General features: G+C 72.2%; 58 protein-coding genes and 4 pseudogenes (2 of these 62 cut by a window edge). 33 read left to right on the top strand and 29 right to left on the bottom strand.

Annotated features, from left to right (window positions below):
• Positions 1-74, top strand: the final stretch of a protein-coding gene (locus ACN9M0_RS01490; protein WP_426402957.1) for a class II fructose-bisphosphate aldolase. It extends 760 nt beyond the left edge of the window; only the last 74 of its 834 coding nucleotides appear in the window; its start codon lies beyond the left edge, outside the window; its stop codon occupies positions 72-74.
• 27 nt (positions 75-101) lie between these two features.
• On the opposite strand, the gene ACN9M0_RS01485 is transcribed toward ACN9M0_RS01490, so the two are convergent.
• Positions 102-980 (bottom strand): LysR family transcriptional regulator, encoded by an 879-nt coding sequence (locus tag ACN9M0_RS01485; protein ID WP_426402956.1) that lies wholly within the window; start codon positions 978-980, stop codon positions 102-104.
• Between the two features lie 72 nt (positions 981-1,052).
• On the opposite strand from ACN9M0_RS01485, the gene ACN9M0_RS01480 reads away from it, so the two are divergent.
• Complete coding sequence (locus ACN9M0_RS01480) at positions 1,053-2,000, top strand: DMT family transporter (RefSeq protein WP_426402955.1); 948 nt, start codon at positions 1,053-1,055, stop codon at positions 1,998-2,000.
• On the opposite strand, the gene ACN9M0_RS01475 is transcribed toward ACN9M0_RS01480, so the two are convergent.
• On the bottom strand, positions 1,997-2,434 hold the full coding sequence (locus ACN9M0_RS01475) for a nitroreductase family deazaflavin-dependent oxidoreductase (protein ID WP_366042031.1): 438 nt from the start codon (positions 2,432-2,434) through the stop codon (positions 1,997-1,999). The two genes, ACN9M0_RS01480 and ACN9M0_RS01475, sit on opposite strands and share 4 nt — an antisense overlap.
• 162 nt (positions 2,435-2,596) lie before the next feature.
• On the opposite strand from ACN9M0_RS01475, the gene ACN9M0_RS01470 reads away from it, so the two are divergent.
• From ACN9M0_RS01470 to ACN9M0_RS01460, 3 genes are all read left to right on the top strand, one after another.
• A complete protein-coding gene (locus ACN9M0_RS01470) occupies positions 2,597-3,391 on the top strand; it encodes an alpha/beta fold hydrolase (protein ID WP_366042030.1) in 795 nt (264 codons plus the stop codon).
• A gap of 227 nt (positions 3,392-3,618) precedes the next feature.
• Positions 3,619-4,833, top strand: coding sequence for a S8 family peptidase (locus tag ACN9M0_RS01465; RefSeq protein WP_366042029.1), 1,215 nt, complete (start codon positions 3,619-3,621; stop codon positions 4,831-4,833).
• Positions 4,834-5,288: 455 nt separating this feature from the next.
• Positions 5,289-6,281, top strand: coding sequence for a serine/threonine dehydratase (locus ACN9M0_RS01460; protein ID WP_426402954.1), 993 nt, complete (start codon positions 5,289-5,291; stop codon positions 6,279-6,281).
• On the opposite strand, the gene ACN9M0_RS01455 is transcribed toward ACN9M0_RS01460, so the two are convergent.
• Positions 6,278-6,745, bottom strand: coding sequence for an Lrp/AsnC family transcriptional regulator (locus tag ACN9M0_RS01455; protein ID WP_366042027.1), 468 nt, complete (start codon positions 6,743-6,745; stop codon positions 6,278-6,280). The genes ACN9M0_RS01460 and ACN9M0_RS01455 overlap by 4 nt on opposite strands.
• 94 nt (positions 6,746-6,839) lie before the next feature.
• Here ACN9M0_RS01455 and ACN9M0_RS01450 point away from each other — a divergent pair, with 94 nt between their 5' ends.
• From ACN9M0_RS01450 to ACN9M0_RS01440, 3 genes are all read left to right on the top strand, one after another.
• The gene (locus ACN9M0_RS01450; RefSeq protein ID WP_366042026.1) at positions 6,840-7,703 is read left to right on the top strand and encodes an LLM class flavin-dependent oxidoreductase; all 864 of its coding nucleotides are present in this window, start codon (positions 6,840-6,842) and stop codon (positions 7,701-7,703) included.
• Entirely contained in the window at positions 7,700-8,128 is a 429-nt protein-coding gene (locus tag ACN9M0_RS01445; protein WP_366042025.1) for a nucleoside deaminase, read from the top strand. The genes ACN9M0_RS01450 and ACN9M0_RS01445 overlap by 4 nt, the downstream gene beginning before the upstream one ends.
• A gap of 76 nt (positions 8,129-8,204) precedes the next feature.
• Complete coding sequence (locus ACN9M0_RS01440) at positions 8,205-8,738, top strand: GNAT family N-acetyltransferase (protein ID WP_366042024.1); 534 nt, start codon at positions 8,205-8,207, stop codon at positions 8,736-8,738.
• Between the two features lie 25 nt (positions 8,739-8,763).
• Here the strand turns inward: ACN9M0_RS01440 and ACN9M0_RS01435 are convergent, their stop codons facing one another.
• Positions 8,764-10,029 carry a serine hydrolase domain-containing protein gene (locus ACN9M0_RS01435; RefSeq protein WP_366042023.1) on the bottom strand — a complete coding sequence of 422 codons (1,266 nt, stop codon included), beginning with the start codon at positions 10,027-10,029 and terminating at the stop codon, positions 8,764-8,766.
• Between the two features lie 317 nt (positions 10,030-10,346).
• Here ACN9M0_RS01435 and ACN9M0_RS01430 point away from each other — a divergent pair, with 317 nt between their 5' ends.
• From ACN9M0_RS01430 to ligA, 7 genes are all read left to right on the top strand, one after another.
• Positions 10,347-11,228 carry an alpha/beta hydrolase family protein gene (locus tag ACN9M0_RS01430; protein ID WP_366042022.1) on the top strand — a complete coding sequence of 294 codons (882 nt, stop codon included), beginning with the start codon at positions 10,347-10,349 and terminating at the stop codon, positions 11,226-11,228.
• A 130-nt stretch (positions 11,229-11,358) separates the two neighbouring features.
• Positions 11,359-12,762 (top strand): hypothetical protein, encoded by a 1,404-nt coding sequence (locus ACN9M0_RS01425; RefSeq protein ID WP_426402953.1) that lies wholly within the window; start codon positions 11,359-11,361, stop codon positions 12,760-12,762.
• A gap of 175 nt (positions 12,763-12,937) precedes the next feature.
• Positions 12,938-13,894: a GlxA family transcriptional regulator gene (locus ACN9M0_RS01420; protein ID WP_366042019.1), complete on the top strand. Its 957-nt coding sequence runs from the start codon at positions 12,938-12,940 to the stop codon at positions 13,892-13,894.
• Between the two features lie 130 nt (positions 13,895-14,024).
• On the top strand, positions 14,025-15,023 hold the full coding sequence (gap, locus tag ACN9M0_RS01415) for a type I glyceraldehyde-3-phosphate dehydrogenase (RefSeq protein WP_366042017.1): 999 nt from the start codon (positions 14,025-14,027) through the stop codon (positions 15,021-15,023).
• A gap of 244 nt (positions 15,024-15,267) precedes the next feature.
• Positions 15,268-15,495 (top strand): hypothetical protein, encoded by a 228-nt coding sequence (locus ACN9M0_RS01410; RefSeq protein ID WP_426402952.1) that lies wholly within the window; start codon positions 15,268-15,270, stop codon positions 15,493-15,495.
• A gap of 16 nt (positions 15,496-15,511) precedes the next feature.
• Positions 15,512-15,883 (top strand): fic family toxin-antitoxin system, toxin component, encoded by a 372-nt coding sequence (locus ACN9M0_RS01405; protein ID WP_366042015.1) that lies wholly within the window; start codon positions 15,512-15,514, stop codon positions 15,881-15,883.
• A 37-nt stretch (positions 15,884-15,920) separates the two neighbouring features.
• Positions 15,921-17,987 carry an NAD-dependent DNA ligase LigA gene (ligA, locus tag ACN9M0_RS01400; RefSeq protein ID WP_426402951.1) on the top strand — a complete coding sequence of 689 codons (2,067 nt, stop codon included), beginning with the start codon at positions 15,921-15,923 and terminating at the stop codon, positions 17,985-17,987.
• Positions 17,988-18,053: 66 nt separating this feature from the next.
• On the opposite strand, the gene ACN9M0_RS01395 is transcribed toward ligA, so the two are convergent.
• From ACN9M0_RS01395 to ACN9M0_RS01365, 7 genes and pseudogenes are all read right to left on the bottom strand, one after another.
• A complete protein-coding gene (locus ACN9M0_RS01395) occupies positions 18,054-18,848 on the bottom strand; it encodes a YqjF family protein (protein ID WP_366042013.1) in 795 nt (264 codons plus the stop codon).
• A gap of 87 nt (positions 18,849-18,935) precedes the next feature.
• Positions 18,936-19,088, bottom strand: a pseudogene (locus ACN9M0_RS01390) (2Fe-2S iron-sulfur cluster-binding protein); the annotation flags it as partial.
• A gap of 31 nt (positions 19,089-19,119) precedes the next feature.
• A complete protein-coding gene (locus ACN9M0_RS01385) occupies positions 19,120-19,530 on the bottom strand; it encodes a nuclear transport factor 2 family protein (RefSeq protein WP_366042012.1) in 411 nt (136 codons plus the stop codon).
• Positions 19,531-19,674: 144 nt separating this feature from the next.
• Entirely contained in the window at positions 19,675-20,385 is a 711-nt protein-coding gene (locus ACN9M0_RS01380) for a type 1 glutamine amidotransferase domain-containing protein (RefSeq protein WP_366042011.1), read from the bottom strand.
• 248 nt (positions 20,386-20,633) lie between these two features.
• Positions 20,634-21,287 (bottom strand): hypothetical protein, encoded by a 654-nt coding sequence (locus tag ACN9M0_RS01375; protein ID WP_426402950.1) that lies wholly within the window; start codon positions 21,285-21,287, stop codon positions 20,634-20,636.
• 120 nt (positions 21,288-21,407) lie between these two features.
• A complete protein-coding gene (locus ACN9M0_RS01370; protein WP_366042040.1) occupies positions 21,408-21,611 on the bottom strand; it encodes a ferredoxin in 204 nt (67 codons plus the stop codon).
• 38 nt (positions 21,612-21,649) lie between these two features.
• Positions 21,650-22,840, bottom strand: coding sequence for a cytochrome P450 (locus tag ACN9M0_RS01365; protein WP_366042008.1), 1,191 nt, complete (start codon positions 22,838-22,840; stop codon positions 21,650-21,652).
• Between the two features lie 227 nt (positions 22,841-23,067).
• Between ACN9M0_RS01365 and ACN9M0_RS01360 the strand changes: the two genes are divergently transcribed.
• Entirely contained in the window at positions 23,068-24,108 is a 1,041-nt protein-coding gene (locus ACN9M0_RS01360; protein WP_426402949.1) for a hypothetical protein, read from the top strand.
• 67 nt (positions 24,109-24,175) lie between these two features.
• Here ACN9M0_RS01360 and ACN9M0_RS01355 read toward each other — a convergent pair whose 3' ends face one another.
• Positions 24,176-25,399: a sensor histidine kinase gene (locus ACN9M0_RS01355; RefSeq protein WP_426405266.1), complete on the bottom strand. Its 1,224-nt coding sequence runs from the start codon at positions 25,397-25,399 to the stop codon at positions 24,176-24,178.
• A gap of 233 nt (positions 25,400-25,632) precedes the next feature.
• On the opposite strand from ACN9M0_RS01355, the gene ACN9M0_RS01350 reads away from it, so the two are divergent.
• From ACN9M0_RS01350 to ACN9M0_RS01335, 4 genes are all read left to right on the top strand, one after another.
• Positions 25,633-26,187: a GlcG/HbpS family heme-binding protein gene (locus ACN9M0_RS01350; RefSeq protein ID WP_426405265.1), complete on the top strand. Its 555-nt coding sequence runs from the start codon at positions 25,633-25,635 to the stop codon at positions 26,185-26,187.
• Between the two features lie 103 nt (positions 26,188-26,290).
• Complete coding sequence (locus tag ACN9M0_RS01345; protein WP_426402948.1) at positions 26,291-26,569, top strand: ankyrin repeat domain-containing protein; 279 nt, start codon at positions 26,291-26,293, stop codon at positions 26,567-26,569.
• A gap of 146 nt (positions 26,570-26,715) precedes the next feature.
• Complete coding sequence (locus ACN9M0_RS01340; protein WP_366040423.1) at positions 26,716-27,576, top strand: maleylpyruvate isomerase N-terminal domain-containing protein; 861 nt, start codon at positions 26,716-26,718, stop codon at positions 27,574-27,576.
• 58 nt (positions 27,577-27,634) lie between these two features.
• Positions 27,635-28,072, top strand: a complete 438-nt coding sequence (locus tag ACN9M0_RS01335; RefSeq protein ID WP_426402947.1) for a glutaredoxin domain-containing protein — start codon at positions 27,635-27,637, stop codon at positions 28,070-28,072.
• A 51-nt stretch (positions 28,073-28,123) separates the two neighbouring features.
• Here ACN9M0_RS01335 and sigJ read toward each other — a convergent pair whose 3' ends face one another.
• On the bottom strand, positions 28,124-29,077 hold the full coding sequence (gene sigJ, locus ACN9M0_RS01330) for an RNA polymerase sigma factor SigJ (RefSeq protein WP_426402946.1): 954 nt from the start codon (positions 29,075-29,077) through the stop codon (positions 28,124-28,126).
• 147 nt (positions 29,078-29,224) lie between these two features.
• Between sigJ and ACN9M0_RS01325 the strand changes: the two genes are divergently transcribed.
• The 5 genes and pseudogenes from ACN9M0_RS01325 (at position 29,225) to ACN9M0_RS01305 (ending at position 32,662) form a co-directional block, all read left to right on the top strand.
• Positions 29,225-29,644, top strand: a complete 420-nt coding sequence (locus tag ACN9M0_RS01325) for a hypothetical protein (RefSeq protein WP_366040420.1) — start codon at positions 29,225-29,227, stop codon at positions 29,642-29,644.
• A 143-nt stretch (positions 29,645-29,787) separates the two neighbouring features.
• Positions 29,788-30,872 (top strand): annotated as a pseudogene (locus ACN9M0_RS01320) (NAD(P)/FAD-dependent oxidoreductase); the annotation flags it as partial.
• A gap of 24 nt (positions 30,873-30,896) precedes the next feature.
• Positions 30,897-31,478 (top strand): annotated as a pseudogene (locus ACN9M0_RS01315) (hypothetical protein); the annotation flags it as partial.
• 177 nt (positions 31,479-31,655) lie between these two features.
• Entirely contained in the window at positions 31,656-31,847 is a 192-nt protein-coding gene (locus tag ACN9M0_RS01310; RefSeq protein WP_366040419.1) for a CsbD family protein, read from the top strand.
• 77 nt (positions 31,848-31,924) lie between these two features.
• The gene (locus ACN9M0_RS01305; RefSeq protein WP_366040418.1) at positions 31,925-32,662 is read left to right on the top strand and encodes a CPBP family intramembrane glutamic endopeptidase; all 738 of its coding nucleotides are present in this window, start codon (positions 31,925-31,927) and stop codon (positions 32,660-32,662) included.
• A 27-nt stretch (positions 32,663-32,689) separates the two neighbouring features.
• Here ACN9M0_RS01305 and ACN9M0_RS01300 read toward each other — a convergent pair whose 3' ends face one another.
• Both ACN9M0_RS01300 and ACN9M0_RS01295 read right to left on the bottom strand, forming a co-directional pair.
• Complete coding sequence (locus ACN9M0_RS01300; RefSeq protein ID WP_426402945.1) at positions 32,690-34,423, bottom strand: alpha/beta hydrolase; 1,734 nt, start codon at positions 34,421-34,423, stop codon at positions 32,690-32,692.
• A gap of 54 nt (positions 34,424-34,477) precedes the next feature.
• Positions 34,478-34,799, bottom strand: a pseudogene (locus ACN9M0_RS01295) (glycerol-3-phosphate dehydrogenase C-terminal domain-containing protein); the annotation flags it as partial.
• A gap of 146 nt (positions 34,800-34,945) precedes the next feature.
• Here ACN9M0_RS01295 and ACN9M0_RS01290 point away from each other — a divergent pair.
• Positions 34,946-35,617, top strand: coding sequence for a hypothetical protein (locus ACN9M0_RS01290; protein ID WP_426402944.1), 672 nt, complete (start codon positions 34,946-34,948; stop codon positions 35,615-35,617).
• A gap of 18 nt (positions 35,618-35,635) precedes the next feature.
• Here ACN9M0_RS01290 and ACN9M0_RS01285 read toward each other — a convergent pair whose 3' ends face one another.
• Complete coding sequence (locus ACN9M0_RS01285) at positions 35,636-36,661, bottom strand: ArsR/SmtB family transcription factor (RefSeq protein WP_366040415.1); 1,026 nt, start codon at positions 36,659-36,661, stop codon at positions 35,636-35,638.
• 128 nt (positions 36,662-36,789) lie between these two features.
• On the opposite strand from ACN9M0_RS01285, the gene ACN9M0_RS01280 reads away from it, so the two are divergent.
• Entirely contained in the window at positions 36,790-37,752 is a 963-nt protein-coding gene (locus ACN9M0_RS01280; protein WP_426402943.1) for a hypothetical protein, read from the top strand.
• 210 nt (positions 37,753-37,962) lie between these two features.
• On the opposite strand, the gene ACN9M0_RS01275 is transcribed toward ACN9M0_RS01280, so the two are convergent.
• Positions 37,963-38,421 (bottom strand): PaaI family thioesterase, encoded by a 459-nt coding sequence (locus ACN9M0_RS01275; protein WP_426402942.1) that lies wholly within the window; start codon positions 38,419-38,421, stop codon positions 37,963-37,965.
• Positions 38,422-38,627: 206 nt separating this feature from the next.
• Here ACN9M0_RS01275 and ACN9M0_RS01270 point away from each other — a divergent pair, with 206 nt between their 5' ends.
• Complete coding sequence (locus ACN9M0_RS01270; RefSeq protein WP_426402941.1) at positions 38,628-39,182, top strand: GNAT family N-acetyltransferase; 555 nt, start codon at positions 38,628-38,630, stop codon at positions 39,180-39,182.
• Between the two features lie 13 nt (positions 39,183-39,195).
• Here the strand turns inward: ACN9M0_RS01270 and ACN9M0_RS01265 are convergent, their stop codons facing one another.
• From ACN9M0_RS01265 to ACN9M0_RS01255, 3 genes are all read right to left on the bottom strand, one after another.
• Positions 39,196-39,681 carry an SRPBCC family protein gene (locus ACN9M0_RS01265; RefSeq protein WP_366040411.1) on the bottom strand — a complete coding sequence of 162 codons (486 nt, stop codon included), beginning with the start codon at positions 39,679-39,681 and terminating at the stop codon, positions 39,196-39,198.
• Between the two features lie 178 nt (positions 39,682-39,859).
• The gene (locus ACN9M0_RS01260) at positions 39,860-40,246 is read right to left on the bottom strand and encodes a VOC family protein (protein ID WP_366040410.1); all 387 of its coding nucleotides are present in this window, start codon (positions 40,244-40,246) and stop codon (positions 39,860-39,862) included.
• A gap of 119 nt (positions 40,247-40,365) precedes the next feature.
• Complete coding sequence (locus ACN9M0_RS01255; RefSeq protein WP_366040409.1) at positions 40,366-40,989, bottom strand: histidine phosphatase family protein; 624 nt, start codon at positions 40,987-40,989, stop codon at positions 40,366-40,368.
• Positions 40,990-41,120: 131 nt separating this feature from the next.
• Between ACN9M0_RS01255 and ACN9M0_RS01250 the strand changes: the two genes are divergently transcribed.
• Positions 41,121-42,080 carry a restriction endonuclease gene (locus ACN9M0_RS01250; protein ID WP_426402940.1) on the top strand — a complete coding sequence of 320 codons (960 nt, stop codon included), beginning with the start codon at positions 41,121-41,123 and terminating at the stop codon, positions 42,078-42,080.
• Between the two features lie 5 nt (positions 42,081-42,085).
• Here the strand turns inward: ACN9M0_RS01250 and ACN9M0_RS01245 are convergent, their stop codons facing one another.
• Positions 42,086-43,312, bottom strand: a complete 1,227-nt coding sequence (locus ACN9M0_RS01245; RefSeq protein ID WP_426402939.1) for a PP2C family protein-serine/threonine phosphatase — start codon at positions 43,310-43,312, stop codon at positions 42,086-42,088.
• Positions 43,313-43,508: 196 nt separating this feature from the next.
• Here ACN9M0_RS01245 and ACN9M0_RS01240 point away from each other — a divergent pair, with 196 nt between their 5' ends.
• Positions 43,509-44,042: a GNAT family N-acetyltransferase gene (locus tag ACN9M0_RS01240; protein ID WP_366040406.1), complete on the top strand. Its 534-nt coding sequence runs from the start codon at positions 43,509-43,511 to the stop codon at positions 44,040-44,042.
• Positions 44,043-44,115: 73 nt separating this feature from the next.
• On the opposite strand, the gene ACN9M0_RS01235 is transcribed toward ACN9M0_RS01240, so the two are convergent.
• A complete protein-coding gene (locus ACN9M0_RS01235) occupies positions 44,116-45,309 on the bottom strand; it encodes an MFS transporter (RefSeq protein WP_426402938.1) in 1,194 nt (397 codons plus the stop codon).
• Between the two features lie 164 nt (positions 45,310-45,473).
• Between ACN9M0_RS01235 and ACN9M0_RS01230 the strand changes: the two genes are divergently transcribed.
• A complete protein-coding gene (locus tag ACN9M0_RS01230) occupies positions 45,474-46,202 on the top strand; it encodes a hypothetical protein (protein WP_366040404.1) in 729 nt (242 codons plus the stop codon).
• Positions 46,203-46,304: 102 nt separating this feature from the next.
• On the opposite strand, the gene ACN9M0_RS01225 is transcribed toward ACN9M0_RS01230, so the two are convergent.
• On the bottom strand, positions 46,305-46,649 hold the full coding sequence (locus ACN9M0_RS01225; RefSeq protein WP_426402937.1) for an ArsR/SmtB family transcription factor: 345 nt from the start codon (positions 46,647-46,649) through the stop codon (positions 46,305-46,307).
• A 137-nt stretch (positions 46,650-46,786) separates the two neighbouring features.
• Here ACN9M0_RS01225 and ACN9M0_RS01220 point away from each other — a divergent pair, with 137 nt between their 5' ends.
• Positions 46,787-47,764 carry a quinone oxidoreductase family protein gene (locus ACN9M0_RS01220; protein ID WP_426402936.1) on the top strand — a complete coding sequence of 326 codons (978 nt, stop codon included), beginning with the start codon at positions 46,787-46,789 and terminating at the stop codon, positions 47,762-47,764.
• Positions 47,765-47,815: 51 nt separating this feature from the next.
• On the opposite strand, the gene ACN9M0_RS01215 is transcribed toward ACN9M0_RS01220, so the two are convergent.
• From ACN9M0_RS01215 to ACN9M0_RS01190, 6 genes are all read right to left on the bottom strand, one after another.
• The gene (locus ACN9M0_RS01215) at positions 47,816-49,009 is read right to left on the bottom strand and encodes a macrolide family glycosyltransferase (protein WP_366040401.1); all 1,194 of its coding nucleotides are present in this window, start codon (positions 49,007-49,009) and stop codon (positions 47,816-47,818) included.
• A gap of 227 nt (positions 49,010-49,236) precedes the next feature.
• Entirely contained in the window at positions 49,237-49,827 is a 591-nt protein-coding gene (locus ACN9M0_RS01210; RefSeq protein ID WP_426402935.1) for a hypothetical protein, read from the bottom strand.
• A 165-nt stretch (positions 49,828-49,992) separates the two neighbouring features.
• On the bottom strand, positions 49,993-51,072 hold the full coding sequence (locus tag ACN9M0_RS01205) for a sensor histidine kinase (protein WP_426402934.1): 1,080 nt from the start codon (positions 51,070-51,072) through the stop codon (positions 49,993-49,995).
• Positions 51,065-51,811, bottom strand: a complete 747-nt coding sequence (locus tag ACN9M0_RS01200; RefSeq protein ID WP_366040398.1) for a response regulator transcription factor — start codon at positions 51,809-51,811, stop codon at positions 51,065-51,067. The genes ACN9M0_RS01205 and ACN9M0_RS01200 overlap by 8 nt, the downstream gene beginning before the upstream one ends.
• Positions 51,812-51,879: 68 nt before the next feature.
• On the bottom strand, positions 51,880-52,584 hold the full coding sequence (locus ACN9M0_RS01195; protein ID WP_426402933.1) for a VanZ family protein: 705 nt from the start codon (positions 52,582-52,584) through the stop codon (positions 51,880-51,882).
• Between the two features lie 84 nt (positions 52,585-52,668).
• Positions 52,669-53,181 carry an RrF2 family transcriptional regulator gene (locus ACN9M0_RS01190; protein WP_366040396.1) on the bottom strand — a complete coding sequence of 171 codons (513 nt, stop codon included), beginning with the start codon at positions 53,179-53,181 and terminating at the stop codon, positions 52,669-52,671.
• Positions 53,182-53,289: 108 nt separating this feature from the next.
• Between ACN9M0_RS01190 and ACN9M0_RS01185 the strand changes: the two genes are divergently transcribed.
• On the top strand, positions 53,290-53,946 hold the 5' portion of the coding sequence (locus ACN9M0_RS01185; RefSeq protein ID WP_426402932.1) for an SDR family oxidoreductase. It continues 96 nt past the right edge of the window; 657 of the gene's 753 nt are visible here — the first part of the coding sequence; the start codon lies at positions 53,290-53,292; its stop codon lies beyond the right edge, outside the window.

The raw sequence follows: 53,946 nt of genomic DNA, 5'->3' as shown, positions 1-53,946 counted from the left end.
GCCACTACCTGAACCCCGCCCGCGCGGCGGTGGCACGCGAGGTCGCCCACCTCCTCGCGGTCCTGTCACCGTGAGGGTCGTGACGCGCTGACCCCGCCCGCTCAGACCTCCTGAAGCGCCGTCAGGAGGTCCCGTACGGCGGGCAGGGCCAGGGAGGACTCCCGTACCGCCGCGTGGATCGAGCGCACCGGCTCAGGACCGCGGACCTTGCGGACCACCACGTTCGGGTGGCGACTGCCCAGGCCCATCAACGGGATCAGGCTGATCCCGAGACCGGCCGCGACGAAGCCCTGCGCGGTCGCGTACTCCTCGCACTCCACCGCGAGGTCCGGGGTGAACCCGGCCGCCGCGCACGCGTCGAGGACCGCGTCGAGACAGGGCCCAGGGCGTTCGCTGCCGACCCACGGTTCGCCGGCCAGGTCCACCAGGTCCACCGCGCCGCGGCGGCCGGCGAGTCGGTGGCCCCTGGGCAGGACCGCGCGGTACGGGTCGTCGACCAGATGAACGAGCCGGAGACCGTCGCCGGACGTCCCCGGGCCGCTGCCCCGGGGCCGTACGAGGAGGGTGAGGTCCGCCTCCTCGTCGGGCGCGCCGTCGGCGATCCTCAGATCGACCCGTACGCCCGGGTGTTCCGTACGGAAACGTGCCAGGGCGGGCGCGACCAGGTCGGCGCCCGCCGTCGCGAAATAGCGGACCACGATCTGCCCGGTGCGGCCCGCGCGGAGATCCGCGAGCGCCGTCTCGGCCTCGGCGACCTGACGGCCGATGACGGCGGCGTGCTCGGTGAGCAGCCTCCCCGCGGCGGTCGGCCGCACGCCCCGGCCGAAGCGTTCGAGCAGCGCGATGCCGGCCTCCTTCTCGAGGACGGCGATCTGCTGACTCACTGCGGAGGGGGTGTAACCGAGGTGCCCGGCGGCGGCGGTCACGGAGCCGCTGGTGACGACGGCCCGGAGCACCTGCATGCGTCTCACGTCCAGCATGTAGCAGAGCTTAACGCTGGATGCACGATCCTTCGCTTGTCCTGTCGGCCGATGCCCGGGACCGTGGACGGCATGACATCGGCGATACGCATGGGCGTGCTGGCCCTGCTCTGGGGCTCCGGCTTCCTCTGGATCAAGATCTCCCTCAACGAGGGCCTCACCCCGGGGTGGATCACCTTCGTACGGTGCCTCCTCGGCGCGGCGGTCCTCCTAGCCCTCGCGTACGGAGCCGGGCAGCGGCTGCCGAGGGACCGCGGCACCTGGGGCCGCCTCGTCGTAGCCGCCCTCCTCTGCAACGCCCTGCCCTTCCTGCTCTTCTCGGTCGGCGAACAGACCGTCGACAGCGGAGTGGCGGGCGTCCTCAACGCCACCACCCCGCTCTGGTCCCTCCTCATCGGCCTCGGCCTCGGTACGGAACGCCGGCCGCACGCCGCCCGGCTGGGCGGACTCGCCCTCGGCTTCACCGGCGTCCTGCTGATCTTCGCGCCCTGGAGCGCGGGCCCGGGCCTCATGACCTGGGGCGCGCTCGCCCTGCTCGGCGCCTCGGCGAGCTACGCGGCGGCCTTCGCGTACATGGCCCGCCGGCTCACCGACCGAGGCACCGCACCCCTGGCCCTCTCCGCCGCGCAGCTCATCGCAGCGACCGCCCTCAGCACACCCGCCCTGACGGCCGGCGGCCCGGCGACGGTGACCGCGACGGGACTGCTCGCGCTCCTCGTCCTCGGCGTCTTCGCGACCGGGCTCACCTTCCACCTCAACTACCGCATGATCGCCGAGGAAGGCCCCACCAGCGCCGCGACCGTCGGCTACCTGCTGCCGGTGGTCTCCGTGACCCTGGGCGCCCTGATCCTCCACGAGCCGCTCACCGCACGGGTGGTGACGGGCATGACGATCGTCCTCACCGGCGTGGCCCTGACCCGCCTGCGGCCGAGGGCCGGTGGCGGCGGCGAAGGCGTTCACACGAGGTCCGTGACCGTGTCCGACCCGTCTTCCCGCCTTCCGGAGCATTCCAGGAGCTAGTCGTTCCGCTCGGCGACGAAGAGGGGGATCTCCCGGTCGGTCTTGCGCTGGTAGGCGGCGTAGTCCGGGAACGCGGCGACGGCCCGTTCCCACCAGGCCTGGCGCTCCTCGCCCGTGACCAGGCGGGTCTTCATGTCCCACGCGCGCGTGCCGTCCCGCAGTTCGATCAGCGGGGCGGCGACCAGGTTGTGGTACCAGACCGGGTGCTTCACCGCGCCGCCGTTGGACGCGACCAGCGCGTACGCGCCCGCGTGCTCCACCCGCATGAGCGGGGTCTTGCGGAGCTTGCCGCTCCTGGCGCCGCGGTTCGTCACCAGGACGACGGGGAGGCCTCGCATCGTCGTGCCCTCGGTGCCGCCGGACGATTCGTACAGCTCGACCTGGTCGCGCACCCACGTCGACGTGCTGGGCTCGTACTCGCCTTCGAGGGGCATGGTGTGCGTCCTTTCGGATGGCGTCCGGCGTCACCGGCCTGCTCATGCCGACGCTATCCGACAGGCCCGGCGGTCGGCGGTCACGACCGGGGGAGTGTCAGTACCGGCTCGTAGGGTGGTTCCTGACGACAGGACAGCGGCGCGACACGGGGAGAGAGCGACATGCGGGAATTGTGGCTGGCGCAGGAGCGGGCGTACATCCGGTGGATCGACCTGCCGGGCGAAGGCCCCGTGCGGGTCTTCGTCCACGGGCTCGGGTGCACGGCGGCCTCCGACTTCGCCCACATCGCCTGTCGTCCCGCGCTCGGCGGCAACCGGGCGCTCCTGGTCGATCTGCTCGGCCACGGGCTGAGCGACCGGCCCGCGGACTTCGACTACCGCATGGAGTCCCAGGCGGCGGCGGTGGCCGCCGTCCTCGACCACGTCGGTGTCGCGGGGGTGGACCTCCTCGGGCACTCGATGGGCGGTGCCGTGGCGATCCATCTGGCGGCGGCCCGCCCGGACCTGGTCGCCCGGCTCGTGGTGGCGGAGCCGAACCTGTACGCGGGAGGAGGGGCGTTCAGCTCGCCGGTGGCCGCCCAGGAGGAGGACGTGTTCGTCGCGGTGGGGTTCGCCCGGATGCTCGCCGCCACCGACCGCCCCGACTACGCCGCCCGGCTGCGGCTCGCCGACCCGCGGGCCGTCCACCGCAGCGCGGTCGCCCTGGTGGAGGGCAGCGTGCCCGCGCCGGGTGACCTGCTGGCCGGGCTCGCGGTGCCCCGGACGTTCCTGGTCGGGGAGCTGAGCCTGCCGGACGCCGACGCGGAGAAGGCGGCCGCGTTCGGCATCCCGGTGATCGAGGTGCCAGGCGCCGGGCACAACCTGATGCTGGACAACCCCGACGGCTTCGCCACGGCCCTCGCCCGCGCGTTCGCGGACGACCCGTCTGCCCCGGTTCCCGGCCACGGTAGAGCCTGATCCGGCCACCTGTTCCGGCTTCGACGGGGGTTCGATTGCAGGCGTATGGCGGATGCATGACAAGGCCTCAACTTCCTTGAGCTACGCCGGTAGAGCGGCCAGGCTGCTGATCACGCCGGGACCGGACACATCGGTCCCGGCCGTGTACGTGGCCCCACGTGCACCCCCCCACAGTCGCGCCCGCCCCACCCTTCGGACGCGACGCCCATGAGGAGGACCCCCTCGTAATGGCACTCCCGAAGAGCAACAAGACCCGCCTCGCCGTGACGGCCTCCGCCGCGACCGCCGCCGCCGTGCTCGGCACCTTCGCTGCCGTCCCCGCCCACGCGGCCCCCGCCGAGGGCACCGTCCTCGCGTCGGACTCGGTCGACGCGGTCCCCGGCAGCTACATCGTCACCCTCAAGCAGGGCGCGGGCTTCAAAGCCGCCTCCGCCAAGGGGCGGAGCCTGATATCCGGCTACGGCGGCACGGTCCGCAAGACCTTCGGCTCCGCCGTCAACGGCTACACGGCCACCCTCGGTGCGACCGAGGCCCGCCGCCTCGCCGCCGACCCGGCCGTCGCGTCCGTCGAGCAGAACCAGATCGTCCGCGCCGACGCGACGCAGTCCAATGCGCCCTGGGGCCTGGACCGCATCGACCAGGCCGACCTGCCGCTGTCCGGCACGTACACGTACCCCGACAGCGCCGGCAGCGGCGTCACCGCCTACGTGATCGACACCGGCGTGCGCATCACCCACTCCGAGATCGCCGGGCGCGCCGTGAACGGGTACGACGCCGTCGACGGCGACACGGTCGCCCAGGACGGCAACGGGCACGGAACCCACGTCGCCACGACCATCGCCGGCTCCACCTACGGCGTGGCCAAGTCGGCGAAGATCGTGGCCGTCCGCGTCCTCGACGACAACGGCTCCGGCACCACCGCCGGTGTCATCGCGGGCATCGACTGGGTCACCGCGAACCACACCGCCGGCGCCCCCGCCGTGGCCAACCTCTCCCTCGGCGGCGGCGCCTCCACCGCCCTCGACAACGCGGTGAAGAACTCCATCGCCGACGGCGTCACCTACGCGGTCGCCGCCGGCAACTCCGGCGTCAACGCCTCGTCCTCGTCGCCCGCCCGGGTCGCCGCCGCCCTCACGGTCGGCGCCACGAGCAACACCGACGCCAAGGCCAGCTGGTCCAACTACGGTTCCGTGCTCGACCTCTTCGCCCCCGGCGTCTCCATCACCGCGGGCTGGAACACCAGCGACACCGCCACCAACACCATCTCGGGCACCTCGATGGCCACCCCGCACGTGGCCGGCGCCGCCGCGGTCTACCTTGCCGGCCACACCTCCGCCACCCCGGCCCAGGTCGCCACCGCCCTGGTCAACGGCGCCACGCCCAACAAGGTGACCAGCCCGGGCAGCGGCTCCCCGAACCGCCTCCTGAAGATCGTCCCGTAGGCACGGGTGACGAACCGCCCCCGAAGGCTTCGGCGCCTCGGGGGCGGTTCGTTCGTACGTGACGTCTGCGTCGCCCGTGAGTCAGGTTCCGGGCCTGGGCGTCCAGAGCCGCTTGCGTGACCTCCCGCGCCTCCGCGTGCCGGCCCGCGGCGATCAGCGCGGTCGCCTGAGCGCAGGCGGACGCGGTGGCTTCTTCGCTGTGCAAGCGTCCCCACCCCTGAGGTTTCGGCCGATCGTTCCCGGCCAAGAGGCGTCAGTGTCGCCTGCGACAGAATGCCTGGTCAACCCTGTTCCAGGGCGGCCCGGTGCAATCAAGCACGGAAGGGATTTCGGCCACGGGGACGGCTCCTGACAGGCCCCCGCGCCCTCCGGCCCGCCCGGGCTTTCCGCGCCCACCGGACCTTGAGAAGATCGTCGATACGACCACCCGGTCCCGGCCCCTTCAGGAGCAACTGGTGCCCACCCTCGCGTACGCCGACGTCAAGACCGCCACCGACAGGATCGGCGGTCACATCCGCCCCGTCACGGTCACCCCCGCCGACCCCGGAGGCGAGCCGTACGAGCTCCACCTCGCCCTCGAGCTCCTGCAGCACACCGGCTCCTTCAAGGCCCGCGGCGCGCAGAACTTCCTCCTCGCCCACCGCGAGGAAGGCACCCTCCCCGCCGCCGGAATCACCATCGCCTCCGGCGGCAACGCGGGCCTCGCCTGCGCCTGGTCGGCCCGCCGCCAGGGGGTCACGGCCACCGTCTTCCTCCCCGCCACGGCGCCCCAGGTGAAGGTCGACAGACTCCGCGGCTACGGCGCCGACGTACGGCTCGTCGGGACGGAGTACGCCGAGGCGCTCGCCGCCTGCGAGGCGTTCGCGGCCGACACCGGCGCCCTCGCCTCCCACGCCTACGACCACCCCCTGATCGCGGCCGGGGCCGGCACCCTCCTCGACGAGATCCACCAGCGGATCCCGGACCTGGACACCGTCGTCGTCGCGGTCGGCGGCGGTGGGCTGTTCACCGGCGTCGCCACCGCCGCCCGGCACCACGGCATCCGTACCGTCGCCGTCGAACCCGAGAACTGCCGCGCCCTCGACGCCGCCCTCCGGGCCGGACACCCCGTCGACGTGACGGTCGACTCCGTCGCCGCCGACTCCCTCGGAGCCCGGCGCGCCACCCCCCTCGCCGTGCGCGCCGCCCAGCAGGACGGCGTCCACACCGTCCTCGTGAAGGACGCCGACATCGTCCACGCCCGCCGGGCCCTCTGGGACGACCGCCGCCTGGCCGTCGAACACGCCGCCGCCACGGCCCTGGCCGCCCTGATCGCCCCGGACGAGGCCCGACCCGCCCGAGCCGGCTACCGACCGGCGCCGGGCGAGAAGATCTGCGTCGTCCTCTGCGGCGCGAACACCGACCCCACGGACCTCACGCAGCCGCCGACCGCCGATGCGCCCCGCTAGGGTCCGGGCCGGGGCGGCGGCGGTTCGCTCGGGCCGCGGAGGGGGAGCGGGCGGCTGAAGACGAGGTTCGTGGTCGTGCTGCCGAGTTCGGCCAGCGTGTCGACGATCTCCTCCAGATGGGCCATCGACGTGGCCGCCACCTTCAGGACGTAGCAGTCGTCCCCGGTCGTACGGAGACACTCCAGGATCTCCGGGCGCTCGCCGAGCAGCCGGCGCAGCGGCTCGTGCCGGGTTCCCGGGTACTTCAGCCGTACGACCGCGAGGACCGCGTACCCGATCCGTTCCAGGTCCACCTCCGCCCGGTATCCCGTGATCACCCCGGCCTCCTCCAGGCGCCGCACCCGCTCCTTCGTCGCCGAGGCGCTGAGGTTCACCCGCCGTGCCAACTCCGTGTACGCGATCCGGCCGTCCCGCTGAACCTCCGTCAGGATCGCCCAGTCCGTCGCATCAAGACTCTCGGTCATCCGATCAGATTACCGGCGGATCCACGGCCGAACGGCCCCTGAACAGGCGGGAATCACTTCTGGTCGCCCCTTCCGCGTGGCTAGCCTGTGCCGCGTGAAGATCGGAGTCAACATCCTCAACTTCGGCCCCGGAGCCGACCCCGGAGTCCTGCGCAGCTGGGCCCAGACCGTGGAGGGACTCGGCTACGACCTGCTGATGCTCTCGGACCACATCGCCGTCACGCCCGATGTCGCCGAGCGCTACCCGGCCCCCTTCTACGAACCGTTCACCACCCTGTCCTGGCTCGCCGGCGTCACCACCCGCGTCCGGCTCGGAACGACCGTCCTCATCGCCCCCTACCGGCACCCCCTGCTCACCGCCCGCATGGCGGCCAACCTCGACGCGCTCAGCGGCGGACGGTTCGTCCTCGGAGTGGGGGTGGGCTGGGCACGCCAGGAGTTCGCCGCCCTCGGGATCCCCTTCGAACGCCGGGGCCGGCTCACCGACGAGCACCTCCAGGCACTGCGCGAGGCCTGGGCGGACACCGCCGCCTACGGAGACCGCCGGATCCCGGTCTGGATCGGCGGCCACAGCGACGCCGGACTGCGCCGCGCCGTACGGTTCGGGGACGCCTGGCACCCCCTGCGCCGCACGCTGCCGCAGCTGCGCGAAGGCGCCGCGAGGCTGAAGGAGTACGCGGACGAGCAGCACCTTCCTGAACCGGCCCTGGCCCCGCGCATCGCCCTCAGGCTCACCGCCGCGCCGGTCGGCGGACCCGACCGTCTCGCGGGGGAGGGGACGATCGACCAGGTCATGGACGACCTCGACCAGCTGCGGCTGATGGGCGCCGAGGCCGTCGTCCTCGACCCGTACGGCGGCGACCCCCACGAGACCACCCGCCCGCAGGCCGCCTGGCAGGCACTCGCCACCGTGGCCGCGCATCTCTCCGCGCACCGCATCCGAACGGAGCCGTCATGACGACAGCCGACGACCACACCCTCCTCCGACGCGCCATCGCCCTCGCGGCCACGGCGCGGGAGGGCGGCGATCCGCCGTTCGGGTCGCTCCTCGCGGCACCGGACGGGACGGTCCTGGCGGAGGAGCACAACACCACCCTCACCGACAAGGACATCACCGCGCACCCCGAACTGAAGCTCGCGCGGTGGGCGGCCCGGGAACTCGACCCGGCCACAGCGGCCGAGACCACGATGTACACCAGCTGCCAGCCGTGCGGCATGTGCGCGGCGGCCATCCAGCAGGCGGGCCTCCGCCGCGTCGTGTACGCCCTCTCGAACGAACAGCTCCTCGACATCCGCCCGGGCAGCGGCCGCCCGCCGGTACCGCAGGACGGCCCCGCACTGCTCCACGAGGTACGGGCCGTGGTGGAGGGGTACTACCGCTGACCCGGCGCTCGCTCGCGGGCAGCACTCGCGCGCGGGCCGTCGTGAGACGGGACCCCGGATGAGTCAGGATGGGGTCATGACCGAGATCCGTACCCCCCGGCTCCTCCTCCGCCGCTGGAGCGACGACGACCTCGTCCCGATGGCCGAGATCAACGCCGACCCCGAGGTCATGCGGTGGATCGACGACGGCTCGGTCTGGGACCTGGAGCAGACCGCCGAGGCGATCGAGCGGTACGAGGAGGAGTGGGACGACGAGGGCTTCGGGATCTTCGCCGTCGAGCTCCTCGGCTCCGGCGAGCTCATCGGCTTCGCGGGTCTCTCCGTGCCCGAGTTCCTGCCGGAGGTGCTCCCCGACGTGGAGATCGGCTGGCGTCTGGGCCGTCAGTTCTGGGGCCACGGGTACGCCTCCGAGGCCGCCCACGCGGTCCTGGAGTTCGCCCTCCAGGACCGCGGGCTCGACCGGGTCGTCGCCATCACCCACATCAGCAACCAGGCATCCGAGAACGTCATCGGCAAGCTCGGCATGGTGGCGGAGCGGGAGACGAACCACCCGGTCTTCGACGTTCCCCTGCGCGTCTACGCCATCGACCTCACCGAGTACCAGGCGTGATCACCGGGACCTCGCCGGGGTGCCGTCAGTGGCGCTCGGGCAGGTCCCGCTCCGCCGGCAGCGACGAGAAGTCGCGCGTCGCGGGCGAGGAGGCGGCGCGCGAGGACGGAGCCACCGCCGGCTTCTTCCCGCAGAAGGCCGCCTCCAGGGTTCCGCCGAGCGCCGTGTTGGCGGCGCCGTGGTTCGACGTGTTCGCGACGGCCGACAGGCTGCGCCGGCCGTCGCGGGTCGAGAAGGCGTACGTGTAGAAGCCCTGCACGGTGCCGGTGTGCCCGTACACCCGCGTCCCGCAGGACAGGTCGTAACGACGCAGGCCAAGACCGTAGAACCGGCTGTTGGTCGTGTCCGTCGGCGTCACCGTCGTCATCGCCTCCAGCATCGCCGGGGACAGCAGCCGGCCGCGCATGAGCGCGCTCGTGAAGGTGTTCAGGTCGGCGGGGCTGGAGATGACCGCCCCGGCGGACTGCGCCCAGGACACCGTCTGCTCGGTCGAGTCCACGAGCGGGTCGCCGGCCGCGTCCGGGTGCAGATAGCCCCGCACGTGCAGACCCTTGATGCGCGTGTCGGGGTGCACGTACGAGGTCTTGCGCAGCTTCAGCGGCTTGAAGATGCGGCGCTCGTACGCGTCGGACACCGGCCGTCCCGTGAGCTTCTCGATGAGCATGCCGACGACCACGAAGTTCGCGTTGGAGTACTTGTACGCCACACCGGGCTCGGTGGTGCGGGGCTCGCGCAGGGAGAGGTCGACGAGCTCCTGGTAGGTGAACACCCGGTTCCGTACGGCCTCGAAGCCCGGCACGGTGTCGTTGAACATCGCGTCGGTGTAGTCGGCGAGCCCGCTGCGGTGGGTGAGGAGATGACGGACAGTGATGCGGTCGTCGGGGAGCAGCCCCGGCAGGTACCGGTTGACGGGCGCGTCGAGTTCGAGCCGGCCCTCCTCCACCAACTGCAGGAGCACGACGGTGGAGAACGTCTTGCTGACGCTGCCGATCCGGAAGCGCGCGTGCATGTCCATCGGCGCCCCCGACACGCGGTCCTGGACACCGACGGTCCGGCTCTCCACGCCCTCGGGTCCGGTGAACCGGGCCATCGCACCGGGAGCACCGTTGGCCACGGCCGAGTCGAGCGCGGCGACCACGCCCTCCATGTCCGGGGCGGGAACCGCGGGTGAGGCCGTCGCGGCGGGGGTGAGGGGAGCGGCGAACGCGCTGGTGGCGGGTGCGACACCCGCCGTGAGCGCGGCGATCATGGTGGCGCTCACGGCCAGGCGGCGGTGCGACGACAGGGACATGGTGATTCCTCGACTTTTCCGAATCGTTCGGCGCGGCACTCGGCGGGGGTGAGCCGCAGGGGTGGGGGACCGGGCCGCGGTCGCGCGCCACCCCCTGTGTGTTTCAACGATCATGAGTGCCGTTGTCCGCGAACGGTTCCTGACACGACGGACGAGTTCCGGACGGCGTAGTTCCTTCCCCGCCGTTGGGCGACTGCCCAGCCGGGCCCCGGCAGGACTGGGCTCCTGCCGACAGACAACCGCCCCGGGGAGCTCGATCATTGCGCTGGTCACGCTTGCGAGGACGCGCAACGGACCACAGTCGCAAAGGAGTTCCCATGTCACGTCCTGCTCCGAGGAGTTGGGGCCGCGCACTCGGCGCCCTGCTGCTCGCCTTCCTGATGGCCGCGTACGCCGGGCCGGGCACCGCCGGTGCGACGGAGACGGCGACCACCCCGATCCCGTCGGTCGGCACCGCCTGGGACCAGCCCGGCCCGTACGAGGTGAACGTCGACATCGAGGTGGTGCACACCTTCTACTACCCGAAGAACATGGGGCAGCGAGGAGAGCTCCACCCGGTCGTGATCTGGGGCAACGGCACCGGCGCCGTGCCCGGGATCTACAGCTCCCTGCTGCGTCACTGGGCGAGCCACGGCTTCATCGTCGCCGCCGCCAACACCCCCACCTCCAACTTCGCCCTCAGCATGCGCGCCGGTATCGACGTGCTGGAGCAGCGGAACGCGGACAGCTCCAGCCCCTTCTACCGGAAGGTGGACCTCGAACACATCGGCTCCGCCGGCCACTCGCAGGGCGGCGCGGCGGCGGTCAACGCGGCGCTCGACCCCCGGGTCGACACCGCCGTCCCCATCCAGCCGGGGCCGCTGACCGACCCCGACCTGATGGACGAGCCCGTCTTCTACCTGGCAGGAGAGCGCGACCTGACGGTGTGGCCGGCCCTCGTGAAGGCGCTGTACCGGGACTCTTCCCACGTCCCCGCCGTCTACGGCGAGGTCCGCGGCGCCGGACACCTCAGCTCCATCGGGGACGGCGGGGACTTCCGCGGCCCGACCACGGCCTGGCTGCGGTTCTGGCTGATGGACGACGAGAACGCCCGCGGGATGTTCTTCGGACCCGACTGCGCCTACTGCACGGACAGCGACCTGTGGTCCGGCTGGGAGCGCAACGCCAAGGCGCTCGAGATCCCGGGCCCGACGGTCTGACGGCCTGAGCGCCTGACGGTCGACAGTCCCGTACGCCCCCTTCCGGCACTGTAGTGTCCCGGCCGTCGCGACGATCTGCGCGACGGCCGAGGGACGGAGCCGGGGCGGACCCGGTACGGAGGGGGAGCACGTGAAGCGCGCCGTTGTGCTGGGAGGAAGCTTCGCCGGGCTGCTCGCCGCCCGGGTCCTGAGCGACTTCGCCGAGGAGGTCGTGGTCGTCGAACCCGACCTCCTCGAAGGCGAGGGGGACGGTACGGGACCCGGCGCGCCGCACCGAGCGCAGCTGCACGCCCTGCTCGGCATGGGACACACCCAGATCGAACGCTTCTTCCCGGGCATCACCCGGGAGATGGTGAGCGGCGGAGCCCACCTCGGCGAGGGCGACCAGGTCAGGTTCTACGTCGACGGGGCGCTCAAGGCACCGGTCGCCGACGCGCGGATGCTCGGCGCGAGCCGGCCGTTCATCGAGACCCATGTACGGCGCCGCGTGAGCGCCCTCGACAACGTCAGACTGGAGCGCGCCACCGGAAGGGGACTGCTGCTCCAAGGCGGACGGGTCGCCGGAGCGCGCCTTGCGACGGTGGGCACCTCGAAGGCCGGGGAGTCGGAGGAGGTCGAGGCGGGCGAGCGCGGCGGGTACGCCGAGGGCACCGAGCACACCCCGTACAGCGAGGGCGTCGAGTACGACGTACGGGCGGACCTCGTCGTCGATGCCATGGGACGCTCCAGCCGGCTCAGCACCTGGCTCGCGGCCGAGGGCTGGGGCCAGGCCCCGGTGGACCGCATGCGCGTCGACCTCGGCTACGCCACCGCCCGCTTCGCCCGCGGCAGCGAGCTCCCGGACACGGTGATCGCCCACTCCACCCCAGGCCCGGCCAGCGACTACCAGCCGACCGTCTGCGAACCCGGGGCCCTGGCCGCCGTCGAGGGCAACGCCTGGTCCGTCGTCCTCGCCGGATACGCCGACTACCGTCCGGGGCGCGACCCGGCGGAGTTCCTCGCCCGGATGAGGCGCTGCGTCGCTCCCCTCCGCGAGATAGCCGAGCGGTGCGAGATGACCGGCGCAGTGGAGCCCTTCCACTTCCGGGAGAGCCGCCGGCGCCGGTTCACCGACCTGACGAACTTCCCCGGCGGTCTCGTCGTCCTGGGAGACGCCATGGCGACCGTGAACCCGGTCTACGGGCAAGGGCTCACCCTCGCCACGCTCCAGGCCTCCTCGCTCCACGTCCACCTGAGGTCCGGCGCCTCGCCGCACGACCCGGCCTGGGGCTACTTCCGCCGGACCGGAGTGGTCGTCGACGCCGCGTGGCAGCTCTCGACGACCGCCGACCTGGCCCAGCCGCACGTCACCGGACCGTACCCCCGCGGCTACCGGTTCCTGCGCTGGGCGGGCGACCACATCACGACGGCGTCGGTCAGGGACGCGCGGGTGAACCAGATCTACATGGACGTCGTCCACATGCGGAAGCACCCGAAGGCGCTCACCGCCCCCGGCGTCCTCGCCCGCACGGCGCGCGTCCTCCGGCAGCGCTGAACGACCGGCCGGACGTCCGACTGCCCGACCGCCCGGCGAGCAGTCGCACCGCCCGACTGCCCGCCCGGCCGACGTCCCGACCGCCCGCCCCGACCGACGGTCCGACCGGCCGCGGCGGGCGGCTTCAGGACCGCCGCTGACCAGCGAGGACGCGCGCACGCGTACCCTCGTGGACGTGTCAGCCTCACGTCTCCACCGCGTCGCCGTCCTCGTGCTCGAAGGCGCGAAACCCCTCGACGTCGGAATCCCCGCGCAGGTGTTCACGACCCGGGCGAGCATGCCGTACGAGGTACGGGTCTGCGGCGCGGAACCCGGCGTCGTGGCCGGCGGCGACGGCCTGTCCTATCAGGTCGCCCACGGCCTCGACGCACTCGCGTGGGCCGACATCGTCTTCGTCCCCGGCTACCGCCATCCGGACCGCGAGGACCCGCCGCCGGCCGTCGTCGAGGCGCTGATCACCGCCCACGACCGGGGAGCCCGGCTCGCCGCCATCTCGACGGGGGCCTTCGCCCTCGCGGCCACGGGTCTCCTCGACGGCAAGCGCGCCACGACGCACTGGCACTACGCGCGGGCGCTCGCGGCCAAGCGCCCGCTGATCCGCGTCGACGAGAACGTCCTCTTCGTCGACGAGGGCAGCATGCTGACGTCCGCCGGTGCCGCCTCCGGCATCGACCTGTGCCTCCACATCCTGCGCGGGGACCTCGGCGTGGCCGCCTCGAACCACGCGGCCCGGCGCCTCGTCGCCGCGCCCTACCGCAGCGGCGGCCAGGCGCAGTACGTGCCGCGCAGCGTGCCGGAGCCGCTCGGCGAGCGGTTCGCCGCCACCCGTGAATGGGCACTGCACCGGCTCGGCGAGCCCCTCACCCTGGAGATCCTCGCCCGGAACGCGGCGGTGTCACCCCGCACCTTCTCGCGCCGGTTCGCCGAGGACACCGGATACACGCCCATGCAGTGGGTCATGCGGGCCCGCATCGACATGGCCCGTGAACTGCTCGAACGTTCCGAGCGGGGCGTCGAGCAGATCGCCGCCGACGTCGGCCTGGGCACCGGAGCGAACCTGCGCCTGCACTTCCAGCGCATCCTCGGCACCACACCGAGCGAGTACCGGCGCACCTTCGCACAGGGGGAATAGACCGCCTCGCCGGAACCTTCGCGTGACCTTGGCGCGATACTTGCGGACCGTGGCGATCACGCCGCTGGTCGGAGCGATCTTTCCGCGCGAACCTGGGTGGCGAAACAGAAGGTCGGAAGGGACACCGCTCATGACTCGCATCGCCATCAATGGTTTCGGCCGCATCGGACGCAACGTGCTGCGCGCGCTTCTCGAGCGCGACAGCGACCTCGAGGTCGTCGCCATCAACGACCTCACGGAGCCCACGGCCCTTGCCCGGCTCCTCGCCTTCGACTCGACCTCGGGCCGTCTGGGCCGCCCGGTCACCGTCGACGGGGACACCCTCGTCGTCGACGGCCGCCGCATCAAGGTGCTCGCCGAGCGTGAGCCTTCGCAGCTGCCGTGGGCCGAACTCGGCGTCGACATAGTCCTCGAGTCCACCGGCCGCTTCACCTCGGCCAAGGCCGCCCGCGCGCACATCGACGCCGGGGCCAAGAAGGTGCTCGTCAGCGCGCCCGCGGACGGCGCCGACGTCACCCTCGCGTACGGCGTGAACACCGACGCGTACGACGCCGATCTGCACACGATCGTCTCGAACGCCTCCTGCACCACCAACGCCCTCGCGCCGCTGGCCGCCGTCCTCGACGACCTCGCCGGCATCGAGCACGGCTTCATGACGACGGTTCACGCCTACACGCAGGAGCAGAACCTGCAGGACGGCCCGCACCGCGACCCGCGCCGCGCCCGCGCCGCCGGCGTCAACATCGTGCCGACCACGACCGGTGCCGCGAAGGCCATCGGCCTCGTGCTGCCGCAGCTTGACGGCAAGCTGTCCGGCGACTCGATCCGCGTGCCGGTCCCGGTGGGCTCGATCGTCGAGCTGAACACGACCGTCGCCCGTGACGTGACCCGCGAGGACGTCCTGGAGGCCTACCGCACCGCGGCCGAGGGCCCGCTGGCCGGTGTCCTCGAGTACTCGGACGACCCGCTGGTCTCCGCCGACATCGTGGGCAACCCGCACTCGTCGATCTTCGACTCGGCCCTGACCCGCGTCGAGGGACGCCACGTCAAGGTCGTCGCCTGGTACGACAACGAGTGGGGCTTCTCGAACCGCGTGATCGACACCCTCCAGCTCCTCGCCACGCGCTGACGACGAGACGAACGGCCCGACTCCACCCGCAGGGTGGGAGCAGGCGCTGTCGCACGCCGACGCCGGTCACACCGGGTCGGCGTGCGACGCGTTTTCGGCGCGCCGGCTCCAGTCGGATGACAGGCAGCGGCCGCAACGGGCGCGCCGTCACGAGGAGATCGCACCCCCATCCGATGAGCGCCCGGTAGGAGCGCCCTCGCCGCTTCCCCTCCCGGGCTCGGCGGCGGCCCGCTACCGTGGGCGTATGGCAAGGGAAATCCGGATCGAGATCAGCGACGAGGCGTACGAGGCGCTGGAGCGCGCCGCCGCCGAGAAGCGGGTGGACGCCGAGGCGTACGCGAGCAAGGTCCTCGACGCCGATCTGACGCGGACACGGTTCCTCGAAGGGGCCCGCCAGTTCGTCGCGGATCACGGCCAGGTCTTCGCCGACCGGTTCGGCGGCCCTTGCGGCCGCGGCGCCGACGCCGCCTGAACCGGGACGGCCGCGCGTGATCCTCCAGATCGACCTCTCCTTCCTGCTCGACATCGCCCAGCAGGAGATCCCCGGCGACCCGGAGATCTCCGACTGGGGATCGCTCGAAGCGGCCCGTGCCCGCCACGCCTTCCGCGTGATGGACACCCCGGTCTACGACCAGCCGCACCACCGTGCCGCCGCGCTCCTGGAGCAACTGGTCCGAGTCCCGGCCCTGGAGCACTCCAACGAGCTGTACGGCATGACCGTGGCCGCCGCCTACCTCCACGCCTCCGGGCACCCGATCCGGGTCACCACCAAGGAGGCCGTCGACCTCGTCGACGAGGTCGTCGCCGGCCGCGCCGACGTCCGGCGCATCGCGGACGTCCTCAAGGGCTGGACGCGCTGACCGGGCGTTGTCAGTGCCCTGCGACAGGATGGTGGGCATGACGACAACGCCCGCCGTTGAGGCGCACTTCAGCCTGTCCAGCCGTGCCGCGTACGAGGGCGCGATCGAGCGTCTGCGCGACGCGTCCCGCACGTACTTCGGCGCGGGCTACAGCGTCATGGACGACGCCACGTACGACCGGCTGCGCCTGGATGTGAAGGCCTGGGAGGCGGCGCATCCCGACGACGTGGCTCCGGACTCGCCCGCCGATCAGGTCGCCGACGGCGCCGCACCCGTCGGCGACGTCGTGCACACCACCCGCCTGCTCAGCCTCGACAACGTCTTCGCCCCCGAGGAGCTCGTCGGCTGGGGCGCGTCGCTCCAGCGGCGCCTGGGGCACGAGCCGGCCGGAGGGTTCACCGTCGAGCCGAAGATGGACGGTGCGGCCGTCGCCGCCCGGTATCGCGACGGACGCCTGGTGCAGATCATCACCCGCGGCGACGGCACGCAGGGCGAGGACGTCAGCCACGTCATCGGGACGATCGTGGGGCTGCCGGAGCGGCTGGCCGTCCCCGCCACCTTCGAGGCGCGTGGCGAGGTCCTGTTCACCCAGGAGCAGTTCGAGGCGGCGAACGAGATACGGATGGCGCACGGCGGAGACGTCTTCGCGAATCCGCGCAACGGCGCCGCCGGCACCCTGCGGGCGAAGGACCGGCCCTACCGCCTCGCCATGACCTTCTGGGCGTACGGCGCGGTCGACCTCGACGACGCGGCGTTCCTTCCTGCCGGGGCCGGTCACGCCGAGACGCTGGCCGCGGTGGCGGAGACGGGGGTGCGGACCACGGCGGCGACCCCGGCCGGGCTGCACGTGGTCGCCACCCTCGCCGAGGCCCAGGAGAGGGTCGACGCGATCGCCGCGATGCGCGCCACCCTGCCGTTCGGCATCGACGGCGTCGTCATCAAGGCCGACAGCGCCACCGAGCAGGCGACGGCCGGGTACGGCAGCCGCTTCCCGTACTGGGCGATCGCCTACAAGCTTCCGGCCGTCGAGCGCCAGACCGTGCTCGAGGACGTGCTCTGGGAAGTGGGCCGTACGGGTGTGCTCGCCCCCACGGCCGTGCTCACCGCCGTGGAGCTCGACGGATCGACCGTCACGCGCGCCACCCTGCACAATCCCGCCGACATCCTGCGGCGGGACCTCCACATCGGCGACACCGTGACCGTCTACAAGGCCGGCGACATCATCCCGCGCGTCCAGGCCGCCGTCGTCGAGCTCCGTCCGCCGGGTGCCCTGCCGGTTCCCGTCCCCGGGGAGTGCCCCCACTGCGGCGGGGAGATCGACAAGAGCCAGGAGCGGTGGCGCTGCGCGAAGGGCACCGCCTGCGCGCTCGCGCCACTGATCGAGTACGTCGCGGGGCGCGACATCCTCGACATCGACGGCCTCGGCCGGAAGTACGTCGACGCGCTGATCGACGCCGGGACGGTCCGCGACGTCGCCGACCTGTTCACCCTCACCGAGGAGCAGCTCACCGCCGCCTCCGGCAGCGCCAAGCGGGGCGCGAAGCTGGCCGAGCAGATCCAGCTCGCCAAGTCCCGTCCCCTCAGCCGGGTCTTCTGCGCGCTCGGCATACCGGGCACCGGCCGCCGGATGTCCCGGCGCATCGCCGCGCACTTCGGCACGATGGAGGCCATCCGGGCGGCCGACGCCGACGCCCTGCAGGAGGTCGAGGGCATAGGCCCGGAGAAGGCGCCGGTCATCGTCGAGCAGGTCTCCGCGCTCGCCCCCGTGATCGACAAGCTGATCGCGGCGGGCGTCGGCATGACCGAGCCGCGGCAGGAACAGGCCGAGGACGCCGTCGAGGGCCCTCTGAGCGGGAAGACCGTCGTCGTGACGGGGAAGATGGCCGGTCCGCTGGACGGCTGGGGGCGCTCCGAGATGGGCGCGCTGATCGAGAAGGCCGGCGGACGCGTGGGCAGCGGTGTCAATTCCAGGACCACCTATCTGGTCGCGGCGCCGTCCGCGAACGGCAAGCCGAGTTCGAAGGCCGTCAAGGCCCAGGAGCTCGGCGTCGAGGTCCTCACCCCGGAGGAGTTCGCGACGCTGGTGGCCGCGTACCTGGACTGAGCCGCATGCCGCCGGAGCCGATGTCGATGTGGCAGGGGTCGGCGGTACGGGCGGAGGGCGGCGACGTCAGTCGCCGCCGGTCCTCGGGCGCGGCACGGACACGGTGCGCGGGAGCCGGGGCGGGCCGCTGAAGCGGACGGGAACGCCCGGCGAGTACAGCACGCTCACCGGCTCCCCGAGCGGACGGCGAAGGCCGGCCGCGGTGAGGAGGGACTCGTCGCAGTCGAGGAGGCGGGCACGGTGGAGCGGCCAGCGGGGGTGGGTGTTCGGGAGGTAGAGGGGGCGCCCGCGGAAGGAGCTGTGCATGCCCCAGCGGGCGGTCAGGAAGTGTTCGAGCGCGGTGGGCTCGTCGACCCGCTCGCCGATGTCCACACTGATCGTGCTGTGCGCCCCGCGCGGCCCAGGCCACCGACGCCTGCTGGTGTACGTCACGGTGGTGCCGTCGGTCCGGACGGTCATCCTCGACCACACGTAGGGGATGCGGAACGCCCACCGTCCGACGGTCACGGGAAGGAGGCGGGACGCGTCGAGCGAGCGGAACACCACACCGCGCCGCCCCTGACCGTCCACGGAGTACAGACGCACGTTGGTCTCCGGGAAGCTCCCGAGGTAGGGGAGCCCGGGGAGGCGGAACCAGCCGACGCGGTGCATCCGGAAGGCGACGAGGCCGACATAGGTGACCCCGTCGAGGGTGTCGGGCACGGTCCCGGCCGGAAGCAGCGGGGCCACCTCGGCCGGATCCACGGGCCAGTGCAGAAAGGCCAGGTCGAGCCAGGACTGGGTCAGCAGGGTGCGGTCCGTGCGGTGGGGAGGGTCGGCCGATATGGGTTCGGGCTCCACGGCGGGCGGCGTCTGCTGCATCGGAGCAGTATCCAGGATCGGCGGGCGAGCCCCCTCTAGCCCATCAGGTCGGGTCCCGTCGGGTTCCGTCAGGTCCCGCCGGTGAGCTCAGACGTCGACTTCGACGTCCGTGAGCGGGTAGGCGACACAGGAGTGGGTGTGGCCGGCCGGCGGGTCCGAGAGCCGCAGACGGGCCTCCTCGGCGTTGTGGACGGTGCCCTTGACGACCCGGAGGCGGCAGAGGCCGCACTCGCCCGAGCGGCACGCGGCCTCGGGGCGTCGAAGTCGCGGCTCACGGCCGGTCGGCCCCCGCCGCGCCGGCGGCTTCGGCGGCGATGCGGTCGAACTGCGCCCCCATCGCCTCGGCCAGCGCCTGCGCGGCGGAGAGCGGCCGGACCATGACCATGAAGTCGTCGATGAGGCCCTGCTCGTTCAGGTGGAGGAAGTCGCAGCCGGTGATCGCGCGGTCGCCGACCCGCGCCTCGAAGACGAGGGCCTGGTCGCGGCCGTCCTCGCCGGCCATCTCGCGGACGTAGCGGAAGTCCGTGAAGACACGGGAGACCCCACGGATGATGGCTGCGGTGATCGCCCTGCCCGCGTACGGCTTGAAGGCCACGGGGCTGGTGAAGACGACGTCCTCGGCGAGCAGGGCCTCGATCGCCGCGTGGTCGTTCGCCTCGACGGCCTGACGGAAGGACTTCATGGACATCTCCGCAGCTAGTCAACTAATTGAATAGATGAGGAGGAGGCTAGTGGCGCGGTGCACCACTGTCCAGGCCTTTGTTACGCAACTATTTGCATAGTCGCGGATGCCGTACGCGTGGCGAGATGGCGCTGCGCGACGCCGTCAGCGGGCGTCGGCAACGGCCAGCTTCTTGAGCAGCTCCGCGGCGAGCGGGGCGGACGAGGAGGGGTTCTGGCCGGTGACCAGATTGCCGTCGACGACCACGTGCGGCGCCCACGGCTCGCCGACCTGGACGTCGACGCCGGCCTCGACGAGCCGGCTCTCCAGGAGCCACTTCGCCCGGCCGGCGAGACCGGCCTGGGTCTCCTCGGCGTTCGTGAAGGCGGCGATCTTGCGGCCGGCGAAGGCGTTCGAGCCGTCGGTGTCCGTGGCGGCCAGGAGCGCGGCCGGGCCGTGGCAGACGACGCCCAGCGGCTTGCCCGAGTTCAGGGTTTCGACCAGTAGCCTGCCGGAGGTCGCGTCGACGGCGAGGTCCTCCATGGGGCCGTGGCCGCCGGGGTAGAAGACGGCGTCGTATTCCGCCGGCCGGACATCCTCCAGCTTGATCGGGTGCTTGATCTCGTCGATGGCGGCGAGCGCGGCGGCGACCTTGTCCGCGCCTTCCTGGCCGCCGTTGAACTCGGGGGCGAGGCTGCCCGCGTCGACGGTCGGGACGACACCGCCGGGCGTGGCGACGACGACCTCGTGACCGGCGGCCGTGAACGCCTCGTACGGCGCGACGGCCTCCTCGGCCCAGAACCCGGTCGGGTGCTTGGTGCCGTCGGCCAGCGTCCAGTGGTCGACACCGGTCATCACGAAAAGGATCTTCGACATGAGGGAGCTCCAGGGCAGGGCGGGCCCGGTGGGCCCGGAGTCGGGGGTGCACACACTGACACTCTGGTCCGGATGACGCTCTGCGGCGAGATCGTCAGTGCGGCGATGTCCTCGACACTAGGGGGGTGACCCATTGGTTTCCAATGAAGAAACCAATGGGTCCCATAGGAAGGTCAATGGCTGAGCAGGGAATACGCGCTCGCCCGGGAAGCTCGGTGAGGACCGTGGTGCCCCGGTTGTTCGGCTGTTCATCGGCCGGGCCGGGAACGCGCCGGTGGCGCCGGTTCCGGCCCGGCCAAGGCCCGGGCGAGGGCGGCGGAGACGGCAACCGCGTGGTCGGGCAGGACCCGGACGGCCCATTCGGCGGCCACTCCGAGGAAGTCGACCAGGTCCTGCTCCGCCGCGTCGAGAAGGCGGCGCAGTCGGACGACGGGCAGTTCGATCACCGGACTGTCGTCCCGCTCCGCGTCGACGGTCAGCCGAACGTCGTCCCCATGGCGTTCGGCGAAGGGTGAGGGGTCGTGGCCGAAGGAGGCCCAACCGTCTCCGTCGAGGACCTCGGACCAGTCGCGCCGCTCGTCCAGGCCATTGCAGCAGCCGGGAAGCAGGGTGACGCCGGTACTGGTGTCGGTGATGCGCAGGCCGCCGGACGCGAAGAGGTCGTCCATCGTGAGCAGGCCGTGCAGAAAGCTCCCGAGGGGGTCCGGCGGCCGTGCCGCGCGGTCCTCGTCCTCGGGGTCGAGGTCGTTGCAGGCGGCGATGCGCATCACCGCCGTACCGACCTCGACGTCGTCGAGCGCGCCGCTGAGCGGCAGGAAGCCGTACGGCGCGGACGCGGAGATCGGCCAGAGGGTGAAGCCGTCATGGGCGCGGAGCTCCAGGACCGGCTGGACGAGGATCATCTGCGGAGTGTGCGGCATCGCCTGCCCGTGCCGCAGGCCGGTATTCACGGGCAGGGCGCGGCACCGCCGCTGTGGCGGTGCCGCCTCCTCATGCCCTTCGGGGGGCTCTCGTCGGCAGGCTCACGATCCGTCGGCGAGGTCGTGGAGGGTGATCGCCTGTACGGGGCAGGCGCGGGCCGCCTCGCGGACCAGCGTTCCGGTGCCGTCCTCCCGGCCCGGCACGACCGTTCCGAAACCGTCGTCGTCCTGGGTGAAGACGTCCGGGGAGGTCAGGGCGCACTGCCCCGCGCCGATACAGACGTCCGAATCGATCGAGACCCGCATGCGCACCGCTTCCTTCGCCATGGTCCGTGCCGCTCCTCTCACCATGTGACGGGGAGTTCGAGCATCCCCTGGATCGTGTCGCCCGGTTTGAACGGGATCTCCTCGGCGGGGACCGCCAGCCGAAGCCCCGGCAGCCGGCGCAGCAGTGTGCCGAGCGCGATCTCCAGCTCGGCGCGGGCGAGGTTCTGCCCGAGGCACTGGTGGATGCCGAACCCGAAGGCCACGTGGTGGCGGGCGGATCGCGCCCAGTCGAGGGTGTCCGGATCGCTGTACGCGGAGGCGTCCCTGTTGATGACCGAGGTCGAGAAGACCACGCCCTCGCCCGCACGGATCACCGTCCCGGCGACCTCGATGTCCTCGCGCGCGACCCGGAGCAGTCCGTCCGCGATCGACAGGAACCGCAGCAGCTCCTCCACAGCGGTGGGCACGAGGCCGGGATCCGCCCGCAGTTCGGCCAGCCGCTCGGGGTGTCGCAGCAGCGTGTACGTACCCAGCGAGATCATGTTCGCCGTGGTCTCGTGTCCCGCGACCAGCAGGATCGTGGCGAGCTGCACCAGCTCCTGGCGTTCCGGACCGCTGTCTCCGGACCCGCGCGCCACCAGGTCGTCGAGGACGCCCTCGCCGGGCTTCCGGCGCTTGCGGTCGATCAGGTCGCCGAGGTAGCCCTCCAGCTTGGCCAGAGCGTCCTCGGTGTCCGCGCCCGTCGGGCCGCGCAGCAGCCGCCGCGACTGCTCCTCGAAGAAGTCGTGGTCCGCGTACGGCACGCCGAGCAGGTCGCAGATGACGATCGAGGGCACCGGCAGCGCGAACGCGCTCACCAGCTCGGCCGGCGGTCCCTGCGCCTCCACCGCGTCGAGGAGCCGGTCCACGGTCTCCTGGATGCGGGGCCGCAGGCTCTCGGCGCGCTTGAGGGTGAAGCTCGGGATCAGCCGCCGCCGCTGGGCGTTGTGCTCGGGGTCGTCCCAGCCGAGCAGCGCGGCGCGCCGGCGCCTGCGCAGGGCCATGGCGCGTTTCGTCGGCAGGGGGAAGCCGTCACGGGTGGAGTCGGTGGACAGGCGCTGGTCCGCGAGGAGCGTGCGGGCGGCCGCGTGTCCGGTGACGAGCCACACCGGCCTTCCGTCCCACAGGGAGACCCGCGACAGTGGGCGCTCCTCCTCGGTCCGGGGATAGGCGGTGGGCGGGTGGTAGGGGCAGGTCCGGTCCTGGGGGAACGCCACGGCTTTCGTCATGGGGGCCTCGCTAGGGGCGAATCGGTGGCAGGGACTGTGGTGCCGTCTCCACTACATGCCTCAGGCACCTATCTGGTCTACGCACAGTTCGGCCATTCCACCGGAACGGGCGCGGCCATCCGGTGGGTGACCTCATGAGGGATTCCATCCGCTCCGGATAAGCGTCGACCGAGGTCGTCCCCCTGTGCCGGCCGGCCGACTGGCGGGTGTACTTAGACTCGCCCGTCGTGGAAGAGATCTTGAGACTTGGCGAGATCAGCTGCCCCTCGGGGGTCCTGGTCGTCATCGACGGCGGCCATCTGGGGCTGTGGAGTGGCGAGCGGTCGCCGGCGGAGACCGACCCCGCGGTGCTGGGGGTCGAGGATGCGGCGATGGCCGCCGACGTACGCGACTCGGTCGACTTCGCCGTGGTCGGGCCCGATGCCTCGGCAGCGGCCCGCGGCTTCGGCCGACAGCCGGGCGACATGCTGCACGACATCCCGGCCTCCCGGGTGGCGGAGCTGGAAGCCGTGTTCGCCGAGCACTGCCGGACCGCGGGGATCGATGCCCGCCTGGAGGCGATGCCCCGCCGTGAACCGCACGCCCAGCGGGCGCGGCGCACGGCCGCCGAAGGAGGCGGCGGCTTCCTGATGTTCGGGATTCCTGTCGTCGCGGTGGGAGGAGTGCCCCGCGATCGCCGTCTGCCGGTGCTGGCTTCACGCGTCGACTTCGGTGACGGCATCGGCCCTCGGTGGTCCGAGATGCACGTCCGGATGAGCGAGGCTCGAGCCGCGTCCACGGTGCGGCTGGGTGACATCGGCGTCGACTGGGCCCGCGTACTGTTCGGCGATGCCGACGCCCTGAACGACTGGCAGCACGACGAGCCCGTGGACGGCCTGGCCGATGTCGCCTTCTGGGGCGCGGCCGAGGAGGAAGCCGCCGCCGTGTTCGGAGCACCGCGACTGGGCGAGCCCGGCGAGGACGGTGTCCACGGATGGGTCGGGCTGACGCTCCCGGAGGCGATCGAGAAGGCTCGCGCCGTGCAGACCTGGAAGGAGGAGAACGGACTGCGCATGATGGTGGACTTCCGGCCCCACTCCCACCACTGGCATGTCATGCGACAGGTCCGCGCCTCCGAAGTGGGGTCCGGAACCGTGGACATCGGCGACGCCCGACTGCTGTGCGCGATGACGAGCTGGGGCGACGGCTACTTCCCTGTGTCGGCCGACCTGGATGCCACGGGCGCCTTGGTCGCGGTGCGGGTGAGCTTCTCCGGAGCGGGCGAGTAGCTGCTCCGCCCGGCCTGCGGCGTCAGAGGTGGCGGCGGTGAGGAGCGCGGCGACGACGGGGTGGCGGTCAGGAGCGCGGTGACAGCGGGATGACGGCGGTCAGGACCGTTCCCTCGCCGGGTGCCGATTCGACGGTGAGCGCACCGCCGAGCTGCTGGGCCCGGGCGCGCATGGCGGGCAGGCCGTGGCCCCGTACGCCTCCTGGCTTCTCGACCGGATCGAAGCCGCGGCCGTCGTCGGCGATGTCCAGGACGACCTGATCGTCCAGATGGCTGAGGGTGAGGGCCGCGGTGCCGGCGTCGGCGTGCTCCCGGATGTTGGCCAGCGCGCCCTGGGCGATCCGCAGCAGCGCCGCCTGTACGCGGTCGGGGAGGGCGGCGGCGGGTGTGCCGTCCTGGTGGAATCGAACCCGGAGGGTGTCGGAGGACTCGCGGTCGGCGAGGGTGCGCAGCGCCTCGTCGAGGCCGCCGCCCCCGGCGAGGTCGGCCGGCGCGAGGTCGTGGACGAAGCGGCGGGCCTCGGCGAGGTTGTGTTCGGCGATCGACTCGGCCGTACGGATGTGGCGGCGCGCGGCGACCGGGTCGGTGTCCCAGAGCCGGTCGGCGGCCTGAAGCAGCATCTGCTGGCTGGACAGACCCTGCGCGAGCGTGTCGTGGATCTCCATGGACAGCCGCTGGCGCTCCGCGAGGGTCCCCTCGCGGCGCTCGGTCGCGGCCAGTTCCCGCCGGGTGCGGACGAGGTCGGTGATGACCGTCCGCAGCCGGTCGGCCTGCCGCTGGGAGTAGAGGAAGACGGCGGTGGCGACGGCGGCGCCGGCGAACGGGGCGAACATCAGGTTCGGGTCGAAGCCGAAAGGCAGCCGCAGTTTCAGCTGCGCGGCCACCACGCACAAGGTGATCAGCCCGACCAGGATGATTGCGGACCGGGTACGCAGGGAACGCAGGCTGGTGTACAGGAGCGGCACGACGCACCAGCCGAAGCTCGGCGCGAGGACCACCAGGGCGAACCACACCCCGATGACGGCCGCGAGCCAGAGCCTGGAAGCCGTACTGGGAGGAGCGCCGCGTCCGTCGGCCTGCTGAGGGCCCAGCACCGGACCCAGGACGTACAGCAGGGCCAGTACGACGGCGAGGACGATCACCCAGGGGGTGCTGCGGGCCGCGGGGTGGACGATCAGATACCGGGTCAGCGACGAGCACAGCAGGACGAAGAACGCCACGTGCATCACGGTCGCGAGCCAGCCGGCGTCCGGGTCGGCCGCCTCCGTGTCGATCGGCGACCGCCTGTCCATCCGCACCGTCCACTCCTCGCCGCCGACCGTTCTCCCAGGGCCCAGGCTATCCGGACGTATTTGTTCCGCATCGACCGATCGGTTGACCCCCGTGTCGTCCGCAGGGCGCGCCGGCCGGAGCCTGTAGGCCGACCGGTGAGGGGCGTGAGCGCCACCAGGATGGATGTCAGAGCGGGAACGCAGAGCTTCCCGAAGCCCCCCTGAGGGGGTCGATGCCCAAGGAGCTGATGATCGTGAAGACGATGACCCTGCGCACCCGTGTCCTGACCGGTACCGTCGCCGCCGGCGCGCTCGCCGCGGGCCTGTTCGGCACTGTCTCCGCGAACGCCGCCGCCCCGGCCGCCGCTCCCGCCGCCGTCATGGCCGACGCGGTGGACAAGAACACGACGGAGTCCACGCACCTGACGATCGAGGCCGCCACGAAGGCCGCGCAGGCGACGCTGGACGCGGCCGAGAAGGAGAACCAGCGGGTCTCCGTCGCGGTGGTCGACCGCAACGGCAACACCCTCGTGACCCTGCGCGGCGACGGCGCCGGCCCGCAGTCCTACGAGTCGGCCGTGAAGAAGGCGTACACCGCGGTCTCCTGGAACGCCCCGACCTCCGAGCTGGCCAAGCGCCTCACCAACGCGCCGACCCTGAAGGACATCCCCGGCACCCTCTTCCTCGCCGGCGGCGCCCCGGTGACCGCCAAGGGCGCGCCGATCGCGGGCATCGGTGTCGCCGGTGCCCCGTCGGGCGACCTCGACGAGAAGTTCGCGCAGGCCGGCGTCGCCTCCCTCGCGAAGTAACACCCCCTCAGACCCCGGCGGTACCCGGCCCCCCGTCCGGGTACTGCCGGTCTTCTCGCCGCGGACCGCTGCGGACCGACCGTCACGGACATGGAGGAGCAGCATGGACGACCGCAACAGCCGACTGCTGACAGCCGCCCGCCGGGGCGACGCCGACGCGGTCCGGGCCGCCCTGGAGGCGGGCGCCGGGGTGGAGGCCCGTGACGAGGAGCTGCGTTCCCCGCTGCTACTCGCCTCGCTCGGCAACCACGTGGAAGCCGCGCGGGTCCTCGTGGAAGCCGGCGCCGACCCGAACCTCGCGGACGCGGACGGCGTCACCCCCCTGCGGCACGCGCGACGACGTGGCTTCGACGGGATCGCGGCCCTGCTCGCATCCCACTGAGAGCGCGCTGAGAGCGCACCGAGAGCCGCAGAGGGCCGCAGAGGGCCGGCCGAGGGTCCGCCGGGAACAGCCCCCGTGCGGAGACCTGTCGCGCCGGTGCTACCAGGCGGTAACCTGCGGGCCCGTCCGCAGCATGGGGGAGTGGTATGGGCACCGTCACGAGCTTCGATCCCGTCACCGAGCACACGAGGACACGCGCCGCCCTGGGCGCCGCGATCCCGCGCCTGGTCCGGCTCCTGCGCGGCGTACCCGACCTGGACGCGGCCTCCGGTGTGCCGGTGTGGACGGTCGGCGACGTCGGCGCGCACCTCGCGGCCGTGTACCTGGCGTACACCTCCCTCGCCTCCGCCGACGACTCCACGGACTGGGACGGCCTCCTCCCGCCGGGCGACCCGTCGTTCATCGAACGGATCACCGCCATGAACGCCACGTCCATCGGCCTCGTCACCGGCGGCGAGCGTGCCCACCTCGGCGACTTCCTCGCCGAGCGGGGCGAGACGTTCCTGCGGGTCACCGAAGGACTCGCTCCCGACACCCCGGTCGCCGCGCCCTGGTACGGGCAGGACGTTCCCCTCACGCTGGCGACGGTGACCGGCCTCATGCTGAGCGAGACCCTCGTCCACGGCCTGGACATCGCGCGCGGAGCCGGACTCCCGTGGCACATCGGCCCGGACGAGGCCCGCCTGGTGCTCGGTCAGTCGATGCCGACGATGATGGTGGCGGCCCTGGACACGGCGAAGGCGCGTGGTGTCGGCATCGCGTTCGACCTCGTGGTCAAGGGCGGACCGCGCCTGGCGGTCGTCGTCGACGACGGCACCATGACGGTCACCCGCGACGCCCCGCCGCGCGCCTACGACTGCAGGCTCACCGTGTCACCCACCGCGTTCCTCCTCGTCTCCTTCCGGCGCACGCCGATCTGGAAGGCGATCGCCCGCGGCCAGATGCGCGCCGGTGGCCGCAGGCCGTGGCTCGCCACCCGGCTCGGCCAACTCGTCGCCGCGCCCTGACCTTTCAAGGCGAGCCCGGCCCCCGCTCGGCCCTCTCTCGTCGGTAGCCTGCGTCATCATGATGCGTGCTTGGATGTTGCCGATACTTCTCGTGCTCAGCGGCTCACTCGTAGCGGCTGGGGTGTTCGCCAAGGGCGACCCCGGTGAAGCCGTGGTGCTTCTCCTGCTGTTCGTGCTGCTCGCGGGCGCGCACTCGCGGCTCGTCTTTCCGAGGCCGGTCAGCGCACCGGAGGCCCAGCGCCGCAGCGCGGTCGACGGCCGGCCGATCGTCTACTGGCGGCCGGGTTGCCAGTACTGTCTGCGGCTGCGCATCCGGCTGGGCCGCAACGCCCGCCAGGTGTACTGGGTGGACATCTGGCGCGACGCGGACGGAGCGGCGGTCGTGCGGGCGGCGAACGACGGCAACGAGACCGTGCCGACGGTCGTCGTGGCGGGCCGCCCGTTCGTGAACCCCGATCCCGCGTGGGTGCGCGAGAAGCTCTCCCCCTCCGAGTGACGGGCGGCGGCAGCCCGGCCGCCACGCCCGCCGTCCGTTCCAAGAGCCAGGTCAGATCTGCCCGTCCTCGGTCCACGGACGGAGTTTCTCGGGATTGCGGACCGCCCAGATGCGGGTGATCCGGCCGTCGGCCAGGTCGAACGCCGCCACCGTCACGGTGACGCCGGCGTTCTGGGCGACCAGACCGGGCAGGCCGTTGACCGTCCGCTCCAGGAGCGTGAGCCCGGGGGCCTTGTCGGCGATGTGGATGAGGTACTGGGCGATCAGCTTGCTGCCCTCGACCGGACGGAGCACGGTGCCGACCAGGCCGCCGCCGTCGGCCGTCATCGTGGCGTCGGGGTCGAGCAGGTCGACGAGGGCCTTGATGTTCTTGGCCTCCCACGCCTCCTTGAAGTCCCGTACCAGGGCGGCCTGTCCGGTCGCCGGTGCGGCCGGGCTCGTCTCGGCGCGGATCCGTCGGCGGGCCGAGGACGCCAGCTGCCGGCAGGCCGCCGGTGACCGTCCCACGATGTCGGCGACCTCGCCGAAGGGATACCGGAAGACGTCGTGCAGGATGAACGCCACGCGTTCGGCGGGCGTCATCGACTCCAGTACGACGAGGAACGCCATGTTCACCGATTCGTCCAGGGTGACCCGGTCGGCGGGGTCGGCCGGCTCGGACCGGTCGCCGTCCGCCCGCACGCTGGACCACTCCGCACGGTCGGGCAGCGGTTCGGGTATCCACGTCCCGACGTAGCGCTCGCGCCGGACCCGCGCCGAGCCGAGCATGTCCAGGCAGACGCGGCCGGCCACCGTCGTCAGCCAGGCCCCGGGCGAGTCGACGGCCTCCCGCTGCCGCGGCGACATCGCGTACCAGCGGGCGTACGTCTCCTGCACGGCGTCCTCGGCCTCGGCCAGTGAACCGAGCAGCCGGTAGCCGAGGTTGATGAGCCGGCGCCGCTCGCCGACGACCACGCTCAGATCCGGTTCGGACCGGTCGTGCCCGGGCTCGGTGGGGGTACTCATGTGCGCGAATGCTCCCTGTTTCTGCGGTTCTTCTCGGCCGAATCGGATCTTGGGCCGTCGACGCCTCACATTTCACGGGCCTGCGTCGTCGGAATGATCGAGACACTACCGAGTCACCGCCGCGAGGCAGAAGAAGAGGACCGAGTCATGGCCACCACCACCGCACAGACCACGGCAGTCCGGGGCAGCAGCCGCACGTTCCTGCAGGTCTCGATCGCCCTGCAGACCCTGACCCTCTTCTTCCAGGCGTCCACCGCCGGACTGCTGCTGTCCTCGTCCCACGGCGAGCTGCTGCACGGCATCGGTGCGCGCGTGATGTACGGGGCGACCATGCTGTACGTGCTGGCGGCGGTCCTGGCCTGGCGGCCGGGAGGCGGCTCGCCCCGCCCCATCCTGTACTCGACGGGCTTCCTGGTCCTCGCCTCGCTCCAGGTGGTGCTCGGCGTCGCCCACAAGCCGGCCCTGCATGTCCCCCTGGGTGTCCTGATGTTCGGCCTGAGCGTGCTGGCACTGGGGCAGATCCTCTCCACCCGGTGGCAGGGCCAGTCCGGCACGCGCCGACTGTAGTTCTACCTGGTGGCGTTGACCTGCATCGATGCGACTCCACCCGCGTCTGACCTGCGCGGATGAGTCTCTGTGCGCAGGTGGTCGCCTTCGGGGCGGGGCATGGCGGGTACGAGCTTCGCGATGCCGAGCAGGCCGCTCACGCCGAGCCCTGCGAACCGTACGACCGGCCCCGCTGTCCAAGGGGGTGCTGCTGGGCAGGGCGCGCGCCGACCGTACCGCGCTGCCCCGGCTCCGATCCGTCGACGCGACCTGGCGGCTGGGCGTTCCCGCCGCCGGCCTGGACATGGCCGCGAGGAGCGTGCGGCTGGCCGACGGCGACGAGGTGCCGTACGACGGCTGCTGATCGCCACCGGTGTCCGGGCGCGGCCGTGGCCGCGCGAGGAGGAGGCGGAACTCGACGGCGTCTTCGTGCTGCGGACCCGCGAGGAGGGCGCCGCGTTCGCCCGGCGGCTCGACGAGGGACCCGAACGCGTCCTCGTCATCGGGGGAGGGTTCGCCGGCTCGGAGGTCGCCTCCGCCTGCCGCGAACGCGGCCTCCCCGTCACCGTCGCCGAAACGAGGCGCCGCGCCCCTGGTCGGCGCACTCGGCGGGGTGGTCGCCGCGGTGGCCGCCGACCTCCAGCGCGAGCACGGTGTGGACCTGCGGTGCGGGGTCATGGTGACCGCTCTGGAGGGCGACGCCTCGGGACGGGTGCGCGCCGCGCACCTTTCCGACGGCTCCACCGTGGAGACCGACGTGGTGGTCGTCTCGCTCGGCGCCCTCCGCAACACCGAATGGCTGTACGGTTCCGGGCTCGGGGCCGGCCCCCGCGGCATCGCCTGCGACGCCGGCTGCCGGGCCTTCGACATCCGCGGAATCGTCACCGACGACATCTACGCCGCAGGTGACGTCGCCCGCTGCCCCCACCCCCCGTCGATGGCGACGGAGATCCTGATCTCGCAGGGCTCACTGGACAGCCGCCGCTTCGTCGGCGTCTACGGATACCAGGGGCGCGTGATCGGTGCCGTCTCCTTCGACCACGGCCGGTGGCTGCCTTTCTACCAGGAGCTCGTCGAGAGGACCGCGCCGTTCCCGCGGAAGTTCCCCACGGTCGACCGGCACGCGGACGGACAACGGCCGATGGACGCGGACTTCCCCGACCCGTCGGTCCCCAGCCACGGCCCCACCGTGCCCCTCAGCGGATACTCGCCGGCCGACCGCCGGATGACGTTCACCCCCGCGCACTGACCCGCACGGCCACAAGAACCTGCCATGACGCAAACCCTGCTGCACCAGATCCTGGACTACGCCAACCGGGCCGACCCGTACCCGGTCTACGAAGAGCTGCGGAAGACACCGGTCCACCACGGGACCGACGGGCCGTACGTGATCAGCACCTCCTACGAGATCCGCAGCCTTCCGCGCGATCCCCGGATCAGCTCCGACGCCCGCAACCTGGCTTCCGGCAGCGCTGACCCGCTGGCCGAGCCTGCCCCTGAGGAGAGCGCCCTGCCGCCGAGCTTCCTCCGGCTCGACCCGCCGGAACACGACCGGATGCGACGCATGACGAACCGGCACTTCGGCCCGCCGCACTCCCCGCACCGGGTCGACGAAACGCGCCCGGAGCTCCAGGACATCGTCGCCGGCCTCATCGACGGCCTCGGCGACCCGGGCCGGATCGACCTGAGCTGCTTCGGCGCACCGCTCGCACGACTGGAGGCCCGACTCGCCCTGTCGAAGCTGGCCCGGCGACTGGAGAACCCACGTCTGCTGGACGACCCGCCCCCGTACCGCCAGAACGCCGTACTGCGCGGTCCGCGCCATCTGCGGATCGCCCGCGACGGGATCCGACCCCAGGGTGCGTCTTGTCGATCAGGCCGGGCGCGCTGCGCTGACCTGCTGTTTCCCGCGTACGCGTGGAGGGCCCCGCGCGGTCCATCGGGGAGGCTCCGGTGCTCACCGCCGTAGGACAAGCACTCTGCCGCGCCGGAACCTACCGTGGACCTTGGGAACCGAGCCCACGGAGGGACGATGGACAAGAACACGGCCATGGACATGGCGAAGGCCCGATTCAAGGAGATCACCGGCAAGCTCACCGGTGACGAGCGTCGTGAGACCGAGGGGAGAACGGACCGGGCGAAGGTCAAGATCCGTCAGAAGATGGAGAGCATCCGCCACCGTGCCGAAGGCATCAAGGAGTCGCTCAAGCACGACCGTTCATGACGTACGCACTCGGCGTCGTGTCAGCGGGGGAGAGGTGAGGCGACCCGACGGCGCAACCGAAAGACGGAAGTACTCCGATGCCCTCCCGTGATCCGGATGATGCCGAGCGGCGATGGCGCGGGCCGATCGGCACCTGGCCGGCCGTGGTGCTCGTGGTCGCCGTTCTCGTCGCGGCCAATGTCCTCCTGCACCAATGGACCGGGCCGATCCGCCTGGTGGCGGCCGTCGCGGTCAGCGTCCTGCTGCTCGGTGTGCTCCGCTGGGCGGGCGGCACCCTGGCGGACGCGGGCCTGGCGCCCGGGACACTGGCCCGCGGAGCCGGATGGGCCCTGGCGCTGACAGGGCTGGTCGGAGTCGTCTACGCCGTCGGAGCGCTGCTCCCGGCCACCCGGTCGCTGTTCGAGGACCGGCGGTACGACGGGATGACCGGGGGCGAGTTGATGACACGCGTTCTCGTGGTGGTGCCCGTCGGCACCGTCCTGGTGGAGGAGATCGCGTTCCGCGGAGTCCTGTACGGACTGGTGTGCCGGGCCCGTGGGGCGGTCTGGGCGACCGCCGTGTCAAGTGTGCTGTTCGGCCTGTGGCACGTCCTGCCGTCCCTGCACCTGGCGACCGCGAAGCCCGTGCTGACCTCGGCCTTCGGGGGCTCCGTGCTCGGCTCCGTCCTCGCCGTCATGGGCGCCGTACTGTTCACGGCCCTGTCGGGCGTCCTGTTCTGCGAACTGCGACGCCGCAGTGGCAGTCTGCTGGCCCCCATGGGGCTGCACTGGGCGGTCAACGCGCTCGGCTACGTCGTCGGCTTCCTGCTGCGCTGACCGCGCGACCCCCGGGCGGGCCGGGGATCAGTGCTCCGGCGGCTGAATGACGTTCCGCAGCCGCTCCAGGTCCTGCGGCGTGAAGCCCGACGGCCGCATGACGTCGTTCCAGCCGTCGACGTACGCGGCCTTGTAGGTGTGACCGTGGCCGTCCGGCACGCCCGTGGAGAACGGCAGGTCGGCGGTGACCTGCCAGAAGGTCACGAAGGGGATCCAGATCATCTCGTCGAGCACGTCACCCCCGGGAGCCTCCCCGATCCAGTCGGGCTCGGAGAGGGCCAGCGCGGGGCTCCACCAGACGATCGGATCGGACGGATGCATGAGGTAGAGGACCCGCGTGCCGTTCCACGGCTGGTCCGCCGGAGGTGTCCCGACGGTCGGGTCGTCGGTGAACCGTACGGTCCGCCCGTCCTTGTATACGGGCTCGATCTCCGGACTCCCCGCGTCACGGTGATCGCTGAACTCGCGGAACAGGGTGTTGAAGTTCGGCGGACCGGCGAACAGGGTGCCGGCGGTGCGGTTGCGCAGGTCGGCCTCACCGCTGAAAGCCGTCTCGCCGCCGAACGACCCCAGGCTCTCGCCCGCCACGAACAGCCGCGGACGCCGGTCCTGGGGCAGCTTGGACCAGACGTCGTAGACCGCGTCGAAGAGATCGCGACCGGCCGCGCGCGCCTTGGACTGGTCCACGAGATAGGAGAGCCACGACGGCAGGTACGAGTACTGCATCGCCACGGTGGCCGAGTCGCCGTCGCCGAGGTACTCGAACGAGTCCACGGCGGCGGGGTCGACCCAGCCGCTTCCGGTGGTGGTCATCACGAGCAGGTTCGCGCGCTCGAAGCCGCCGGCCCGTTCGAGGTCCGCGACGGCCCGCTCGGCGCGGGCTTCCGTGTCGTCTGCGGTCTGGAGCCCGGCGTAGGCCCGGACGGGTTCCTGCGCAGGGCGGTGGGTGAACGTGCCGATGTCCTGGGCCGTCGGACCGCTGCCGGTGAAGGCCCGGCCCTGGTAGCCCAGCGTGTCCCACGGAACCAGCGAGCCGGGCCCGCCGGAGCGCAGGGCGGAGGTGGGCTGGTGCACGCCTTCGGGAGTCTCGTTGTCCCGCAGTGAGAAGGCCTCGTTGGTCGCGTTCACGAAGCCGGCAAGGAGCACCCCGCTGACCACGGACCACGCGAGGGCCGCCACCACGATCCAGCCGACCGCCCGTGCCGCTCGGGGGCCGATCCAGCGGCGGAGGAGGCGGGCGAACCACCGGTACAGGCGCCGGAGTCCCCGGCCCGCCAGCAACAGCAGCCAGAAGACGAGCGCGGCCACGAACGGGCAGGCCACCGTGGCGAGGACGTTGTAGTCGGTGACCCCCATGAGCCGGCGGATCTCGTGCTGCCAGTACTGACCGAATCCGAAGGCCAGGCCGAACAGGACGATCGCGCACACGATCAGGACCTGCCACGACCTGCGCGACGGGCTCCGTGCCTCCCGGTCGGCGAACGCGCGCCATGTAGAGGCCGCGACCACGCCGAGCCCGTAACCGATGGCCGCGCTGATGCCGGCGATCAGTCCCTGGAGGATGCCGCCGCGAGGCAGCAGCGACGGGGTGAAGGAGAGGCAGGCGAGGAGAAGAGCGCCCCAGCAGCCGGGGAGCGTCAGGTGCGGCGACCAACGGCGGCGCTTCCCGGTGCCGTCTGCGGGCTCGGCGCCCCCGCTCCCCGCTCCCTCGTGGTCCGGGGAGCCGCTGTCCGGCTGAGACCGGTGCAGGTCTGGAGTCATGGCTGTCCTCCGGAGGAAATCATCCCAAGGCCCGGGAGGACACGCCATTCGGACTCAGCGTTCCGCGAGGGCGTCCCGGGCGGCCCCTTCGGCCACGGCGCGGTCGTGGGGGACCGGGCCGATGCGGGTGCGGCGGTCGAGGAGGTCGGAGGCGTCGAAGGCGCCTTCGTGGCGGACGGCCCACACCAGTTCGGCGCCGGTGACGGGGCGTCCCGGAAGCGGCGGCGGTCGCGGGCGCCGGGGGCGCGTCGGCGAGTCGGATGACCGTGCCGTCGCGGCCACCCGTGCCCCGGGTGTCGAGCAGGGGGCGCAGGCCCGCGAAGGCGCCGACCACGTCGGACCGGTGGAGGGTGACGTCGAGTGCGGAGCCGAGAACTCAAGGAGGACCCGCTATGTCACGCCCTTGCGTGAGGGCGGCTCGCTCCCCGGGATCGTCGAGGCCGACGATCCCGGCACGTACGTCACGCAGTCCACCGGGGCCCGCCGCCTCCGGACGAGGGAAGTCGATCTACGGTGATCCACATGTCCGTTCCCGTCCATGCCCTCGCCCACCGGCCGTTGACGGCCGAGGCCGTCGCCGAGCTCGTCGCCCTGCCGGCCGTGCCGCCCGTCCCGGAGGACTCCGACGCCGTCGACGCGGAAGTGGAGCTGCGTGGCTGGGCCTGGGAGGACGCGCTCGTCTGTGACTCCTTCCGGACGGCGCACGGCCATGTGCTCTGCAGTGACGTTGTCAATCCGTTCGGATGCCCGGACGCCCGGACGTTCCTGGTCTTCGGAGAGCTGTACCCCGTCGACCCGCACGACGAGGACATGGCCAACGCGTCCTGGCTGTTCGGCCTCGTCGGCCACTGGCAGGAGCAGCCCGGCTGGAGCGGCAGCCGGCCGAGCACGGTGAGCGAGTGCGAGGACGTCCTCGTACGGGCCGCGCGGGTGGTGACCGAGCACCTCGGCACGGAGCCCGAGAGGACGGTCCTCTCCGCCGAAGGCGTGGTCACCGGGCCGGCCCTGACGCACCGCGTCTGGCGCACCCCCACCCACGCCCTGGTGCTGGGACCGGCGTCCGACAACGGCCCGTACGGCTACCTCACCCACCTGCAGCTTTCCTGCACCCCCCTCATCTGCGCTCCCGAACTTCCGCCCGCCGACGACGAGGACGGCCTGGCCGCCTGGATCGCCGCGCACATCGACTGGTGACGCCACCGCCCCGGGCCTTCAGATCCCGGCCAGCAGGGAGTGTCCGAGGGGCGTGAGGCTGTGGAGCACCGCCGTGCCCGTGCGCACGGTGTCGACCAGACCCGCGCTCCGCAGGACGCCCGCGTGCTGGCTGGCCGCCGCGAGGGACACGGCGGCGCGCTCGGCGAGGGCCGTGGTGGTGGCGGGGGAGCGCAGGAGCGCGAGCACTTGCGCCCGGGTCCGGCCGAGGAGCGCAGCGAGGGCCTCCGGCCGTTCCTCGGCTCCGTCGGCCCGGACCTCGTCGGCGGCGTCGTACATCGGGTAGACGAGGACGGTCGCCGCCTCGGGGCGGTACATCACCATCGGGCCGGTCGCGAACCACGACGGAACGAGGAGCAGCCCGCGCCCGCACAGCGGAATGTCGTACGCCGACGCGGACGGCAGATGCAGGGTCGGCGGCTGCCACTGCCAGGTCGTCCCCAGCGTCGTCAGCAGGGCGTCGACGCCCCCGCGGAGGAGCATCTCGGCCCGCAGCGCGCGATCGGTGAGGGCGTCGCGGCGGATCCGTGGCCAGAGGGGTTCCACCGACGACTCGAAGTACCGGCGTGTGTCGTCGAGCAGGGCGCGGGGTGCGGCCGGCGACCCCTGGGCCAGCTCGTGGGCCCACCGGCCGGGCCGGGCCAGACCGCCGTTCCAGCCGGAGGCCTCCGGAATCCCGAGATCCAGCGCCAGCCGCTCCGCGGGCGTCGAAGCGGCCGCGTCGAGGGCGTCGGCGAAGTCGTGCACCGACGGCTGCAGCAGGAAGTCCGGTACGAAGCCGTCCTCGGCGACCAACTCGGCGAGGACACCGGCCCGGGCGCCCGCGCCTCCCCGCAGGGAGTGGTGCCACCGCCGGGCGGCGGGCCGCGGACGGTGCAACGGCCCGGCGCCACGGCCGAGGCCCTCGCGCGCACGGCCCAGGCGCAGACCCAGACGCAGGCTCAGGACGGTCTCGGAGAGCGCGTTGGCCGCCGGGGCGAGGGTGATCCGGCGCAGATCTGCGGCCGTGAAGTGTAGGCGGATCATGCCGACCGATTATCGGCCCGGCGGACCCTTTCACCCAGGGGTGAAAGGCCATGCGTTCCACGCGAGGACACAGCACGCTCCCGTTGTCCCCCTCACCACCCGCCGAATCCCCGCCGGAGGTCGCGCCGATGCGCCGCATCCCCGCCCGAACAGCCTGCCTCGCAGCCACACTCCTGCTCACGACCCTCGCCGGCGCGCCCGGCCCCGCGAGCGCCCGGGACCTGCCCGACACCTATGTCGTCTCCAGGGACCCGGGCGTGCTCCCCGAGGGCATCACCGTCACCCCGGACGGCACCCTCTACGTCTCCTCGGACGGCACAGGGACCCTGTACCGCGGCCGCGTCGACGAACCCGACCTGAAGCCGTTCCCCGCGCAAGGCCTGGAGGGCCGCCCCAGCACGCTGGGCGTGCACACCGACCGGCGCGGCCGAGTCCTGTCCGTGGGCGGTGCGAGCCTCACCCTCCACGACCGCCACGGTCGGCTCCTCGCCACCCGTACGGCCCGCGGCGGACCGCTCGGCGCGCCCCACCTCAACGACCTGGCCGTGACGAAGGACGCGGTGTACGTGACCGACTGGGCCAATCCCGTCATCCACCGGGCGGAGATCCGGGGCTCCACGCTCGGCCCCCTCGAACCCTGGCTCGACATCCGCGCCGCGTTCCCGCAGTTCCCCGCCCAGTACTGGCTCCTGAACGGCATCGTGGCGGACGACTCGGGCACCACGCTCCTGGTCGCGTCGAACGGCACCGAGGCCGTCTGGCGGATCGGAACCGCCGACAAACAGGTCAGCAGGCTCGACCTCGGCGACCAGTCCTTCGGCCCCGACGGCATGGTGCTGCGCGGCCGGACGCTGTACGCCGTGCTCAACTACGGTGCCCCGCACGGCGTCTACATCGCCCGGCTCGACGAGGAACTGCGGACGGGGACGGTGACCCACCGCCTCACGGACGGACCCTTCGACCTGCCGACCACACTCGCGAGGCGCGGCTGCCGCCTCTACGTCGTCAACAGCCAGCTCGACGAGCCGCCCGGCCGGCCCCCGTACACCGTGAGCGCGATCGACGACCCGACGTGCGCCGACACTCCGTGACCGGCCACGATCGCGGGTAGGGCACACGCAGCGACTCGGCCGCCACGGGGGTGTGGCCGGCCGCCGCGTACCGCCGCCCGTCGCGCGGGACGATGCCGACCGACGTCCGGAGCGTCCCGACGGGCCTGAGCGCCCCGGGCGGCCTGCGGGACCTGCGCGCCCCGGGGGCAGGAGCGTCCTGCGCGCCCCGGGTCGCTCGGGCCTGGGGGCTCACCGCTCCCCTTCGGCCACGCGGATCAGCGTCTGCTGCCCGCTGGCGACGAGCTTCCGCTCGCCGTCCTCCTGGACGCCGAACACCTCGAGCCGGCACACGGTCAGCGTCCGACCGGACCTCAGCACGGTCCCGACCGCCTCCAGGTGGTCGCCGACGGCCGGTGCGAGGAGGTTGATCTTGTACTCGACGGTGAGCACCTCGGCGCCCTCGGGGAAGAGGGTGTGGGCGGCGTAGCCGCCGGCGCTGTCGGCGATGGCGCTCGTGGCACCGGCGTGGAAGTAGCCGTGCTGCTGGGTCACCTCCGGCCGGGCCGGGAGCACGATGTGCACGAGCCCGGGGCCGATGTGGGATATCCGCGCACCGAGGTGCGCCATCAGCCCCTGCCGGTCGAAACTCGCCTGGACGCGCTGGCGCGCCTCGGGGCTCGCCTGTTCCCGCTGCGTCGGGTCTTCCACGTGCTCTCCTTCGGCTTCGTCGGACATCACGGTCACCGGGCGGTACGAGCGGGGGCTGCCTCAGGCCATCAGCGCTCCGCCGGCAGGAACCCGCCGACGACGATCATCATGGCACCGGAGACCCGCGTCACGGCCCGGGCCGCGTGCGACGGTCGATGCCACAAATCCGCTCGACATCCTGACGACGAGCGGGTTGGCTGGGCGGCATGCCAGAGCTGCGCACCGAACGCCTCCTGCTCCGCCGCTGGCGGGAATCCGACCTCGAGCCGTGGGCGGCCATGAACGCCGACCCCGAGGTCCGGGAGTACCTCGGGCCCCCTCTGACCCGGGAGCAGAGCGATGCCGTCGCGGCCGGCATGCAGGCCGGGTTCGACGAGCGGGGCTTCGGATGGTGGGCGCTCGAAGCGCGGTCGACCGGTCAGTTCGTCGGCCGCGCCGGCTTGGACGTGGTGGGTGAGGACATGCCCTTCACGGGCGTGGACATCGGGTGGCGCCTGACCCGTACGGCATGGGGGTACGGATACGCCACCGAAGCCGCCCAGGCATGTCTGGCCTTCGCCTTCCAGACCCTGGAGCTGCCGGAGGTACTGGCGTCGACGACCCTCGGCAACCTGCGTTCCCAGGCGGTGATGCGCAGGATCGGCATGACCCGGAACCCGGCCGACGACTTCGAGGACCCGAGCGTCCCCGAGGGACCGCTGCGCCGGTGCGTGCTGTACCGGACCCCGGCTGAGCTGCGTACGGCCTACCGGGGCCGGTGACGGAGCCGCGGTCTCAGACCCCGGCGGTCGCGGTCTGGGCGATGCGCTCCAGGGTGGTGCGCATCCCCGCCCGGTTGAGGGCCACCCGGCGGGCCGGGTTCGTTCCCGCGAAGACCGTTCCCAGCAGGTCCGCGGCGCGGGCCCGGTACCCGCCGGTGCGCAGGTCCTCCCAGAACTCGGTGATCCGTGTCCCCGAGCCCTCCGGGGTGAACCGGTAGCCCCAGCGCGCGATCGGCAGTCCGAAGACGCTGATGTCGAAGACGAACTCGCTGTTCGGGTGTATCCGGGTCACACGCCCGACGGTCGGCCAGAGGAACGGCCCGCGCCGGTTGAAGCCGATGAACCGGGTTCCGGTGCGCGCCGGGGGCCGCAGCACCCACACGTACCGGCACTCGGGGCTCCATCGCCCCATGTTCCGCAGGTCCGACACCAACCGGTAGACGATCTCCGGCGGCGCGTCGGCGACCGTGCTCTCCTCCAGGCTCCACTGCCGTTCCATCGCCCGCTCCCCTCGCACCGTGTGGGACGGTCCCCCACCTGCTACTCGCCGGTACGTTAGCGGGCGCGTGAGCCGCCTGTCCCCGGATCCGCCCCGCCGTGATCGACCGGACACGTTCCCGCCGCTCGCGGGCCGGGCCGGTTCGCCCGTCCGGGACGTGCCGGACCGGTGGGCCGGCTCAGCCCTCGACGTCCTGGGGATACCAGCGCAGTTCGACCGTGTTGCCGTCGGGGTCCTTCACGTAGACCGACTGGGCCGAACCGCGCGCGCCCCAGCGCGGGACCGGGCCCTCGAGGACGTCGAACGTGCCGGAGTCGATGACCTCCTGCCAGTCCAGGGGGTCCACGACCAGGCAGATGTGGTCGACGTTGGACTCGCCCCGGGGGCGGGAGAAGAGATCGATGACGGTGTTCTCGTCTATGCGTACCGACGGGAACGAGACCTTGCCGGCCCGCCACTCCTCGACTCGCTCCGGCGCGAGGCCCAGGGAACCGGTGTAGAACTCGAGCGCCTTGTCGACGTCGGTCACGTTGAGCACCAGATGGTCGAAGGCTTTGACTCGCATGATGGGCACTGCCCCTTTCAGAGGTTGCGTCTCGACCTGATGATCATGGTGACTGCGGAGCCCGTGAGCAAGAGCTCCGGACGGCCGTGATCCGGACCGCAAGGCTCCGGGCAGGGGAGTCAGATGTGGAACTCCGGAGGGAAGCCGGTCCAGCGCAGGTCCGTGGGGAGGTGCCCCGTGTCGTTGAAGAAGAGGACTGCCGGGGCCCGGCCGGGCGCGTAGCGGATGACGGTCAGTGCGGCGTTGGCGTGGTTGATGCCCATCCAACGCGCCTCGGGGGCGTCGAGGGCCTCCCGTACGAGCCACGCGATGAGGAAGTTGTGCGTGACGACGAGTTCGTGGCGCGGCTGGTCACCGTCGACGGGACCGGTGAAGCGTGCGAGGGCCTCAGCGGCAAGCCCGGGCCCCTCCTCGCGCTCCTCCGCAGGGAACCCGGCCAGGAAGCCGAGCATGGCATCGGCCGACTCCGCCGGCAGTTCTTCCCGCCGGGGCACGTAGGGGATGTAGTCGCCGGCCGGCGCGGACATCCGGAGGGGAACCCCTTCGAGCTGGTCGCGGACGAGCTGGGCCGTCTGCTCCGCGCGGGGCAGCGGGCCGTGGTGGATCGCCGTGAGCGGGGCCTTCCGTAGCCGCTGTCCGAGCAGGACGGCTTGGCGGCGGCCGTTCTCCGTCAACGCGCTCTCGTCCTCGGACGCTTCACCGTGCCGCGCCAGGTACAGGTAGCGGGAGGCCGTTTCCGTCATGCTCGATCCTTCCGGCGGAGTTCATGATCTTGCGAACATGGAGACGGACGCGGTTCGGCGCCGTGCGGTTCCGCCACGAGGGGAGTCGCCGCGGGCGGGGCGCTGTCAGTGCGTGTCCCTAGGGTGCGCGTATGAACGTCATGGAACCTTCCGCGGACGCGGTCCGGCCCTCACCGGAACAGACGGTGAGGCATCTCCTGGAGTCGGCGCGTGAGCAGGCGACACGCGTGGATCTGGAGGCCGCGTTCGCCTGGGTGACGGAGGGACGCCTCGCCGAGGACCTGTTGGCGGACTGGCGACGCCTGGACGACGAGGTGAACGTCGAACGCCGCCGCTGCTGGGAGGCCCTTCGTGTACTGAGAGACGTGACGGCCCCACAGGACACCGTGCGGTACGGCCGTTGCGCGGCGGAGAGGATCCTCGAAGGAGACCTGCGCGCGCTGGTGTCCCGCACAGCGAGGGCCGTGGGGTGGTGCGAGCAGGCCCGCGACGAGGTCATGGGGGACCTCGGCCGGCTGGTGAGGGAACGGCGTACCGAGTTCCCCTCGGCCAAAGCGGCACCGCTGGGGGAGCTGCTCGAGGAGCTGAAGCGGGCACGAGCGGACTTCGCGCGTTCTCTGGAGACGTACAGGGAGGAGATGCGGGAGCTGTCCCTGGAGGAACAGCGACGCCAGGAGTTTCTGCGCAGCGACAAGAGTATCTCTCTGGAGGCGATCCGCGACCTGTCCAGCCGCGAGTTCGAGGAGCTGATCGCCTCGCTCCTGGAGCGCGACGGGTGCGAGGTGCGGCGTGCGCACGGCGGCGCGGGGGACGGGGGAGCGGATGTCATCGCCACGGGAGGGAACGGCGAGCGGATCGTCGTGCAGTGCAAGCTGCGGAGGAAGCCGTCCGCCGCGATCGGGGTGCCCGACGTGCAGACGTTCAACGGAACGGCCCGGCCCGACCACCGGGCCACCCATCCGCTGATGGTGACGAACGCCCGCTTCACCGCCCAGGCGGAGGCCGCCGCGGCGAGATACGGGATCACCCTGATGGACGGTGGGGCGCTGCGCGCGTGGGCGACCTTCGGGAAACCCCTCAGGCTCGCCTGAACGCGTCAGAGGCGGAGGATCAGCAGGGCCGTGTCGTCGGTGACGCCGGTGGGCGGGGTGAGCTCGGCGAGCAGGGTGTCGGCCAGGACCTCGGGTGCGGCGGCCCGGTGCCGGGTGAGGGCATCGGCGAGCCTGCCCAGACCGGTGTCGATGTCCTCGCGGCGGCGTTCGACGAGACCGTCGGTGTAGAGGGCGAGCACCGAACCGTCGGTGAAGGCGGTCTCGGCCTGCGGCCGGGGCTCGTGTTCGGGCCGGGCCCCGAGCGGCGGGTCGGTGGCCCGGTCGAGGAACTCCACCGTGCCGTCGGGGTGGCAGAGGACGGGTGGTGGATGGCCGGCGCTGCTGTACGTGAGGACCTGCCTCTCCCAGTCGATGGAGACGGAGACGACGGTGGTGGACTCGGCGCCCTCGACGTCCCGGGAGTACAGGTCCAGGACCTCCAGGGCCTGGGCGGGCCCGTCGGCGACGCGTGAAGCGGCCGACAGGGCGCTGCGGAGCAGCCCCATGACGCCGGCGGCGCGCAGCCCGTGGCCGACGACGTCGCCGACGGCGACGTCGGTGCGCCCGGGCAGGTCGACGAGGTCGTACCAGTCGCCGCACACGTTGAGCGCTCCGGTGGCGGGCCGGTAGCGCACGGCGGAGCGGTGATGGCCGAGGGGGCGTGGTGCGGGCAGCATCGCCTTCTGGAGGTGGAGCGCCACCTCGCGCTCGCGGGCGTGGGCCCGGCGGAGCCGTTCGTTGACCTCCTGCAGCTCCCTGGCGCGGGTGTAGAGCTCGGACTCCAGGACCTGGGCGCGGTCCCTGCCGCCGCTGGCGCCACGGGCCTGGATCAGCTCGGTGACCTCCTCCACGCGGTGCAGCAGGAGGGCCACGGTGCCGTCGAGGGCGAGGACGGGGGCGTTGACCGGGCTCCAGTACCGCTCCTGCCAGTGCCCGGGCCGGTCGGGGGACTCGACGTCGTAGCGCTGCAGTGCCATGGAGTCGCGCTCACCGGTGGCCACGACCCGCTCCAGGGAGGCGCGCAGGTTCTGCATGCCCGTCGCGGTCGGATCGTCCGGGTTGTCGGGGAAGACGTCGAAGAGATAGCGGCCGACGACCTGGTCACGAGTCCGGCCGGACATCGACAGGAACGCCTCGTTGACGTCCGCGTAGACCAGTTCCGGGGTGAGCAGCGCGACCGCGCCCGGCAGGGCCTGGAACACAGCTTCGTAGTCGATCCCGGGTTCGTTCACCCTTCACCTGCCCGTGCGCTGCGGGTCCAGCCGTCAGACTGCCTCCACGATAGGCGCGCCCGGCGACGACGGCCTCCGGGCGTGGTCCCTCCGGGGTCACGCGAGGCGGTCACGACGGGCTGGCAAGATCACTTGGAGGCCGTCCCGCACCGCCCCGGACCACCGGGCGGGGACCGACACGAAGGGTTCACCTCACATGACAGGTCGCCACTCGCCCGCATCGCCGACCGTGGTGCGTCTCACGGAGTACACGAAGGCCGACCAGATCGAGATCCTCGGCGACAGCGCCGATCCCTTCGGCGTCGCGGACGCCGGACTGACCTGGCTGCCCAAGAAGGAGCATTTCGGCATCAGGCACGAGGGTCGCCTCGTCGCACACGCCGGTCTGCTGCGAATCCCCCTGTCGATCGACGGCGTCGGTACACAGGCGGTGGGCGTCGGCGGGGTGGCTGTCGCTCCTGACGTACGGGGTCAAGGACTGGCGCGGACGGTCGTGTCGGCGGCCCTGGACCACGCGCGGACGATGGGGCCACAGCACGCTCTCCTCTTCTGCCGACCACCGCTCGTCCCGCTCTACCAGCGCCTCGGCTGGCGAAACCTTGAGCGGGACGTCCACGTCGAACAGCCCGGGGGACCCGTGATCATGCCGCTGCGGACCATGTGGACACCACTGCGCGACGGCGCGCACTGGCCGGCCGGAGGGGTCCGCCTGCTCTCGCTCCCCATGTGACCGATGGCCGGGACGAGGACCGTCCCCCGGGGAACGCCTGCGGCGCCGGGCGGGGCGGCGCGTCGCCTCCGTCTCACGGTCCTGCCGTTCTCACCGGCCGTCGCAGCAGGTACGTGGCGGCCGAGGCGACGAGGAGCAGCATGCAGCCGGTGAACACCAGGCCCGCCTGCTCCAGACCCAGCGGTTCGGCCAGCAGGCCGACTCCGATGACCGGGATCGAGATTCCCGTGTAGGCGACCACGAACAGCGTCGAGATCACCGCCGCGCGCCGGTCCACCGGCGCGGCCGCGGCGACGGCGGACAGCGCCGCGCGGAAGGAGAGGCCCTGGCCGGCTCCACCGACGAGGGCGGCGAGGACCACGAGCGCCAGCAGTTCCGCGGACAGAGCCCCCGCCAGGAAGGCCAGACCGGCGATGAGCACCGCGCAGCCCAGCGGCAGGGACCGGGACACTCCGAAGCGCCCGACGGCCAGCTGTCCGGCGGTGGAGGCGAAGAAGGCCAGCGCGACGATCAGGCCGCTCACGGCGTGGTTGTCGACGTGCAGGGACTCGGCGAGAAAGGCGGGACTGACCGAGGTGAACAGCCCGAACAGGGCGAAGCCCGCGAAGGAGGCGATCGCCGCAGGCACGAACACCGGCCGGACCTCCGCGGGCAGGGCCGGCCGCTGCGGCCGTACGGCGGCCAGGGGCCGCGGCTCCCGCACGGTCTCCGGCAGCCGCAGGAGGACGACGGCGGACACGGCCACCAGGGCGAGGTGCACGGCGAACGGGAGCAGCAGCGGCTCGGGGGCGTACTCCGCGAGCAGACCCGCGAGCAGGGGGCCACAGCCGAGGCCGCCCATGTTCGCGGCCGTCGCCACGAGCGTCGCCCGGGACTGGCCGCCGGGCGGGGCGAGGTCCATGACGTACGCGGTGGCGGCCCCCGTGAACAGGCCGGCCGACAGGCCCGAGAGCAGCCGGCCCGCGTACAGCCAGCCCAGTCCGTCGGCGAGCAGGAAGCAGACCGCGCTCGCCGCCGCGAACCCGAGCCCCCACAGCAGCGTCGGCCGTCGGCCGACCGTGTCCGAGGCGTTGCCCGCGAGGAGCAGCACGCCGATCACCCCGAAGGCGTACACGGCGTACACGACGGTCACCGTCAGCTCGGAGAACCCGAACTTCTCCTGGTAGAGGGGGTAGAGCGGCGTCGGCAGCGTGGTGCCGGTCATTCCCACGACGAACACGCCGCCGGCCAGCAGACACCGGAGCCATCCCTGACGATCACCAACCATGCGGCCGACCGTAACCCCGCCACCGGGCCCCGCCCCGGCAACGCGACGCTCGCGACCGGGTCATCGACCGTGGTGGACCAAGGGGAACCCGAGGACCGAAGGTGCGTCCGGGGGCGCCGGCTCGCGCACGAGGCGATCAGCGTCGGCCGAGGCAGACTGTGCACATGGACGTATGGACCCGATCGGGCGGTGAACCCGGCCCCGCACAGTACGGACGCCTCCACGTCGAGGCCGAGGACCTCGCGCCGGCGCGATGGCTCACCGAACGCCACCCCGGCCACGGTGACTTCGGTACCGTCGCCGGTGTCGCCGCGCCCGGCTTCCCGGCGTACGCACGGGTGCTCCACCCCGCCGGTCTCGACGAGCGCCCGGTCCGCTGGGACACCGTCGCCGACGCGTACGGACGGCAGGTCGAAGCGCTGACGGACTGGCACGAGGTCATCGGCGCGGAGCGGTTCTACCAGAACATGCAGGACTACGGCCTGCCCGGAGTGTGGGACGAGCACCCCGGCGAAGGGCCCACGCCCGGCGGAGTGGCGCGCGCCATGATCCCCGTCCTCACGCGGCACACGGGCACGCCGGAGCGGTGCTGGTACGGGCTGTGGGAGGGGTACGGTCGCTGGGGGTGGGAGGGCACCCCCACCTTTCCGACGCCGGGCAGGGACGAGATCCTGCTCTCCGGGACGCTGGCCGACGCCGTGTCCCCCGAACTCCTGGACCGGTTCGCCGAACTCCCCGACCTGTGGTGGCCGCAGGACCGCGCCTGGTGCGTGGGCGGCGACGTCGACCTGGTGAGCACCTACGTCTGCGGATCCGAGCAGCTGATCGCCGACCTGCTCGCCACACCGGGCCTGGAGGCCCACCGGGTCGCTGCGTCGGACAGGGTCGGCTGACGGCGAATCGGAGGACCGACGCTCGTCGCCTCCGTCGAAGCGGGAGGGTGAGGCGGACGTGCCTCGGGGCCGGAGAGGAAGGCGCGCGGGACGTGGGGCCCTTCAGCCCAGGTCGTCGGCGCGCAGGGTGAGTTCGAGGAGGCCGGGGAAGCGGGCGTCGAACTCCTCGCGGCGGAGCCGGTTGAGCCTCTTCGGCCCCTGATCGCGCTGCTCGACGAGGCCGGCGCCGCGCAGGACGCTGAAGTGGTGGCTCTTGGCGGCCCGGCCGACGGGCACGTCGAAATTGCTGCAGCTGAGCGTCCAGTCGGGCTGGGTGGCCAGCTCACGGATCAGCTGGATGCGGACGGGGTCCGCGAGTGCGGAGAGCGCGGTGAGGAGGGCGACGTCATCGGGGTGCGTGTGTACGGGCGCCGGGCGGTGACCCGTACCCCCAGCCTGCTCCGACATCCCGCTGACTCCTTCGTCCTCGTCGCGAGGCTACTTGCCCAATGTTCGATGACCATCATACAGTGCGAGTGTTCGCTTCTCGTTGAACACTCCGTCTGAGCTCTCCGTCCGAGCACACTGTGAAGGGTGGTTCGTCCATGCGCGCGATCGAGTTCCACGAGTACGGCGGTCCCCAGGTCCTGCGACTCGTCGAGGCCGCGGCACCCCAACCGGGACCGGGGCAGGTGGCCATCGACGTCGCCTGGGCGGGAGTCAACTTCGCCGACGTCAAGGCACGCGCGGAGGGTTATCGGGTCGACGAACTGCCCTACCGGCCCGGCCTGGAGGTCTCCGGCCACGTGCGGGCCCTCGGCGAGGGAGTCGAGGGCCTCGAGGTGGGCCAGGAGGTCGCCGCCCTCGTCGGCGGCGGGGGATACGCCGAAGTGGTCGTCGCCCGGGCCGAGAGCGTCCATCCCCTTCCCGAGGGACTGGATCTGAGGACCGCGGCGACCCTCCCCACGGTCCTGCCGACCGCACACGCCCTGATCCATGAGGTGGGGCGACTGCGCGCGGGGGAGAGCGTGCTGGTGCACGGTGCGGCGGGAGGAATCGGCACGGCCGTCGGCCAACTGGCCCGCGCGGCGGGCGCGGGCGCGGTGTACGGCGTGGCCTCCACCGAGGCGAAGGCCGCGTACGCCCTGAAGTACGGCTACGACGAGGTCTTCGGTCCCGACACCTTCACCGAGGACGTCCGGCGGGCGACCGGTGGCAGGGGAGTCGACCTCGTCCTCGACCCGGTGGGCGGAGACACGTTGCGCCGCGGCCTGGACGCCCTGTCCGTCTTCGGGCGGCTGGTCTCCTTCGGCAACGCCGGCGGCGGTGCGCCGTGGCAGGTCGGCCAGCCCGAGCTGTACGGCCAGGGCCACTCCGTCGCGGGCTTCTCCGTGCTCTCGCTCGCCCAGACGGCCCCCGCCGCGGCGCGCGCCCTGACCGAGCGCGCCCTGCGTGCGGTCTCCGAGGGGGCGGTGACCCTTCCCGTCACCGCCGAATTCCCTCTGGCCGACGCGGCCGAAGCCCACCGGCTCCTGGGCGGACGCGGCTCCACGGGCAAGCTGTTGCTGCGCGTGAAGGACTGACCGCGTCCGCCCGACGTCCCCTGCCCGTCAGCCCGTCAGCCCGTCAGCCCGTCAGCCCCCGGACCTCTCTCCGGGCAGCATCTTCTCGATGAGATCCGCTGCGCGCACCGTCCCGCCCTCGGACCGGGCGTCCGCGCGCAGCAGTGCCGAACGGCGGGCGACCTCCTCGTCGGTGACGAGGTCGGTCAGGGCGGTTCGAAGGGCCTCGGCGGTGGCCTCCGGAGTGTCGATACGACGGGCCACACCCAGCTCCACGAGCCGGTCGGCGTTCATGAACTGATCGGCGCCCTGCGGTACGGCGATCATCGGGACGCCGGCCATCAGCCCCTCGCTGCAGCCGCCCATTCCGGCGTGGGTCACGAAGGCGTCCGCCTGCTCCAGGATCGCCCGCTGCGGGACCCAGGAGTGCACCTCGACACTGGGCGGGACCGCGCCGAGTTCTGCCGGATCGGTGTACTTGCCGATCTGGAGGACGACGTGCCACCCGGGCAGGTCACCGAAGGCGGCCAGACACCGGCGGTAGAACTCCGGCTGACGGGTGCACGCCGAGCCCAGGGAGATCAGCAGCACCTTCTCCGCGTCGGCGGGCCGGGTCCAACTGGCCGCACCCGTCGCCGGGTCGAAGCAAGGCCCGACGAAGGTCACCGTGTCGGTGTCGACGCGGTCGGCGTGCGGCTGCATGGCCCGGGAGATGAGGGCGATGGCGCGTCCCGGAGGGCCGGAGAAGGCGTCCACCTCCGTGGTGGTCGCCCCGCAATCGGCCAGCCACCGCGCGAACTTCGCCCGGTACGCGTCGGCGCCCGGCAGCTGCCACAGGTGTGCCGCCACGTCCTCGCCGTAGCCCTCCCACGCCACGAACGTCGGGGACAACTGCAGGGCCGGCCTGCCCTGGGACTCGGCGAGGGCACGCGCGGCGTAGGCCCCGATGTCGTACAGGTACAGATCCGCCGGGTCGTCGTCGTAGGCGGCGCGCAACTGAGGCAGTGTCTGGACGGCGTCGTCGAGGAAGAGTCCCATCGCGGCGATGGGGTCGTCCGGCCACTTGTTGTCGGCGACCGGCAGTCGGGAGGTGCAGGGGACGAGCTCGGCGCCGGTGGCCGTGATCAGCTCGGCCACCGCCGGGTCGTTGGCGTAGGTGACGCGGTGACCGCGAGCGACCAGCTCGCGGATGACCTCGAGGCTGGGCAGGACGTGACTGACGGCGGGGATGCCGACCATCGCGATGTGGGCAGGGCGAGGAGACATGGAAGACCACTCGATTCAGATCTGGCTGACGGAGGACACACGGCAGACCGACGCGCCGGGCCTCTCCCCGCCGGGGAGGGCCACGAGGGCGCACACGGACGTGCCGCAGCGGATCCGGGGCGGTGCGCCCCGGCCGTGTCAGCCGTAGATCTGATAGAGGTACATGCCCCGGACTGTAGCCGCCCACGAACCGCGACGCACCGGAATTGCCGCCGGCCCTGTACGGATCACAACTGGTGGATCCAGGCGATGACCAACACGAAGCCGGCCACGGACGACAGCAGCAGGGCGAGGACAGGACCCGGACCCACCCTGCGGCCCCACATCCAGCCGGCCAGGCGGGAGTGCAGACGGCCCAGCAGCCAGAGGGCGCCCAGACCGGCAGCCGCGAACGGCAGGGCGACGAGGAAGTGCACGATCCACGCCCCGGCCATGCTCGGGCCGCCCCAGGAATGGTCGTAGGGGCCGTGGTCGACGAGGGGGTAGAGCACGCCGCGAAGGACGAAGAGGATCTCGATTCCCACGGGAATGAGGGCCAACAGCCCGAGCGGTACGCACAACAGCGCGTGAGCCGACAGCCGCCACGCGCCCGGGCGCCCGGGCGACGACCGTGCTGCCGACTCCTGCTCACCGGCCCGGGCCCACCACGCACGCGTCTTGTCGGAACGTCCGGCCGCCACCGCGCCGAGTGTCACCAGCGAGGCCGGCAGCAGTGCGGCGGCGTACCCGATCCGGCTCGCGCGGCGCGGCGGGACGAGGCGTGCACCGGAGCCCGAAGGCCGCTCGTCGCGGGCGCGCCGCGAGGTGAGGAATGACATGACCTGTCCCCGATCTTCCGGTCGTCGGCGGCTGCCGACGCCGGGAAGGGTAGGGAGAAGTCGCCGTCGACCACGTCACACCCCAGTGCCAAGCGGGCCTCGTACCCCAGTAGGGGGGTCGGGCCAGGTCGTCGGCATGACCCGAGTGCGGTTCGGTGGCGGTGCCTACGGCGTGCCGGGAAGCCGCACCGTGACGACGAGACCGCCGTCGGGGCGGGCGACGAGGTCGAGGGTCCCGTCGTGGGCGCGGACGATGCTGTGCACGATGGCGAGGCCCAGGCCGACGCCGGCGTGCTCGTCGGTGCGTGCGCGTTCCGTTCCGCGCTGGAAGGGTTCGGTGAGGGTCGGCACCAGGTCCGGTGGGAGCGGACGACCCGTGTTCTCGACCCGCACCACGCTCGCGCCGCCCCGTGTTTCGGTGTGGACCGTCACGGTGCCGCCGGCGGGGAGGTTGTGGACGACGGCGTTCTGGACGAGGTTCGCCACCATCCGCAGCAGGAGCTCCGCGGAGCCGCTGGTCCGTGCCGCTCCGCCGGTGACGTCGAGCGTGATCCCGCGCTGTTCGGCCAGGGGCAGCAGGGTTTCGGCGGCCTCTTCGGCGACGAGGGAGAGGTCGACGCTCTCGCGGGTGAAGGTCCCGCCGTCGCTGCGGCTGAGCAGCAGGAGGGCCTCGGTGAGGTCGATCGCGCGCGTGTTGACCGTCTGCAGGCGTGCGAGGAGTTCGTCCCGGTCGCGGGCGGGGTCCCTGCGGGCGAGGTCGAGCAGCGTCCGCGAGATGGCCAGCGGGGTGCGCAGTTCGTGGGAGGCGTTCGCGGCGAACCTCTGCTGCTCGGCGACGTGCGACTCCAGCTGTTCGAGCATGGTGTCGAACGCGTCGGAGAGTTCACGGAATTCGTCCTGGCGGCCTTCCATGCGGATCCGGTGGGACAGCCTTCCGTCCCCGGCCATCCGTGCCGCGGTGGTGATCCGTGTGAGCGGTGCGAGCATCCGGCCGGCGAGGAGCCATCCCCCGACCAGGCCGAACACGAGCAGGAAGCCCATGGCCACGGCCGCGGCGGGGGCGAAGGTGTGCACGAGGAGGTAGCGGTTGGGCGAGATCCCGAGAAGGCCCTGGGAGTTGTCGGGTACGTAGCGCAGCAGGAACCCCCACACCACGGCCAGCAGGAGAGCGCCGGCGACGGCGAGGAACCCGGCGTAGCTGAGGGTGAGCTTCAGTCGGACACTGAGCCCTGGGCGTCTAGGCATGCGTACTGCCGGGGCGGGGGCGGGCGGTCTCGCGGCGACCGGTGTCCGGGCGACTGGCCTCCGGGCCGGCGGCGACCGGGCTGGTGTCGATGCGGTAGCCGACGCCCGGCACCGTGGCGATGACCCAGGGTTCGCCGAGCCGTTTGCGCAAGGCGGAGACGGTGATGCGGACGGCGTTGGTGAAGGGATCCGTGTTCTCGTCCCAGGCCCGTTCCAGCAGCTCTTCGGCGCTGACGACCCCGCCCTCGGCGGCGACGAGGACTTCGAGCACGGCGAACTGTTTACGGGTGAGGGCGACGTAGCGTCCGTCGCGGAAGACCTCCCGGCGGAAGGGGTCGAGTCGCAGGCCCGCGAGCTCACGGACCGGGGGCCGGGCGTGCGCGCGCCGCCGGTCGAGCGCCCGCAGCCGCATGACGAGCTCCCGCAGCTCGAAGGGCTTGGTGAGGTAGTCGTCGGCACCGAGCTCGAACCCGGACGCCTTGTCGTCGATCCGGTCGGCGGCCGTGAGCATGAGGATCGGGATGCCGCTGCCGGAGGCGACGATGCGCCGGGCGACCTCGTCGCCGGACGGCCCGGGGATGTCGCGGTCGAGGACGGCGAGGTCGTAGGAGTTGACGCTGAGCAGCTCCAGGGCGGTCCCGCCGTCGCCGGCGATGTCGGCGGCGATCGCTTCCAGCCGGAGACCGTCACGGACGGCTTCGGCCAGGTAGGGCTCGTCCTCGACGATCAGTACGCGCATGTGCGAAGCCTAAGCAACACGACATATCGCTGACGTATGCAACGACGCGTGACCACCGGACGGGCCGCTCAGGCCGTCGGTGCCGGCGCGGGACGAAGCCGTTCCGACGGCTCCTCCGCCGGAGCGCGCCACCAGCGGCGCGACGCCAGCCCGGCCAGCACGGCGCCGGCGGCGTTGACCAGGACGTCGTCCACGGAGGACACCCGGTCGAGGTCCAGGACGTACTGTGCGGTCTCGACGAGGGCCGAGCAGCCCGCGCCGAGCGCCAGGACGCGCGGCAAGGACGCCAGCGCGGCGAACCGTACCGGGGCGAAGGACCCCAGCGCCGCGAAGACCAGCAGGTTGCCGACGATCCCGAGCGTTCCCATCGTGACCAGGTCCCGCAGCGGCACCAGGCTCACCCGGGCGGGCACGGTGCCGGCCCCGCCGCCCGGCATCATGGTCATCCACAGGAACGGCACCGTCCCGTGGACCATGCCCACCTCGGCCAGCGACAGCCGCCACGCCGACGCGACACCGGCGGCACGCCGACGGCGCGCCAGGGCCCACGCCACCAGCGCGGCCAACGGCAGCGTCACGAGCGTCATGAGCACCACACCGTTGAACGTTCCGAAGCAGCGGTCCCACCGCCCGGCCATGCACATCGGAGCGACCATCATGAGCGGCCCCCGGATGACGAACAGGGCGCTCGCCACGCCGAGGACCGCCAGGCCGAGGAGCACGATCCTGCGCGTGCGGCGGGGCGGTGCCGACAGGGATGCGTTGTTGTTCACGCCCCTATGAGAGCCGGAGGGCCGTTGCGGTGGCGTATGCGGTTTTCGATACGCCCGCGATACACGGAGCCCCTCGGCTCGCCGCTACACCGCTGGGCCGTCGGGGTCCGCGGGCGCGTCGGTCCCCGCGGTGAGCCAGGAGCCGACGGTGGGAAGCGCTTCGGGCCCGCTGTCGCCCTCGACCGACGTCACGAGGTCGGCGATGGTCATCGCGGCGAGCGAGGCCCTCCACGCGGCCTCCGCGGCTCCCATGGCCCGGGCGATGGGGCACGGTCTCGTGCACTTCTCCGGTGGTGTCGCCAGGGGGCCGCGTTGGCGGATCTCGGTGCAGACGAACGCGGGATCGGGCCCGTCGACGGCCTGCACCACGTCGAGCAGGGTGATCTCGGCGGCCTCCCTGGTCAGCACGTATCCGCCGGTCTTGCCCTGGACGGACCGCACAAGCCCCGCCCGGGACAGCGCCTGCATCTGCTTGGCGAGGTAGCTCGGCGATACGTCGTGCAGCTGCGCAAGGCGCGCGGCGGGCACCGGTCGGCTCGCCGCCGTCAGGACCACGCAGCAGTGCAGCGCCCACTCCACGCCACCGGACAGTTTCATGCCGCCTCCCCATTTGACTCGGACATAGAGTATCCGAGTATTGTCTCGGACATCGGGTATCCGAGTTTGCGTCCCGGGGGCCGACCGGCCCACGAAGGAAGGCACACCATGAAGATCACCGTCATCGGCGGCACCGGCCTCATCGGCTCCCAGCTCGTCACCACGCTTCGGAACGCCGGCCACGACGTGGTCCCGGCATCGCTGTCCTCAGGGGTCGACCTCCTCACCGGCGCCGGTCTGGACGAGGCGCTCGCCGGTGCCGAGACGGTCGTCAACGTCACCAACTCCCCGACGTTCGACGAGCACTCCCTCGACTTCTTCCGCACGACCGTGAGCGGCCTGCTCCGCGCGGGGGAGCGGGCAGGGGTACGCCACCAGGTCGCCCTCTCGATCGTCGGCGTGGACCAGGTGCCCCAGCTGGACTACTACCGTGCGAAGGTGCTCCAGGAGAATCTGCTGCGCAACGGGCCCACCCCGTACTCGATCGTGCGCGCCACCCAGTTCTTCGAGTTCGTGGACGCCGTGATGTCCTGGACGGCGGCCGACGGCGTCGTCCGCCTGCCCGCCACCCCGCTGCAGCCGATCGCGTCCGCGGACGTGGCCCGGGCGCTCGCCGACGTCGCCACCGCGGCACCTCTCGACGGGACGCTCGACGTCGCCGGACCCGACGTGCTCGCGCTGGACGAGATCGGCCGGATCACCGTGGCCGCGCACGGCGACGGGCGTCGCGTCGTCACGGACGGGAAGGCGGGCATGTTCGCCGCC

Source organism: Streptomyces sp. R-07 (assembly GCF_049913175.1).
GTDB lineage: Bacteria > Actinomycetota > Actinomycetes > Streptomycetales > Streptomycetaceae > Streptomyces.
This window is presented reverse-complemented; position numbering and strand designations above follow the sequence as displayed.

Excerpts from the sequence above, each read along its gene's own strand:
- ACN9M0_RS01485 (WP_426402956.1), bottom strand. The coding sequence starts at position 980 with ATGCTGGACGTGAGACGCATGCAGGTGCTCCGGGCCGTCGTCACCAGC.
- ACN9M0_RS01480 (WP_426402955.1), top strand. The coding sequence starts at position 1,053 with ATGACATCGGCGATACGCATGGGCGTGCTGGCCCTGCTCTGGGGCTCC.
- ACN9M0_RS01475 (WP_366042031.1), bottom strand. The coding sequence starts at position 2,434 with ATGCCCCTCGAAGGCGAGTACGAGCCCAGCACGTCGACGTGGGTGCGC.
- ACN9M0_RS01470 (WP_366042030.1), top strand. The coding sequence starts at position 2,597 with ATGCGGGAATTGTGGCTGGCGCAGGAGCGGGCGTACATCCGGTGGATC.
- ACN9M0_RS01465 (WP_366042029.1), top strand. The coding sequence starts at position 3,619 with ATGGCACTCCCGAAGAGCAACAAGACCCGCCTCGCCGTGACGGCCTCC.
- ACN9M0_RS01455 (WP_366042027.1), bottom strand. The coding sequence starts at position 6,745 with ATGACCGAGAGTCTTGATGCGACGGACTGGGCGATCCTGACGGAGGTT.
- ACN9M0_RS01445 (WP_366042025.1), top strand. The coding sequence starts at position 7,700 with ATGACGACAGCCGACGACCACACCCTCCTCCGACGCGCCATCGCCCTC.
- ACN9M0_RS01440 (WP_366042024.1), top strand. The coding sequence starts at position 8,205 with ATGACCGAGATCCGTACCCCCCGGCTCCTCCTCCGCCGCTGGAGCGAC.
- ACN9M0_RS01435 (WP_366042023.1), bottom strand. The coding sequence starts at position 10,029 with ATGTCCCTGTCGTCGCACCGCCGCCTGGCCGTGAGCGCCACCATGATC.
- ACN9M0_RS01430 (WP_366042022.1), top strand. The coding sequence starts at position 10,347 with ATGTCACGTCCTGCTCCGAGGAGTTGGGGCCGCGCACTCGGCGCCCTG.
- gap (WP_366042017.1), top strand. The coding sequence starts at position 14,025 with ATGACTCGCATCGCCATCAATGGTTTCGGCCGCATCGGACGCAACGTG.
- ACN9M0_RS01410 (WP_426402952.1), top strand. The coding sequence starts at position 15,268 with ATGGCAAGGGAAATCCGGATCGAGATCAGCGACGAGGCGTACGAGGCG.
- ligA (WP_426402951.1), top strand. The coding sequence starts at position 15,921 with ATGACGACAACGCCCGCCGTTGAGGCGCACTTCAGCCTGTCCAGCCGT.
- ACN9M0_RS01395 (WP_366042013.1), bottom strand. The coding sequence starts at position 18,848 with ATGCAGCAGACGCCGCCCGCCGTGGAGCCCGAACCCATATCGGCCGAC.
- ACN9M0_RS01385 (WP_366042012.1), bottom strand. The coding sequence starts at position 19,530 with ATGAAGTCCTTCCGTCAGGCCGTCGAGGCGAACGACCACGCGGCGATC.
- ACN9M0_RS01380 (WP_366042011.1), bottom strand. The coding sequence starts at position 20,385 with ATGTCGAAGATCCTTTTCGTGATGACCGGTGTCGACCACTGGACGCTG.
- ACN9M0_RS01375 (WP_426402950.1), bottom strand. The coding sequence starts at position 21,287 with ATGATCCTCGTCCAGCCGGTCCTGGAGCTCCGCGCCCATGACGGCTTC.
- ACN9M0_RS01370 (WP_366042040.1), bottom strand. The coding sequence starts at position 21,611 with ATGCGGGTCTCGATCGATTCGGACGTCTGTATCGGCGCGGGGCAGTGC.
- ACN9M0_RS01365 (WP_366042008.1), bottom strand. The coding sequence starts at position 22,840 with ATGACGAAAGCCGTGGCGTTCCCCCAGGACCGGACCTGCCCCTACCAC.
- ACN9M0_RS01355 (WP_426405266.1), bottom strand. The coding sequence starts at position 25,399 with ATGGACAGGCGGTCGCCGATCGACACGGAGGCGGCCGACCCGGACGCC.
- ACN9M0_RS01345 (WP_426402948.1), top strand. The coding sequence starts at position 26,291 with ATGGACGACCGCAACAGCCGACTGCTGACAGCCGCCCGCCGGGGCGAC.
- ACN9M0_RS01340 (WP_366040423.1), top strand. The coding sequence starts at position 26,716 with ATGGGCACCGTCACGAGCTTCGATCCCGTCACCGAGCACACGAGGACA.
- ACN9M0_RS01335 (WP_426402947.1), top strand. The coding sequence starts at position 27,635 with ATGATGCGTGCTTGGATGTTGCCGATACTTCTCGTGCTCAGCGGCTCA.
- sigJ (WP_426402946.1), bottom strand. The coding sequence starts at position 29,077 with ATGAGTACCCCCACCGAGCCCGGGCACGACCGGTCCGAACCGGATCTG.
- ACN9M0_RS01325 (WP_366040420.1), top strand. The coding sequence starts at position 29,225 with ATGGCCACCACCACCGCACAGACCACGGCAGTCCGGGGCAGCAGCCGC.
- ACN9M0_RS01310 (WP_366040419.1), top strand. The coding sequence starts at position 31,656 with ATGGACAAGAACACGGCCATGGACATGGCGAAGGCCCGATTCAAGGAG.
- ACN9M0_RS01305 (WP_366040418.1), top strand. The coding sequence starts at position 31,925 with ATGCCCTCCCGTGATCCGGATGATGCCGAGCGGCGATGGCGCGGGCCG.
- ACN9M0_RS01300 (WP_426402945.1), bottom strand. The coding sequence starts at position 34,423 with ATGACTCCAGACCTGCACCGGTCTCAGCCGGACAGCGGCTCCCCGGAC.
- ACN9M0_RS01290 (WP_426402944.1), top strand. The coding sequence starts at position 34,946 with ATGTCCGTTCCCGTCCATGCCCTCGCCCACCGGCCGTTGACGGCCGAG.
- ACN9M0_RS01285 (WP_366040415.1), bottom strand. The coding sequence starts at position 36,661 with ATGATCCGCCTACACTTCACGGCCGCAGATCTGCGCCGGATCACCCTC.
- ACN9M0_RS01280 (WP_426402943.1), top strand. The coding sequence starts at position 36,790 with ATGCGCCGCATCCCCGCCCGAACAGCCTGCCTCGCAGCCACACTCCTG.
- ACN9M0_RS01270 (WP_426402941.1), top strand. The coding sequence starts at position 38,628 with ATGCCAGAGCTGCGCACCGAACGCCTCCTGCTCCGCCGCTGGCGGGAA.
- ACN9M0_RS01265 (WP_366040411.1), bottom strand. The coding sequence starts at position 39,681 with ATGGAACGGCAGTGGAGCCTGGAGGAGAGCACGGTCGCCGACGCGCCG.
- ACN9M0_RS01260 (WP_366040410.1), bottom strand. The coding sequence starts at position 40,246 with ATGCGAGTCAAAGCCTTCGACCATCTGGTGCTCAACGTGACCGACGTC.
- ACN9M0_RS01255 (WP_366040409.1), bottom strand. The coding sequence starts at position 40,989 with ATGACGGAAACGGCCTCCCGCTACCTGTACCTGGCGCGGCACGGTGAA.
- ACN9M0_RS01250 (WP_426402940.1), top strand. The coding sequence starts at position 41,121 with ATGAACGTCATGGAACCTTCCGCGGACGCGGTCCGGCCCTCACCGGAA.
- ACN9M0_RS01240 (WP_366040406.1), top strand. The coding sequence starts at position 43,509 with ATGACAGGTCGCCACTCGCCCGCATCGCCGACCGTGGTGCGTCTCACG.
- ACN9M0_RS01235 (WP_426402938.1), bottom strand. The coding sequence starts at position 45,309 with ATGGTTGGTGATCGTCAGGGATGGCTCCGGTGTCTGCTGGCCGGCGGC.
- ACN9M0_RS01230 (WP_366040404.1), top strand. The coding sequence starts at position 45,474 with ATGGACGTATGGACCCGATCGGGCGGTGAACCCGGCCCCGCACAGTAC.
- ACN9M0_RS01225 (WP_426402937.1), bottom strand. The coding sequence starts at position 46,649 with ATGTCGGAGCAGGCTGGGGGTACGGGTCACCGCCCGGCGCCCGTACAC.
- ACN9M0_RS01220 (WP_426402936.1), top strand. The coding sequence starts at position 46,787 with ATGCGCGCGATCGAGTTCCACGAGTACGGCGGTCCCCAGGTCCTGCGA.
- ACN9M0_RS01215 (WP_366040401.1), bottom strand. The coding sequence starts at position 49,009 with ATGTCTCCTCGCCCTGCCCACATCGCGATGGTCGGCATCCCCGCCGTC.
- ACN9M0_RS01210 (WP_426402935.1), bottom strand. The coding sequence starts at position 49,827 with ATGTCATTCCTCACCTCGCGGCGCGCCCGCGACGAGCGGCCTTCGGGC.
- ACN9M0_RS01205 (WP_426402934.1), bottom strand. The coding sequence starts at position 51,072 with ATGCCTAGACGCCCAGGGCTCAGTGTCCGACTGAAGCTCACCCTCAGC.
- ACN9M0_RS01200 (WP_366040398.1), bottom strand. The coding sequence starts at position 51,811 with ATGCGCGTACTGATCGTCGAGGACGAGCCCTACCTGGCCGAAGCCGTC.
- ACN9M0_RS01190 (WP_366040396.1), bottom strand. The coding sequence starts at position 53,181 with ATGAAACTGTCCGGTGGCGTGGAGTGGGCGCTGCACTGCTGCGTGGTC.